A 57,319-nucleotide genomic window follows, 5' to 3' on the forward strand; every position below is an offset into this window, starting at 1 on the left:
TCTGCTGCCGGTCCAGCATCTCGGACCGCTCGCCGAGGCTGTCCAGATGGCGGGAATAGCTTTGGTTGTGCGCGTGTCCCGCCGGGCTGGCCGCGCCGTTCACCTTGCCCGCCGGATCGAAATAGTTGGGGTCGATGCCGTATTCCTCGACCGCCGCGCGGGCAAAAGCAATGGCCTGCCGGTTCAGCCCGATCATCGCCCGGTCATCGCCCGCCCCAGAATAGTCGTCCGAGGCCAGATCATGCGGCAGATCGATCATGAAGCCCGAGTTGCGCCCCGCCGCGCCTTCCGCCACGCGCCCGGCTTCAAGCACCACGATCCGCGCATCGGGCACCAGCTGCCGCAGACGCCGCGCCGCAGACAGCCCGGCAAAACCGGCGCCCACGATGGTGAAATCGGCGGTGACATTGCCTGAAAGCTGCCGCGCGGGAGGTTGCGGGCCCAGCAGGGCATTCCACGCCGCCTGGCCGCGCTGAACCGGCAGGCGGCACGCGGTGAACCGCGTCAATCCACCGCCTCGTCGGCATCATCCGACAGGTCGATCCACAGCGTCTTCAGCTGCGTGTACTGGTCATGCGCATGCAGCCCGTTGTCCCGCCCGCCAAAGCCCGACTGCTTGTAGCCGCCGAACGGGGTCGAGATGTCGCCCTCGCCAAAGCCGTTCACCGTCACGGTTCCGGCCCGGATCGCGCGGGCACCGCGCAGGGCGCGCTTGGCATTGGCGGTGAACAGCGACGCACACAGCCCATATGGCGTGTCGTTGGCCATCGCGATGGCCTCGTCGAACCCCGCAACCTCGATCACCGACAGAACGGGCCCAAAGATTTCCTCGCGCGCCAGCGGCGCGTCGTTGTCCGGTAGCTCGACCACGGTTGCCTCGACGAACCCGTTTTCGGCCTTGCCGCCCAGAAGGACTGTCGGCGCCTTGTCGAGATAGCCGCAGACCTTGTTGAAATGGTCTTTGCTGATCAGCGCGCCCAGACGGGTTGCAGGGTCCAGCGGATCGCCCACAGTCCACTGGCGGGCGTGATGGGCGATGCGCTCCAGCAACTCGGGTTTGACCGCGCGGTGCACGATCAGGCGCGACGTGGCCGAGCAATTCTCGCCCATGTTCCAGAACGCCCCGTTCACCACATGGGCGGCAACCCGGTCGAGGTTCTCGGCATCCTCCAGCACAATGGCCGGGTTCTTGCCGCCCATCTCCAGCACCACCTCCTTGGCGTTGCTTTCGGCCGCATAGGTCAGGAATTTCTTGCCCGTCACGGTCGAACCGGTGAAGGACACCATGTCGATGTCCATGTGCCGCCCGATGGGTTCGCCCACCTCGGCGCCGCCACCCGGAACCACATTCAGAACACCGCGCGGCAGCCCTGCCTCGGCCGCCAGTTCGGCCAGACGCAGGGCGGTCAGTGGGGTTTCCATCGCCGGCTTCACCACCACCGAGCACCCGGCCGCCAGCGCCGGGCCGATCTTCCAGGCCAGCATCAGCAGGGGGAAGTTCCACGGCAGCACCAGCCCCACCACCCCGATCGGTTCGCGCAGGATCATCGCGATGTGGTCGTCGCTTGCAGGCGCGACTTGATCGTAAATCTTGTCGATCGCCTCGGCGTGCCATTTCAAGCAGTGGATCGCCTCGGGCACGTCCACGGTTTCGCAATCAAAGATGGTCTTGCCGCTGTCGATGCTCTCCATCACCGCCAGTTCGCGGGCATTGCGGGTCATCAGCTTGGCCAGGCGGATCAACACATCCTTGCGCGCCGACGGGTGCAGGCGCGACCAGCGGCCGTCGTCGAAGGACTCGCGCGCCTTTTCCACGGCCAGGTCCACATCGGCGGCGGCGCAGGCCGCGACCTCGGTCAGCACCGCGCCGGTGGCCGGGTTCACCGTGGGAAACACCGCGCCCGAGATCGCCGGGCGATAGCCGCCATCGATGAAGGCGCCGGTGGGCAGGTCCAGCCCGGCGGCGATGGATGCGTATTCATCCCGTGTCAGCAAGCCCATGCCTCAGCCCTCCGCCATGATATCTGCGATCTTGCGCTTCAACACGCGGGTCACTTGTTCCAGCGCGCGCTTGTCATCCTTGTTCAGCCCCTTCAGAGGCGGCCGAACCGCGCCTGCAGGGATGCCGTTCATCGAGACCCCATGCTTGATGGTCTGGATGAACTTGCCGCCCTGTTCGAGCACCCGCATCAACGGCATCAGCGCCGACATGATACGGCGGCCTTTGGCGAAGTCGCCCTTCAGCACGCAGGCCTCGTACAGCGCCACATGCTCACGCGGCAGAAAATTCGACCCGCCACAGACCCAGAACGGCGCGCCCCAGGCGAAGAATTCCAGCGCCTGATCGTCCATGCCGCAGCCCAGCTTAATATGCGGATAGTCCCGCGCCAGCATGTGTACGCGGTTGATGTCGCCCGAGCTTTCCTTGATGCCGCAGAAATTGCGGCTGCGCCCCACACGGTCGAGGAACTCCGCCCCCATCATCGTGCCGGTGCGGTGCGGATAGTTGTACAGCATCACCGGCAAATCCGCCGCCTTGTCGATGGCCAGCGCATTAAGGGCGTTTTCCCGGTCGGTCGGCACCGAATAGGGCGGGCTGGCCAGCAGGATGGCATCGGCCCCGATCTGGCGCGCGCCATGGGCCAACGCGATCGAATCCGGCGTCAACATCGCGCCGGTCCCGACCACCAAAGGCAGCCGACCCTTCAATCGGTGGTGGGTAAAACGCGCCAGTTCCAGCCTTTCATCGACCGTCTGGGCATAGTTTTCGCCCGTGGACCCACCCGAGATCAGACCGTGCACGCCATTTTCGACCAGGTATTCGATCACCTCGGCCAGCGCATCCCAATCGACGCTGAAATCATCGGCATAGGGCGTCACCACCGGGGTATAGATCCCCTGGAATCTGAACACGGGTGTCATCGTCGTCCCTTGTGCATGGCGTTTTTCCGGGACGCTACACTAGAATACTATTTGTGTACAATAGATTCCTGCGGAAAAAAAGACGCGCCGAACCGGCGCGCCTTCGGGTCGGTCCGCGACGCAGTGAGCTAGCGCGCCCAATTGTCGGCCGGATCGCTGTCGGCATAGTCGCGCAGCAGCGGTATGTCCGAGATTTCCGCGTGGTTGCGGTTGATCTTCACCCCCACCGCCTTGAGCCGTGAAAACGCCCGGCTCAGGCTTTCCGGCTTCATGCCCAGACGCCCGGCGATCAGCATCTTGTCATAGGGCAGTTCGACTTCGCAGGCGCCTTCGTCGCAGTCACACAGGTTCAGCAGGAACTCGGCCACCCGCTGCGCCCCGGTCTGGGCCTTGAGCTGTTCCAGCTGGGACACCAGCGCATGCAGATGGGTGAAGGTCGAAGCCAGGATCGAGATCCCGATCTCGGGGTCGGTCTTCATCAAGGAAATCAGCACCGGGCTGGGAATGTGCATGATCTCGCAGGCCGAGACAGCCTCGGCCGAAACCGGATAGGGCACGTTGCGCAGCGCCACCGCCTCACCAAAGCTTTCGCCGCGGGTGAAAACGCTGACCACGGCCTCGGCCCCGGTGGGCGACATGCGGAACAGCTTGACCCATCCGGCCAGCACCACATGCACGGCCTGGGCGCTTTCTTCCTGCACAAAGATCGTCTCGCCACGGTCATACTGGCGCCAGATCGCGTGGCTCAGCAGGGTTTCGACATGCTGATCCGGCAGGCTTTTGAGCAGCAGCGACTGCCGCGCAATGGCTTTTTGTGCTTCATGCGCCACGAAGGCATCCCCTTTTGTCCGGCCGAGAACCCGGCCCATCCATCCCTGCGCCAGCCTATGCCAAACCCGCGCGCGGCGCACCACCCTTTTCCCGCCGTCGCTTGACTATTGTCATGTTCCCGGCGTGCGCGCGCCCATAGTCTGCCCGCCAACAGCCAGTTCTCCGGGGAGATCGAGACATGGATTTCGAGCGTTTCTTCAGCCAGAGCCTCAGCGACCTGAAGGCCGAGGGCAACTATCGTGTCTTCATCGACCTGCAGCGCAAATGCGGCGCCTTTCCCAATGCCCGCCAGACCGATGGCGCGGCGACACGGGACGTGCGCATCTGGTGTTCGAACGACTATCTGGGCATGGGTCAGCACCCGTCGGTTCTGGCGGCGATGCATGATGCGCTGGACCGCTGCGGCGCCGGTGCGGGCGGCACCCGCAACATTTCCGGCACCACCCACGACCACGTCCTGCTGGAGCAGGAACTGGCCGACCTGCACGGGAAAGAGGCGGCGCTGCTGTTCACCTCCGGCTACGTCTCGAACTGGGCGGCGCTGGGGACGCTGGCGGCCAGGATCCCCGGCCTGATCGTGTTCTCGGACGCGCTGAACCATGCCTCGATGATCGAGGGCATCCGCCATTCGCGGGCGCAGAAGGTGATCTGGAAGCACAACGATCTGGACGACCTGCGCGCCAAGCTGGCCGCCGCCGACCCCGAGGCGCCCAAGATGATCGCCTTTGAATCGGTCTATTCGATGGACGGCGACATCGCGCCGATCAAGGAAATCTGCGACCTGGCCGATGAATTCGGCGCCATGACCTATCTGGACGAAGTGCATGCCGTCGGCCTTTACGGTCCGCGCGGCGGCGGCATCGCCGAACGCGAAGGGCTGATGGACCGCCTGACCGTGATCGAGGGCACACTGGGCAAGGCCTTCGGCGTGGTGGGCGGCTATATCGCCGCGTCGGCCGCGTTGTGCGATTTCGTGCGCAGCTTTGCCAGCGGGTTCATCTTTACCACCGCCCTGCCCCCGGCGGTCGCCGCCGGGGCCGCGGCCTCGATCCGGCATCTGAAGCAGTCGAATGCGGAACGCGACCTGCAAAAGGCGCGCGTGGCCCAGGTGCGCGCCCGGCTCGACGCCGAGGGCATCCCGCATCTGCCCAACCCCAGCCACATCATCCCGGTGATGGTGGGCGACCCGGTCAAGTGCAAGTTCATCTCGGACACGCTGCTGGAAGAATTCGGCATCTACATCCAGCCGATCAACTATCCCACCGTGCCCAAAGGCACCGAGCGGCTGCGCATCACGCCCTCGCCCGTGCATACCGATGCCGATATCGACCATCTGGTCGGCGCGCTGTCGGCGCTGTGGCAGCGGTGCCAGATCGCCCGGATGCCGATGGCCGCGCAATAGATTTCTGTCCCTGAACTGGCAAGCCGCCGTGCCCCTGTGCGCGGCGGTTCTTTTTGCCTCAGACCAGGTAGAGCGCGAAGATCAGTGCCGCAAAGGTGCTCAGAACCAGCGTGAAGCCCCGCAGCCAGGCCGGGCTGCGTTCAAGGTCGAGATACCGCGCCAGGATGATGCGGGCCTTGAACAGGGCCAGCAGCAGGATGCCGCCCCCGACCAGCCGGGGCCCAACGGGCACGAGGGTCAACAGAGCCGAAGCCAGGCTGAGCGCGATCAGGCCGGCCCAGGCGCGGGTCAGGCGATCCGCATGGGTGTCTCGGACACAGAAAAACCTCGGCATCGCGTCACCCCAACAGGTAGATCACCGGAAACAGCAGGATCCAGACCAGATCGACCATGTGCCAGAACTGACCGCCGGCCTCGATATTGCGGGGATCGTCGCGCCAGGCGACCAGCAGCAGAATGGCGACCCCGGCCAGCACATGCGCGGCATGGAACCCGGTGAGAAGGTAGTAGAACAGGAAAAACGGATGGGTCTCGTAGCTGATGCCCTGCGCGGCCTTGCCGGCATATTCCGCGCCCTTGATGATCAGGAACACCACGCCCAGCAGGGCCGCGCTGATCAAGGCAAGCCGCGCGGCGCCGCGGCGCGCCGCCTGTCGCCAGCGCAGGGCCCGCGCCGCCAGAAAGCCCGAGGTGACCAGAACCCCCGTATTGAGCGCGGCCCCGGTGCGGTAGAGATGCGATTGCGCCTCGGCAAAGCCTGCCGGGTCGGTCAGGCGGACGCCCATGAAGGCGATCAGCCCGGCCCCGAACACCAACAGTTCCGAGACGATCAGAACCCACATCAGCAATTCGCCGGGCAGTTCGTCGATCAGCGAAGCATCACTCATGCGCCGACCAGCTGGCGGTAGATCTGTGGCAGGGCCATGGTCAGGCGGTTGGGGTCGGGGATCACCGCGAACCCGCCCTGCCCGAACATGCGCGGGAACCAGCTTTTGCCGGTCTTGTCGATGGTGACGCCAAAGACCGACTGCCCCGCCCGGCGCGCCTCGCGCACGGCCATGCAGGTGTCTTCGATGCCGTGGCGGCCCTCGTAGTGGTCCAGATCGTTGGGCTTGCCGTCGGTGATCACCAGCAGCAGCCGGCGTTTGCGCGCCTGCGCCGCCAGATCGGCCGAGGCATGACGGATCGCCGCCCCCAGCCGCGTGTAATGGCCCGGCCGCAGCGACGCGATGCGCTGCTCGACGGTGGCGGTCATGGGCTCATTGAACTTCTTGCAGCGCTCCACATAGACCCGCTGGCGTTTCAGCGAGCTGAAGGCGTGGATGGCGAAATCGTCGCCGCAGGCGTTCAGGCCCCAGGCCAGCGCCGCCAGTGCCTCGCGTTCGATGTCGATCACCGCACGCCCCGCGACCGCGCTTTCGGTCGAGCGGCTGATGTCCAGCAGGATCGACACCGCCAGGTCGCGCGCCTCGGGGCGGGATTGCATCCAGATGCGCTCGTTGCCCTCGCCATTGGCGTGGCGGTCCACGGCGCTGCGCACCGCGGCCTCGATATCCAGCTGGTCGCCGTCCAGATGGCCCCGGGTCATCACCCGGCCCAGGCGCAGCGCCTCGAACTGGCGTTTGACGGCGCGGATGCGGCGGGCGGTGGCCGGGTCCTTGCCGAACTCGGCGGCATCCTCGCGAATCTCGGCATCCGAGGTCAGAACGTTGACGTGATCGGGCAGGTATTGCCCCGTGCGCACATCCCATTCCGGGTACAGCACACGCCCCGACAGGCGCTCGCGGTTCACGTCCTCGGGCGCGAGATCAAGATGCAGCTTCAGCCGCGTCGGCGGCGCCTTCGATATCTGCCCCAGCCCGATTTCGTCCTGATCATCGGCGGCCTTTTTGGCGTTGTCCGGGTCGTCATCGTCGATCCGGCGGTTGAGGTTCAGGAACTCTGCCCAGCTGAGGATCGCCTCGAACTTGTGCAGGATCAGGCTGTCCTGCCGCTCGGCCTGATCGGATTTGCGGCGACGGGCGCGGTGGGTCTTTTCGCCCGATTCCTCGGGTGGTCCGTCGGTGTCGCGACTTTCGACCTCGGTGTGTTCGGAAAACGCGACCGCGCGCAGTTCGGGCCACAGGGGCGACGGGCGAAACGGCTGGTACCCGCGCGGGGCGGCCACGTCGTCGCCCAGGGCGTCATAGTCGCGGGCGCGGGCGGACAGGGGCGCAGGGTCGCCCAGCATCCGGCGGATCAGGTCCTCGACGGCGGCCTCGGCCGGGGGCAGGCCGGGCAGATCACGCTGATACAGCACGCCCTTGCACAGTTCGGTGTAAAGCGGGCGCAGGCCCGGCGCGTCCTCGAGCGTTGCGGCGACCATCTCGCGGGCCGCCTGCAGGGCGCGGATGTCGGCGCGCAGAGGATCGTCCTCGTCGATGCGGGTTCCGGCATGGGCCGCCACCGCCGCCAGCCAAACATAAAGCGCAACATTGGCTTCGCGCGCGGGAAACACCGCCAGCCGGTCGGGCAGGCGCAGGACCTCGCCGTCGAAACTGGCCCGTGGGATCAGTTCGGCCTCGGTGGCCAGCTTGCGCCGCCAGCCCAGCCGGTGGCGCGAGAGCTCGGGCGACACCGGGCGCAGTTCGACGCCCGGACTGCCGCCCAACCCCCGGAAAAGAACGGCCAGCCGCCCCGCGACCTGCGACAGGTCGACCGCGGCTCCTTCGTGCACCTCTGGTGCATCAAGGCGGCTGGCAAGGGTGTGCCACAGTTTCCCGATGGTTTCTTCGGGTTCCCATGGCTCAAAGTCGATCCTGACCATCGCCGGCCTCACCCAAAGACGGCGGTGACAAGATCGAGGAGCCCGCGTTTGATATCCTCGTCATCAGTCAGAGGTTCGATCATGGCGGCAAGAATGGCGCGGTCGGTGGACATGCCCTGCGCGATCAGCGTCGCGGCATAGACGACCAGGCGGGTGGATACGCCTTCCTCGAGGTCCTGACCCTTGAGCCCGCGCAGCTTGCCCGCCAGCCGCACCAGCGGCTTGCAGCGTTCGAGCGGCAGGCCGCTTTCCTGCGCGACCACCTCGGCCTCCAACTGAGGCGAAGGAAAGTCGAATTCCAGCGAGATGAACCGCTGCCGGGTCGAGGGCTTGAGGGTTTTCAGGATGTTCTGATAGCCGGGGTTGTAGGACGCCACCAGCATGAAGCCGGGTGCGGCCTCAAGCTCTTCTCCGGTGCGGTCGATCGGCAGGATGCGCCGGTCATCCGTCAGCGGGTGCAGCACCACGGTCACGTCCTTGCGCGCCTCGACCACCTCGTCCAGGTAACAGATCGCACCCTCGCGCACGGCGCGGGTCAGGGGGCCATCGACCCAGATCGTCTCGCCGCCTTTCAGCAGGTAGCGCCCGATCAGGTCGGCGGCGGCCAGGTCGTCGTGGCAGGCCACGGTATAGAGCGGCCGGCCCAGGCTGGCGGCCATATGGGCCACGAAGCGGGTCTTGCCGCAACCTGTCGGCCCTTTCAGCAGGACCGGCAGCTTGTTGGTATAGGCGGCGGCGAACACGTCGCATTCGTCGCCCTGGGGCAGATAGAAGGGGGCGTCTGCCGCCCCCGTTCCCAGTTTCATGGAGCCGTCCATATCCATCACTCCGCCGGAGTTTCCACGACGCCGGGTTCGATGACCTCTTTGCGCGGAACCCAGATCGAGTAGATGAACAGCAGCGCACCGATGACCACGACCAGACCGGCGCCGAAGCGCATCCAGTAGAAGATCGCGACCTGATCCTGCACATCCATGTAGTAGTCACCTACCACGCGCTGCATGTGCGTCTGGACGGTGCCGGCAAAGGTCAGCACGAAGGTCATGAAGACCATGCCGCCGGTCATCAGCCAGAACGAGGCCATGTTCAGCACCTGGTTGTACGGATCGCGGTTCTTCAGGATCGGCATCGCATAGGTGAAGATCGCCAGGTTGAGGCAGACATAGGCGCCGTAGAAGGCCAGGTGCCCGTGTGCCGCCGTGATCTGCGTGCCGTGGGTATAATAGTTCACCCCGTGCAGCGTGTGCAGGAAGCCCCAGACACCGGCACCGAAGAAGGCCAGCGTGGCACAGCCCAGCGACCACAGCAGCGCGGCCTTGTTGGGGTGGTCCCGACGGCCCTTCCAGACCATGACGAAGGCAAAGGCCATCATCGCAAAGAACGGGATCACCTCGAGGCTTGAGAAGATCGACCCGATCCACTGCCAGTAGCCCGGCGTACCGATCCAGTAGTAGTGGTGGCCGGTGCCCAGGATGCCCGAGAACAGCGCGGCGGCGACGATGACATAAAGCCATTTCTCGACCACCTCACGGTCAACACCGGTCAGCTTGAGCATCAGGTAGGCCAGGATCGAGGCCATGATCAGCTCCCACACGCCTTCGACCCACAGGTGGACGACATACCACCAGTACTGTTTGTCGAGGCTCAGGTTGCCCGGGTTGTAGAAGGCGAACAGGAACAGCAGCGCCAGACCCCACAGGCCCAGCAGCAGGATGTTGGTGATGACGGTCTTCTTGCCCTTCAGAACGGTCATCGACACGTTGAACAGAAAGATCAGCGCCGCCACGACGATGCCGGCCTTGACCCATTTGGGTTGCTCAAGGAACTCGCGCCCCTCTTTGCCCAGCAGCCAGTTGCCTTCGAACAGGTTGAAGACATAGGTCACCACAACGCCCAGCGTGCCCAGAATCAGGATCGCAAGCTGGATATAGGCCAGCTTGGTCGAGTGGATCTCGCGCTCGGCCTCTTCGGGGATCAGGAAATAGGCCGCGCCGAAAAAGCCGGTGATCAGCCACACGATCAGCGCGTTGGTGTGCAGCATCCGCACGATGTTGAACGGCAGAAGCTCGCTCAGAAAGTTGGGGGATACATAGATCCAGCCAGCCAGCAGACCGCCGATCACCTGGATCGCGAACAGGCCCATTGCGAATGCGAAATAGGCATAGGCCACTTTTTGGGATTCGTATTTCATTGCTCCGTTCCCTTCTCAGCCCGCGTCATTCGGGGGCCAGTCCTGAGCGTCGATGTTGTCCGTCCAGATCAGGAAGTTCGCCAGATCACGGATCTCTTCGTCGCTGAGGTTGAACCTTGGCATCTGCCGGCGACCGGGAATGCCGGTGGGTTGCGCCTCCATCCAGCCCTTGAGGGATTCAAAGGCCGATTCCGGGTCGTCCAGAACGCCCCAGCGGGTCATCACGTTGGCAAGCTCGGGCGCGAAATAGGCACCCTCACCCATGATCGAGTGACAGTTGATGCAGGCGTGTTTTTCCCAGACGTGCTTGCCCCGGATCACGCTCTCATCCAGCTTCGCCGAGTTCGGCGAATTGACGATGTACAGGTGTGAGTGGGCCGACAGGGCCAGAAAGATTAGGATGAAGAACAGTGACCCGCCATAGAATATGTTGCGGGCCATGCTCTTGGTCATGACTTCTCGCATTGCGCTCTCCTTTGCGCCGCTTTGCTGGTGGGGGGACAATGGCGGGATGGGCGGTTTGCCGCCTTAACGAAAGTCAAGACACTGTTCTGGCATGCGGCCAATCGGCTGCATTCCCTGAAAAAATGCGTGAAATGCCCAGAAATCGCCTTGAACCGCTGCTATCAGGGCGCCAAGTCAGATGGAGTTTCCGGGTCCGTGATGTGGCGTACCGGTGTCTTTGAATGAGTGAGTAAACGGGCAAGAGATGGCGAACTATTCCTATATCGGTTACGCGCCGGGGGTGATCACGGTCAATTTTTCCGGCCCTGACACCGTCACCTTGGATTCTGGCTACGACCCTGCCACCGACCGCCGCATCTTTGATGTGACCGATGCGGACGGCGGAAACATTCTGCCCTGGTGGAACCCCACCCCCGATACCGGAACCGTTTTCAACGGAGATCGCTACAACGACGAAAACGGCGACGACGCTACGCAGACGGGCGTCGTAACCAATCTGGACGGCTCGGTCACATATGATTCCGGTGCCATCTACCTGGAAGAATCCTATGCCCTGGCCAAGCCGGGCGGCGGTACGATCAACATGTACCGCGTCGAGGTCGAAGGAAATCTGGTCGGGTACATCACGTCCGAGCCGTTGGTGCCCGGGACCACCTACTCCATGACGGTGTCCAAGGTAACGCCCGGGAATGCCCCCGACACCACGGACCCAAGCGCACTCGTCGACGTTCCCTGCTTTACCGCCGGTACGCTGATCGAAACGCCCGACGGTGCCAAGGCGATAGAAGATCTGGCCCGTGGCGACCTTGTTCTGACGCTCGATCACGGCCCGTAACCGATCCGCTGGATCGGCTCGCGCACCCTGACGTCGGTCGAGCTACGGGCCAAGCCACGGCTGCGGCCGATCTGCGTGTCAGCCGGAGCGCTGGGGGCGGGCCTGCCGCGGCGCGACTTGCGAGTCTCGCCGCAGCACCGGATGCTGGTCCGCTCGGCGATTGCCGTGCGCATGTTCGACACCCACGAGGTGCTGATCCCCGCCCACAAGCTGGTCGGCGTTCCCGGCGTTCATGTCGATGAAACCGCCAGCAGCGTGACCTACTATCACATTCTGTTCGACCGCCACGAAATCGTAACCGCCGAAGGGGCTCCGTCGGAAAGCCTGTACACCGGGTCCGAGGCTCTCAAAAGCATCGGCCAAGATGCCCGCAGCGAGATCTTCGAGATTTTCCCCGAGCTTGGCGACCCGGATCACATCCCGACCGCCGCTCGCCCCATTCCGACAAGCGGCAAACGCGCACGGCACATGATCCACAGGCATGTCAAGAACGACCGACCGTTGATCGACCACGCCTGAACGGGTCAGGACGGCACGGCGTGCGGACCCACAAGGGCCGGCCACATCGCCACCACATACAGCGCCATCGCGCTGATCCACAGCCCGTCGGCGACCAGCATGGTGGTCAGGAACTGCGCGTCCAACCCGGACCCAACCCAGCGCAAAATCGCGGCCAGAGCCATCGCGCCATAGGCGGCGACCACCGGCGCGGGGGCGACCAGCGCCCGACCGCTGTGCCCCAGCGCCGCGCGGCTCATGACCGCCAGGGTCATCCCGCCCACACAGCCGATGCCCAAAACGTGCAGCGCTCCGATTTCGCTGCCGAAGCCGAACAGGGCCATTCCCCACAGAACCAAGCCAAGGCCCAGCATCCCCAAGGCCAGATGCAGCGCAAACAGGATCGGCTGCCGGTGCGCCCAAGCCCCCCGCCAACCTGACAGGCGCAAGCCCTGTATCGCTCCGAGGACCAGCGCCAAGATCGCGACTCCGTATCCGGCCCCGAAGATCATCATCGCCGCCGGCAGCAGCAGGGCCAGCAGCATGTTGCTTTTTTCCACCCAATCACGACTGGCGGGCCAGTCGGCTTCGGGCACGCCTTCGCGCTTCATTGCATTGCGCGTAAAGGCCGGCGTGATCCGACCACCCAGAATGGCGATCATGGAACACAAGGCCAGCAGACCTGCACGCAGACCAACATCCAAGGTTCCGGCCGTTACACCGATCCAGTCCAGATGGGTCAGCAGGTTGGATACCCAGATGAACGTCAACAACAGCAGAAAGACCATGTTTTGCGGCTTGGACCGCCGGATCAGCTGGGTGGCGATCTTTGCCGCCAGAACCGGCACGAAAGCCAGATCGGCCACCGCGACGATCACCGGATCGATCACACCGGAAAACCACAGCGCCACGCGCCCGGCCAACCACAGCGTCGCCGCGGCGGTAATGAACAAGCGCCGCGCCTCGGGGGCGCCGGTCCAGTTGGGAACCGCGGTCAGAAAGAACCCGCCCAGTGCGGCACTGGCATAGCCGAATATCATCTCGTGCGCGTGCCACATCGGCGGGCTCATGGCATAGGGCGCCTCGGGCCACAGCTCGACCCCGGCCAGCGTTGCCAGCCACCCTCCCCAGGCCAGACCGGCAAACACGCCGTAAAGACCCGCAAACAGAAAAAAGACCCGGAACCCTTCCCCCATGACGCGCGTGATTGCCGATGGCATGCCTGCTCTCCTTGGCCAAGCTGTTCTTTGACCAAGGCCTAGCAACAGTCCGACCACGCCCCCTTAACCAAAATCAAGCACAGGACAAAAAGATGACCCTGAAAAGCAAGTATTTAAAGGCGATCAATCTCTCCCAATTCCGCCGTCCCGGCCCGTTCCGTTGACTTTCGTCAAGGAGACGGAGGCCGTCCCGGCGCAGTGTCCGGCCTGCCTCACCAGCAAACGGAGAGTGATCATGTCACTTGGAATCAGCTATCACACCACCGGCCGCGCCTTCGGGGTCGGTCTGGCCATGTTGTTGGGCAGCGTCGCTGCTCCGGCATTCGCCGAAGAGCCAACCCTGAGCGAAGAAGCGTTCGAACGGTCCAAACAACTTTACTTCGAGCAATGCGCCGGTTGCCACGGCGTGCTTCGCAAGGGCGCCACCGGCAAGAACCTGGAACCGCACTGGAAGAAAACCGCGGCCGACGGCACCGTGACTGAAGGCGGCACCCTGAAACTGGGCCAGGAGCGCCTTGAAAAGATCATCGCGTGGGGCACCGAAGGCGGCATGAACAACTTCTCGGACATCATGACCGAGGAAGAAATCCGCGACATGGCGACCTACATCATGATGGAACCGCCCAAGCCGCCGGAAATGTCGCTGGAACAGATGAAGGCGACTCGCAAGGTCTATGTCGAGCCGAAGGACTATCCGACCGAGCCGCTGCACGGCCGCAACTGGGAAAACTTCTTTGTCGTCATCGAACGTGACGTGGGCAAGGTGGCCATCATCGACGGCGATACCAAAGAGGTTCTGACCCACATCCCGACCGGCTATGCCGTGCACGTGATCAAGGCGTCCGAGCACCATTCGATCAGCGAGCCCGAACATCCCGGCCGGTTCTGGTACACCATGGGCCGCGACGGCAAGATGACCAAGATCGACCTGTGGCAGACGCCCGACAAGATGCTGGTGTCCGAAGTCAAGATCGCCTATGACGCGCGTGACGTGGCCGTTTCCGGCGACGGCAAATACGTGATCGGCGGAGGCTACTGGCCGCCGCATTTCGCCATCGTCGATGCCGAGACCATGGAACCGCTCAAGGTCGTTTCGACCCGCGGCGTGAACGTGGACGGGGACTATGTGGAAGAAAGCCGCGTGGCCGCCATCTACACCACCCCGCACGAGCCGACCTGGCTGGTCGCGGTGAAGGAACTGGGCCAGATCTGGCAGGTGGACTATTCCGACCTGGACAACCTGCGCATCGACAAGATCGATACCGCCAAGTTCCTGCATGACGGCTTCTTCGATCCGACCGGGCGCTATTTCCAGATCGCCGCGAACGCATCGAACAAGATGGTCGTGGTGGACACCAAGGAGCGCAAGCTCGAGGCTCTGATCGACACCGCAGCCCTGCCGCACCCCGGACCGGGCGCAAACTGGAACGATCCGAACTGCGGACCTGTCGCCGGCACGACCCACCTGGGCGTGGGCACCGTGACCGTCTGGGGCAACGACCCCGAAGGCCACCCGGATCAGGCCTGGAAGGTCTGCTATGAAACCGAGACCGACGGCCCCGGCCTGTTCATCCGCACGCACCCGAACTCGAAATACGTGTGGGCGGACCAGACCAAGCACCCCGAGCCTGAAATCCAGCAGTCGGTGCAGGTCATCGACAAGGAAACCGGCGAGATCGTGAAAACGATCCAGATCACCGAAGAAGAAGGCAATGCCGCCGTTCACTTCGAGTTCAACGCCGACGGCACCGAGGTCTGGGTTTCCAAGTGGAACCTGGCGGATTCCAAGGAACCCAACGGTCAGATCGTGATCTTCGACGCGGAAACGCTGGAAGAGATCGGTCGCATCGACGGGCTGTATGCCCCGACCGGCAAGTTCAACGTCTACAACCGCTCGAACCACGTCACCTGACGGGTGGACAGCACACACAGGAAAGGGCGGGCCCCTCGCCCGCCCTTTCCCCGTTTGACCGCGGCGCCCTGCCCGGCATCCCAACCGCCATTCCGACCGGCCTGACACCCAAGGCCAGAGCAATCAGCCAAAACGGAGCCTGGACATGACCCAGTCCGAACCGGAAAAGAAAAAACCGATCTGGCGCCGGTATTTCCTGTGGGGAATGCCCGTGGCCGGCATCGCCGCGGCCTTTGTCGCCGGCATCATCTTCTGGGGCGGGTTCAACACCGCCATGGAAGCCACGAACACCGAGAAATTCTGCATCTCGTGCCACGAGATGCGCGACTATATCTACACCGAGTACAAGGGCACGATCCATGACGTGAACCGGTCGGGCGTCGGCGCGGTCTGTTCCGACTGCCACGTGCCCAAGGACTGGACCCACAAGATCATCCGAAAGATCCAGGCGTCCAAGGAGCTGTACGGCAAGCTGGTCGGCACCATCAGCACGCCCGAGAAATTCGAGGCCAAGCGCATCCATCTGGCCATGAACGAATGGGAGCGGATGAAGAAGACCGACTCGCGCGAGTGCCGCAACTGCCACGATTTCGAATCGATGATGCCCGAGTTCCAGAAACCGCGGGCACGGCAGCAGCACCTGAACGCGATGGAGGTCGGCCAGACCTGCATCGACTGCCACAAGGGCATCGCGCACTCGAACATCCGTGACCGCGCGCCCGAGGAGTATCTGGAAAAACTCGAGGCCCCGAACCCGAAATTCGCCCGTCCGATCCCGCCGGAATACCTGGCCAGCCTTGAACGGATCGAAGCCAAGGAGGCCGCCGAGGCCGAGGCCGAGAAAGCCGCCCGCAAGGCCCAGCAGGAGGCCGTGCGGGCGCAGATCGCCGCCGCGGTCGACGCCGCACTGGCCGAGGAACGCGCCAAGGCCGATGGCACCGCAACCGATGCCGCGGCCTCGGGGGGCAGCGACGTGGGCGGCAACATCGACTGGAACGCCGTGGCCAGCACCGATCTGAAACTGTTCTACCCCGGTCAGGCCTCGTTCGAATGGGTGCAGAACGGCAAGACCCACGGTGGCGCCCGCCCGCTGACCAAGGGTGGCGACAAATGCTCGACCTGCCACGCCAAGGAGCTGGACGCGATCGGCAACAAGATCGTCGCCGGCGGCGAGCTCGAGCCGACCCCGATCCCCGGCAAGCGCGGGGTGATCGACGCCACGGTCCAGGCCGCGCATGACGGCGAAAACCTGTATATCCGGCTGCAATGGGCGGATGCCGGCCACAATCCCGTGCCCTTCGTCGACGGCGGCAAGATGGACCCGGACAACCCGATCAAGGTCGCCATGATGATCACCGGCACCGGGATCGAGCTGGGCGAACAGGTGGGGTGCTGGGCCTCGTGCCACGCCGACAACACCTATATGCCCTTTGCGCCTGATGCCGAAACCATCGCCGCCAACCCGGACGTGGCCGCACGCCTGACGGCCAAGGACACCGTCACCAAGTACATTAGCGAAAGCCGCATCAAGGTCGAAGTCAAAGGCCGGCGCGGCAAGCCGCTGGGCGGCTGGGACAAGCTGCAGGCCGAGGATCAGATCGCGCAGTACCTGCAGGACGGCACATTCCTTGACCTGATGCGCGTCTATGCCGACGGCAGCGCCACCAACGGCTATCTGCTGGAACAACGCGTGGTCAATGATGGCGAGATCTCGGCCTCGGCCAGCCTGTCGGGCGGCATGTGGACGGTGGTGTTCTCGCGTCCGCTGAACTCGGGCGCGCCGGGCGACGTGCCGCTGGAGCCGGGCAAGACCTACACGGTGGGCTTTGCCATCCACGATGACCATGCGGCGGCGCGGTTCCACCACGTCACGCTGAACACCAGCCTCGCGCTGGATGACGACAGCGCCGACATCAACGTGGTCAAACAATAACGAAAAGGGGCCGGCGATCCGGCCCCTTTTCCACAGCCGAGGAGACATGCGACGATGACGACCAAGCCCCTTCTGACCGCAGTCCTGGCCCTTGTTGCGGCCCTGCCGGCCCTGGCCGATGAAGCCGACCAGATCTGCGCCGAGGCCGAGGAGCGCTATGTCGAACTCTTCGGCGAACCCTCCGACGCGGTGCAGGATGCCGAGGTGGTGCTGATGTACAAGTACCGCTTCTGCCCGGCCCGGATCACGGTCAAGCCCGGCACCACGGTGCGCTGGGTCAACGTGGACAAGCGCACCAGCCATTCGGTGCTGTTGAAGGATGGCAGCCGGCCCGAATCCGACCGCATCTTCCCCGAGGAATCGGTCGAGATGACGTTCCTTGAACCCGGCCCGCAGGACTATCTGTGCGGCCCGCATTGGGAAACGCAGAACATGATCGGCATGGTCACCGTCGAGCCCTGAACGCAGGCAGACATACAGGCAGACAACAAGAGCGCGGGCGCAAATCCCGCGCTCTTAACTTTAGTCAAGGAGGCCCCGTGGCGAATGCGCCAGTCTGCGGCCATGACACGCCCGGCCACCCCAGCAACGTCCCGATCCGCCGCTCTGCCCGCGCTCGGAACCGACCGGAACGCCCGGGTCCCGATGACATTCAGACCAAGCGAGATTGCACCATGAGCGGTAAGGTTTTTCTGATCGGCGCCGGACCCGGAGACCCCGAATTGATGACCCTGCGCGCTCTGCGGATGCTGCGCGAGGCGGATGTGGTGGTCTGTGACCGCCTGGTCTCGGAGGAAATCCTGGCCATGCACGCCCCCGGTGCGCGGCTGATCCCCGTGGGCAAGGCGCCCAAATGCCATACCGTGCCGCAGGACCGGATCAACCAGATCCTGTTGGAACAGGCCCGCGCGGGCCACAGGGTTGCCCGCCTGAAGGGAGGCGATCCGATGATCTTTGGCCGCGGCTCGGAAGAGGCGGCGTTTCTGATGGGCCATGGCATTGCCGTGGAATACGCGCCCGGCATCACCGCGGCGCAGGGGGCAAGCTGTTCGACCGGCGTGCCGCTGACCCATCGCGGGTTGGCCACATCGGTGCAATATGTCACCGGCCATCGTCAGGCCGACAAGGTGCTGGACCTCGACTGGAAGCGCCTGGCGGACCCTGACACCACCTTGGTCATCTACATGGGCGTCGCCAATATCGGCCAGATCGCCATGGGCCTGATGACCGAGAACCTGCCGGGATCGACCCCCGTCCTGGCCGTCGGCAAGGCGACCACCCCGGACGAGCGCCGCCTTGTCTCGCGTCTGGACCGTGTCGCCGCCGACGTGCGCGCGGCCGGTCTGGCCGCCCCCACCCTGTTCATCATCGGCAAGGTCGTATCGCTCTATGCCGAACGGCCGGTTGCCGAGTTGCTGGAGCACGCTCATGGCTAGGACTCTGCCCACTGAACCGGCCCGTCGGGACTGGCCCGGGCGCGCGGTGCTGACCGCCGCCGTGCTGTTGGCCACCTCGGCCTTTGCCGCCGACACGCTGGACCCCAACGCGTTGAAACGTCTGGTGCATCAGGATTGCGGGTCCTGCCACGGCCTGACCCTGAAAGGCGGGCTGGGCCCCGATCTGCGCGCGGGAAACCTGCAGCACTATGACCCCGAAATCCTGACCGGCGTAATCCTGGACGGCATCCCCGACACGGCCATGCCGCCCTGGCGGCCCCTCATCACCGAGGAAGAGGCCGAATGGATCGCCCGTTATCTGCTGAAACCGGAGGCGCAATGAAACAGTTTGTCCTTGGCCTGGCGGCCGCGCTGCTGATGACCGCAGCCCATGCCGAACCCACCGCCACCGGAGACCTGGGGCTGGTGATCGAACGGGCCACCGGCTCGGTCCTGCTGGTCGATCAATCCGACCGCGCCGCGCTGGCCCGGATCGAGGGGCTGGGCGATCTGTCCCATGCCTCGCTGGTCTATTCGCCCGACGAACGCTTTGCCTTTGTCTTCGGGCGCGACGGCGGGCTGACCAAGGTCGATGTCGTTACCCGTCAGATCGCCAAGCGCGTCGTGCAGGCCGGCAACGCCATCGGCGGGGCGATCTCGGACGACGGCACGTTGGTCGCGGTGTCGAACTATGAACCCGGCGGGGTGCGCGTCTTTGACGCCGACACGCTGGATCTGGTGGCCGACATCCCCACCGGCAGCAAGACCATCGGCCTGGTCGATGCGCCGGGACGCCGTTTCGTGTTCACCATGTGGGATACGGGCGAGACCTGGATCGCTGATTTCGCGCGCGGCACCGACCCGCAGATCACCAAGATCACCGACATGGGCAAAAACCCCTATGACGCGCTGATCACCGCCAATGGCCGCACCTACATCACCGGCCTGTTCGGGCAGGACGGGCTGACCGCTCTGGATTTGTGGGACGAAACGCCCGAACCGATCCGGGTGCTGCCCGGCTATGGGCGCGGTCAACAGGAGATGCCCGTCTACAAGATGCCCCATCTGGAAGGCTGGGCGCATACGGGCGCCGAATTCGTATTGCCGGCCGTCGGCCATCACCAGGTGCTCTGGGTCGATGCCGACACACTCACGGAAACCGGGCGCACCCAGACGTATGGCCAGCCCGTCTTTGCCATGGCGCGGCCCGACGGCCGGCAGGTCTGGGTGAATTTCGCCCACCCGCTGAACGACACGATCCAGGTGATCGACACGGTCAGCAAACAGGTCATCCACGAGTTCAAACCCGGGCCGGCGGTGCTGCACATGGAGTTCACCCCGCGCGGGCACGAGGTCTGGATCAGCGTGCGCGATGCCAACACGGTCATGGTCTATGACACCCACAGCTTTGAAAAGCTGCGGGAAATCCCGGCCGACAGCCCCTCGGGCATCTTCTTCACCGCGCGTGCGCACAGAACGGGGCTGTAAGCGATGTGCCATATCACCGACCCGATCGACCGCAGGTTGCTGGATGACTGGCAGCGCGATTTTCCCGTTGCCGACCGGCCGTTCCAGGTGCTGGCCGCGGCGCTGGGGCTGGATGAGGCCGAGGTGATCGACCGCCTGGACCGCATGCGCGCCGCCGGGCGTATCACCCGCGTCGGCGCGACGGTCGCGCCCGGCGTGGCCTCGGCCAGCACGCTGGCCGCCGTCGCCGCGCCCGAGGAAAAGGTGGAACAGATCGCCGCCCTGATCGATGCCGAACCGGGCGTGAACCACAATTACCAGCGCGAGGATGACTGGAACCTGTGGTTCGTTGCCACCGGCCCCGACCGGGCGCATGTGGACGCCACCCTGGCCCGGATCAGTGACCGCACCGGGCTGCGCGTGCTGGATCTGCGGCTGGTCCGCCCGTTCAACGTCGATCTGGGTTTTCGCATGTCCGATTGTTCGCGCCGCGTGCCACGGCCGCGTACGGTCGACCGGAGCGTTCTGCGGCAAGGCGACCGCGACATCCTGCAGGCGCTCAGCGCGGGGCTGCCGCTAATGGCCGACCCCTACGCGGCGCTGGCCCAATCCCTGAACCGCACTCCTGAGGACGTGATGGATCGCATCCGGGTGTTGCACAAGGCCGGCGTCATCTCGCGCCTGGGGGTCATCGTGCGGCATCGGGCGCTGGGGTGGTCGGCCAACGCCATGGTCGTGTGGGACCTGCCCGCCGAGCGGATCGACCACGCGGGCCCCGCTCTGGCCGCGCATCCCGGCGTGACCCTGTGCTATGAACGCCAGCCGGTCGAGGGCGTGTGGCCCTACCGGCTCTATTCCATGATCCACGCCCGGTCGCGCTCCGAGGCGCGGGGTATCCTGGCCGGCGCCGCCGCCCTGCCCGAACTGGAGGGCGCCGCGCACAAGGTTCTGTTCTCGACCCGCTGCTTCAAACAGACCGGCGCATTGATCAAACCGAAAGAGGCCGCCGCATGACCCCGCTGGACGACACCGACCGCCGCCTGCTGAACCGCCTGCAGGAGGACCTGCCGCTGACCCCCCGCCCCTATGCCGACGTGGCGGCCGAACTGGGGATCACCGAGCACGACCTGCTGGACCGGCTGGCGCGGATGAAGGCCGACCGGGTCATCACCCGGTTCGGCCCGTTCTTCGACGCCGCCGCCATGGGCGGGGATTTCTGCCTGTGCGCCATGGCGGTGCCCGAGGCCGAGTTTGAAACCGTCCTGACCAAAGTCAATGCGCACCCTGAGGTGGCGCATAATTATGAACGCACGCACCGGCTGAACATGTGGTTCGTTCTGGCGACCGAAACGCCCGAGGCGATCACCGCAACGGCCGACGCGATCGAACGCGAGACGGGACTCACGGTTCACCGGTTCCCGAAATTGCAGGAATTTTTCATCGGCTTCCGGGTGGCAGCATGATCGACGCAACCGACAGACGGATCATCGAGGCGCTGCAGGGCGGGCTGCCCCTGGTGCCCGCGCCCTATGCGCAGGTCGCCGACGATCTGGGGATCGAGGAAGCCGTCCTGCTGGACCGGCTGGCCGCGCTGAAGACGCGCGGGGTGATCCGGCGGATCGCCGCAGCCCCCAACCACTACAGGCTGGGCATGACATCGAACGGCATGACGGTGTGGGATGTGCAGGACGACCTGATCGGCGAACTCGGCGCCCATATTGGCGCATTGCCCTTCGTCACCCATTGTTATGAAAGGCCCCGCGCCCTGCCTGACTGGCCTTACAACCTGTTCGCCATGGTCCATGGCAACTCGCCCGATGAGGTCGAACGGAAACGCGGCCAGATCGCCGCAATCCTTGGATCGGCCTGCCGGGGCAGCGACATCCTCTATTCAACGCGCATCCTGAAGAAAACCGGGCTGCGCCTGAAAGCGAAAGGCTGAGACCGATGTTCCGCCTGACCGAATACATGCAGCAGCTGGTCAACCCGACTCCGGTGCGCAAACGCCGCCCCGGACCGGTGAAGCCGGTGGTGATCTGGAACCTGACCCGGCGCTGCAACCTGAAATGCCGCCATTGCTACACCGTGTCCGCAGATGTGGCCTTCCCGGGCGAGCTCAGCCACGAGCAAGCCATGACCACCCTTGAGGATCTGGGCCAGTTTCGCGTCCCGGCCCTGATCCTCTCGGGCGGGGAGCCATTGGACCGGTTCGATTTCTTCGACATCGCCCGACGGGCGCGCCAGCTGGTGCCGATGCTGGCGCTGTCAACCAACGGCACGCGGATCCACGACGAAACCGCCGACAGGATCGCCGACGTGGGCTTCAACTATGTCGGCATCTCGCTCGACGGGATCGGGGCCACGAATGACTGGTTCCGCGGCGTCGAGGGCGCCTTTGATGACGCCCTGCGCGGCGTGCGCGAATGCAAGAAGCGCGGCATCAAGGTGGGCCTGCGGTTCTGCCTGACCGAAGGCACCCGGCACCACCTGCCCGACCTGCTGAAACTGTGCGACGACGAGGGGGTGGACAAGTTCTATCTCTCGCATCTGGTCTATGCCGGGCGCGGCGACAAGAACCGGGGCGAGGACGCGGAACATCAGCGCACCCGGCAGGGGCTCGACCTGTTGCTGGACCGCGCATGGGAGGCCGCCTCGGGCGGGCGCCCGCTGGACATCGTGACCGGCAACAACGACGCCGATGCCGGGTATTTTCTGAACTGGGCCGCCGCCCGGTTCGACGCCGACGCCGTCGCGCATGTGCGCGAACACCTGGCCCATTGGGGCGGCAATTCCAGCGGGCTGGGCGTGGCCAATATCGACAATCTGGGTCGCGTCCATCCCGATACCTACTGGTCGGACTACACGGTGGGCAACGTCAAACTCACTCCGTTTTCCGAGTTGTGGACCGGAGATGACCCGATGCTGGCCCTGCTGCGCACGCGGCCGCGCCCGTTGAAGGGACGCTGTGGCGCTTGCCGGTTGCAGGATGTCTGCAGCGGAAATACCCGAATCCGGGCCCTGCAACTGACCGGCGACCCGTGGGCCGAAGACCCGGCCTGCTACCTGACCAATGACGAAATCGGCGTGGACGGTGCGGGCGAGCGCCTGCAGGTCACGCCTTTCCGGGGGAAAAGCCATGATCCGGCGCATCAGTTCTTTTAAGGCACTCAAATTCGGTACTTTGTGCTCGGTGTTGCTGGCTGGAACGGCCTGGGCGGATGCTCAATCAGACTACGCCGAGCATTGCGCCAGCTGCCATGGCGAGACCCGGCTGGGCGGCGTCGGCCCGGCGCTGATCCCCGAAACGCTCAAACGCATGCGCGGCCCGCGCGTGGCCGCCGTCATCGCCGAGGGGCGCCCGGCCACCCAGATGCCCGCCTTCGCACACGAGCTGGACACGCTGCAGATCGAGGAACTGGCGGGCTGGCTGAAATCTCCGCTGGAGATCGACCCCGAATGGGACGCCGAACAGATCATGGCCAGCCGCACGCTGGATGCCGATTACGCACCGGTCGATGCGCCGGTTTGGGACAGCGACCCGATGAACATCACGCTGGTGGTGGAAACCGGCGATCACCATGTCAGCGTTCTGGACGGCGACACGTTCGAGGTTCTGGACCGGTTCGAGACCCCCTTTGCCGTGCATGGCGGCCCCAAGTTCAGCCTCGATGGGCGCTATGTGTTCATCATGTCGCGCGATGGCTGGGTGCAGAAATACGATATTTGGGCGCTGAAACAGGTGGGCCGCATCCGCGCCGGCCTGAACAGCCGCAACATCGCCATGTCGGGCGACGGCAAGTGGCTGGCCGTGGCGAACTATCTGCCCAACAGCCTGACCCTGCTGTCGACCGAGGATCTGTCGGTGGCCAAGGTGGTCGAGGTCAAGGGCAAACAGGGCAAGCCCAGCCGGGTCTCGGCCGTGTACCAGGCCCCGCCGCGCGAAAGCTTCGTGCTGGCGCTTAAGGACGTGCCCGAGATCTGGGAAGTGTTCTATGGCGACAACCCGCCGCAATTCGGGCTGGGCCATGATTTCCGGATCGAGGGGCAGTTCAAGAACCCCGACCCCTTCCCCGTGCGCAAGATCACCACGCCCGACTATCTGGACGATTTCTTTTTCGACCAGAGCTATGAATACGTCATGGGCGCGTCGCGCGATGGCAAGGGCGGTCAGGTGATCGACCTTGTGATCGGGCAGAAAGTGGCGGATCTGGACCTGCCCGGCATGCCGCATCTGGGCTCGGGCATCACCTGGCAGCGGGGTGGCACCACGGTGATGGCCACGCCGCACCTGACCGAAGGCACCATCTCGGTCATCGACATGGGCAGCTGGGAAACGATCAAGCGGATCGAGACCGAAGGGCCCGGGTTCTTCATGCGCAGCCACGAGAACTCGCCCTATGTCTGGGCCGACGTGTTCTTCGGCCCCAACAAGGATGCAATGCATGTGATCGACAAGCAGAGCCTCGAGATCGTCAAAACCCTGCGGCCCGCGCCGGGCAAGACCGTGGCGCATGTGGAATTCACCCGCGACGGCGCCCATGCGCTGGTCTCGATCTGGGAGGATGACGGCGCGGTGATCGTGTATGACGCGCAGACGCTCGAGGAAATCAAACGCCTGCCGATGCGCAAACCTTCGGGAAAATACAATGTCTGGAACAAGATCACCTTCTCGGAAGGCACCAGCCACTGACGGGCGCTGGCCGGTCTGGAAACTGGCCGTTCTTTTGTATCCGGCGACGGCGCTGACCGTCGCCATCAACCTGTTTCTGGCCGGGTTGATCGCCCATGCGCTGGGGTTTGAATCCGTAACACCGGTGGCCGCGCTGATCTGGTGTGTGCCTCTTGGGGTTCCGGCCAGCTGGCTGGCGGGGCGCTGGGTGCGGCGGCTGATGGACGAGGCCGACGCATGAGCAAGGCCGGAATTTCGCGCCGCCTAACCGAAGTCAAGTAGCCGGCATTTGCGATCCCTTACGACTCGGGCAACATCAAATTCGAGTCGGAGTCTCCATGCCCGCCGCCCGCCAAAACCACAGCCTCCCGGTCCGCGCGACTCGCGTGGCGGCCGGGCTGGCGGGCATCTTTCTTTTGATGTTGCAGGTGCTTGGGCCAGCGCTGGCGAGTCCCGGCCAGGGCACCTGGATGGAGATCTGCTCGGAGGCAGGAGCGGTCTGGGTTCAGGTGGACCTGGAACAAGACACCGGCGACCCGACCGCGCCCTGCCCGAAATGTGCCGATTGCGCCCTGTGCGCGATTGCGGCGGCGGCGCCGGTCCCGGACCTGCCGCAGCTGCAGCAGCCCCGGTTCGTGCAGATCTCACGGTGTAAATTCTCCGATCTGATCGAACCGTGCGAATCCCGACGGCTGTGGCCCGAAACCCGCGGCCCCCCGGCCGCGCCCGAAATCAGAACCGAACGCGCGCCGCGCGCGTCCATGGCGTCAACCCGAATTGAAGGAGGTGCGCCGTGGTCGTGACCCGCGCAGCCCATTTCCTTGTGGCCCTTGTCCTGTCCTGCCTGCTGGCGCTTGGCGCGCGGGCCGACAGCCTGGCCAGTTTCCTGCCCGAGATCGATCCCGCCGAATTGGCGCCCGGTGCCGATGCCATCGGTCCGGTGCGTGATGATGTGCCGGTGGCCCCTGTGCTGAAAGGCGGCGAAACCATCGCCTGGGCTTTTCTCACATCCGATTTCGTCGGCACGACCGGCTATTCCGGCAAGCCCATTCACGTCGTCGCCGCCATCGACGGTGATGCGGTGTTGACCGGCGTCAAGCTGGTCAAACATTCCGAACCCATCGTTCTGATCGGCATTCCCAATTCGCGCATGGTCGAGCTGACCGAAGGTTATGCCGGGCTGGACCTCAAGCGCGAGGTCGAGACCGGCGGCGAGGGGCATGATCTGGACATCATCTCGGGCGCGACGGTGACGGTGATGGTCATCGACGACAGCGTCGTGCGCGCCGGGATCAAGGTGGCCCGCGCCATGGGTCTGGGCGGGCTGTCCGAGGTGCAGGCCGACGGACCCAAGCGCGAAGTCGACATGGCCAAGACCGACACCTATGACTGGGCCACGCTCTCGGGCAATGGCTCGATCCGGCGGCTGACGCTGGACGTGGGTCAGGTCAACGCAGCCTTCGAGGCCACCGGCGACCAGCGCGCGATCAAACGCCCCGAGAAGGGCAACCCCGAAGACACCTTCATCGACATGCATGTGGCGCTGGTCTCGGTGCCTTCGATCGGCAAGTCGCTGCTGGGCGAGGCCGAGTACCGGAACCTGGTCAATTGGCTGAACGAGGGCGAACACGCCATCCTGGTGCTGGGCCGTGGCAAGTACAGCTTCAAGGGCTCGGGCTATGTGCGCGGCGGGATCTTCGACCGGATCCAGCTGATCCAGGGCGACAATTCGGTGCGGTTCTTCGACCGTCAGCATCGCCGCCTGGGCACGGTGGCCGCAGAGGACGCGCCCAGCTTTACCGAGCTGGACATCTTCAAGATCCCCGCCGATGCCGAGTTCGACCCGACCGAACCGTTCCGCCTGCAACTGCTGGTGCAGCGTGCCGTGGGTGCCGTCGAGAAAACCTTTTTGACCTTCGATCTGGGCTACAAACTGCCCGACCGTTACCTGCTGCCGGTTGCAGCCCCAAAGATTGTCGAGGATGCGACCGGCGAAGCCGCCGCCAAGGCTGCCCTGTGGCAGCGCATCTGGAAGGACCGCACCGTCGAAATCGCCATTCTTGGCGTCATGCTGCTGGTCCTGACCGCGACGTTCTTCTTCCAGTTCCACGCGACGATGAATGCGCGGGTCTTCTACTGGTTCCGCATCGGCTACCTGACAATGACCCTGTTCTTCATCGGCTGGTACGCCAACGCGCAGTTGAGCGTGGTGAACCTGATGGCACTGGCGGGAAGCCTGCGCACAGGATTCTCGTGGGATGCGTTCCTGCTGGACCCGCTGGTGTTCATCCAATGGTTCGCCGTTGCCGCCGCACTGTTGTTCTGGGGTCGCGGGGCCTATTGCGGATGGCTGTGCCCGTTCGGCGCGTTGCAGGAATTGACCAACAAGATCGCGCGCGCCCTGAAGGTGCCGCAATGGACGCTGCCCTGGGGTCTGAACGAACGCCTGTGGCCCGCGAAATACATGATCTTTCTGGGTCTTTTCGGACTCAGCTTCATCTCGATCCCGTTGGCCGAGAAATATGCCGAGGTCGAGCCGTTCAAGACCGCGATCATCCTGAAATTCATGCGCGACTGGCCTTTCGTGGTCTTTGCCGTGGGTCTGCTGGTGATCGGCCTGTTCATCGAACGGTTCTATTGCCGCTATCTGTGCCCGCTGGGTGCGGCGCTGGCGATCCCCGCCCGCATCCGCATGTTCGACTGGCTGCGCCGCTACAAGGATTGCGGCAACCCCTGTCAGACCTGCGCCAACGAATGCCCCGTTCAGGCCATCCACCCCACCGGTGAGATCAACCCGAACGAGTGCGTCACCTGCCTGCATTGTCAGGTGCTCTACCAGTCCGAGAGCAAATGTCCCGTCGTCATCCGCCAGCTGAAACGGCGGGCCAAGACCGGGTCGGTCAAACTCAAGACCCCCCTCGGACAACCACCGGCGAACCATCCGAACGCCAAACCGCAAACCGTTTCCTGAAAGGAGGAACGATCATGTCGGATCAAGACACCAAACTGAACATCACCCGCCGCGGGTTGCTGGGGGCCTCGGCCACCGGGGCCGTGCTGGCCGGAACCGGGCTGGGCGTCGGCGGCACGCTGATGACCGCCAAGCAGGCCAGCGCCGCCGCCAAGGTCGAACTGGCCCCCGGCGAGCTGGACGAATATTACGGCTTCTGGTCCTCGGGCCAGACCGGCGAGCTGCGCATCATGGGCTTCCCGTCCATGCGCGAGCTGATGCGGGTGCCGGTGTTCAACCGCTGCTCGGCCACCGGTTGGGGCCAGACCAACGAGTCGCTGAAGGTCCTGACCGAGGGCCTGCTGCCGGAAACCAAGGAATTCCTGGCCAAGCGCGGCATGAAAACCTATGACAACGGCGACCTGCACCACCCGCACATGTCGTTCACCGACGGCACCTATGACGGCCGCTATCTGTTCATGAACGACAAGGCCAACACCCGCGTGGCCCGCGTGCGCTGCGACGTGATGAAATGCGACAAGATCATCGAGATCCCCAACGCCAAGGCGATCCACGGTCTGCGCCCGCAGAAATTCCCGCGCACCGGCTATGTCTTTGCCAATGGCGAGGACGAAACCCCGCTGATCAACGACGGCAGCGTGCTGGACGATCCGTCGCAATACGTCAACATCTTCACCGCCATCGACGGTGACACGATGGAGATCGCCTGGCAGGTGATGGTGTCGGGCAACCTCGACAACACCGATTGCGACTATCAGGGCAAATACGCCTTCTCGACCTCGTACAACTCGGAAATGGGCATGAACCTGGCCGAGATGACCGAGAGCGAGATGGACCACGTGGTCGTCTTCAACCTCAAGGAAATCGAGGCCGGCATCGCCGCGGGCGACTATCAGGAGATCAAGGGCGTCAAGGTTCTGGACGGGCGCAAGGGGTCGAACAAGAAATACACCCGCTACATCCCGATCCCGAACTCGCCGCACGGCATCAACACCGCGCCCGACGGCAAGCACGTCTGCATCAACGGCAAGCTGTCGCCGACCGTGTCGATCATGGACGTGACCAAGCTGGACGCGCTGTTCGAAAGCGATGCCGATCCGCGCTCGTGCATCGTGGGCGAGCCGCAGCTGGGCCTTGGCCCGCTTCACACCGCCTATGACGGTCAGGGCAACGCCTTCACCACGCTGTTCCTGGACAGCCAGATCGTCAAATGGAACATCGACAAGGCCATCCGCGCCTACAACGGCGAAGACGTGGACCCGATCATCTCGAAGGTCGACGTGCACTATCAGCCGGGCCACAACTCGACCTCGATGGGTGAGACCAAAGAGGCCGACGGCAAGTGGCTGATCTCGATGAACAAGTTCTCGAAGGACCGGTTTCTGAACACCGGCCCGCTCAAGCCCGAGAACGAGCAGGTGATCGACATCTCGACCGACGAGATGAAGGTGGTGCATGACGGCCCGACCTTCGCCGAGCCGCATGACTCGATCATCGTACGGCGCGACATCGTGAACCCGGTCAACGTCTGGGACCGCAACGACCCGATGTGGGAAGACGCGCGCAAACAGGCCGAGGCCGATGGCGTCGATCTGGAGGAAGGCGCCGAAGAGCCCATCCGCGACGGCAACAAGGTGCGGGTCTACATGGTCTCGCAGGCCCCGACCTTCAGCCTCGAGAAGTTTACCGTCAAACAGGGCGACGAGGTCACGATCTACGTCACCAACCTGGATGACGTGGACGATGTGACCCACGGCTTCTGCCTGGGCAACTACGGTATCGCCTTCGAGGTCGCGCCGCAGGCCACCGCCTCGATCACCTTCACCGCCGACCGTCCGGGCGTGCACTGGTTCTACTGCCAGTGGTTCTGCCACGCGCTGCACATGGAAATGCGCGGCCGGATGCTGGTCGAACCGCAGGGAGCCTGACCCATGCGCTGGCCCCTGCTCATCCCGCTTCTGCTCGGCTCGCCGCTTTGGGCGGCGGACTGGGACGTGCCCAACCGGGCGGGGGCCATCACCGAGACACTGGCGCAGGCGGCGGATGGAGACACCCTCCGCCTGAGCCCCGGCGTCTATGCCGAACGCCTGGTTCTGGACCGGCCCGTCACCATCGACGGGCAGGGCGAGGCCACCATCGACGGCCAGGGCACCGGCAGCGTCATCACCGTGACCGGGCCCGGCGTCACCCTGCGCGGCCTGACCGTGATCGGGTCGGGATCGGACCATGGTGAGATCGACAGCGGCATCCAGCTGACCAAGACGGCCCGCGCCGCCGTGGTAGAAAACAACGTGCTGCTGGGAAATCTGTACGGCGTGGACATCCACGGTGCCGATGACAGCATCGTGCGCCACAACCGGATCGAGGGCCGGCAGGACCGCCGGATGAACGACCGCGGCAACGGGGTCTATGTCTGGAACGCGCCCGGCGCGGTGGTCGAAGGCAATGACATCCGCTTTGGCCGCGACGGAATCTTCGTGAACTCGTCGAAGAAGAACACCTTCACCGGCAACACTTTCCGCGACCTGCGCTTTGCCGTGCACTACATGTATGCCGACGATTCCATCGTCAGCGACAATGTCTCGATCGGCAACGATCTGGGCTATGCGGTGATGTTCACCTCGAACGTGCAGGTGATCAACAACGTCTCGGTCGGCGACCGCGAACATGGGGTCATGCTGAACTATGCCAATGACAGCGTGATCTCGGGCAACGTTGTGAAAGGCGCCAAGGAAAAGTGCACCTTTCTGTACAATTCCAACAAGAACGAATTCACCGACAACTGGTTCGAGGGTTGCGGCATCGGGATCCATTTCACCGCCGGCAGCGAACGCAACCGGATCGTCGGCAACGCCTTTGTCGGCAACCGGACACAGGTGAAATACGTCTCGACCAAATGGGTCGAGTGGTCGGAAGACGGCCGCGGCAACTACTGGTCCGATTTTGCCGCCTATGACGTGAACGGCGACGGCATCGCCGACGCCCCCTATCGCCCCAACGATAGCATGGACCATGTGCTGTGGACCCAACCCGCAGCCAAGCTGCTGCTCGGCTCGCCCGCCGTGCAGCTGGTGCGCTGGTCGCAATCGGCCTTCCCGGCGCTGCTGCCGGGCGGCGTGATCGACAGCCACCCCTTGATGCAAGCCCCTCAACCCCCAGCCATGAAAAAGGTGCCTCATGACGGATAAGGCCCTGACCATCGAAACGGTCTGCAAGGATCGCGGCAAGACCCGCGTTCTGAGCGATATCTCCCTGACGCTCGAGCCCGGACAGCGCGTGGCGCTGCTGGGCCACAACGGCGCCGGAAAATCCACCCTGATCAAGTCGATCCTGGGCCTGACGCCCATCCAGGCCGGCACGATCCGCATCGGCACCGCCGCCCCCGGCAGCGCGCAGGCGCGTCGCGATACGGCCTATCTGCCCGAGGCGGTCTCGTTCCACCCGGCCCTGACCGGGCGCGAGCAGCTGGCCCTGTTCGCCAAGCTGTCAGGCACAAACGCCGACGTGCCCGCCCTGCTGGACCGTGTCGGGCTGGGCGACGCGATGGACCGCCGGATCGGCGCCTATTCCAAGGGGATGCGGCAGCGGCTGGGCCTTGCGCAGGTGCTGCTGGGCCAGCCGAAACTGGCGCTGCTGGACGAACCCACCTCGGGGTTGGACCCGATCTCGCGCCAGGACCTGTACGCCATCATCGACGAGTTGGCCGCGCAGGGCACCGCGGTGCTGATCGCCAGCCATGCCCTGACCGAGGTCGAGGCCCGCACCGACCGCATCGCCATCATGCGCAAGGGCCGGATGGTGGCCGATGACACGCTGGCCAACCTGTCGGCGCTGGCCGGGCTGCCGATCCGGCTGCGGGTCCGCGCCCGCGCCGATGCCGATGCGCTGGCCGCCGAACTGGGCGGCAACCGGGTCAACGGCGCCTCGGTCGAATTGCTGTGTTCGCCCGCCGACAAGATGCAGGCGCTGCGCCGCATCGCCGGGCTGGGCGATGCCGTGGCCGACGTGGAAATGACCCCACCCAAGCTGGAAGACCTCTATCGTCACTATGCTCGGGAGGCGCTGCAATGACCCGTTTCCTTGCCATCACCCGCACCGAGATGCTGATCCTGCGCCGCAACCGCTGGCTGCTGGTGGCGACGCTGATCATGGTTCTGTTCGCGCTGGCCCTGACCTTTGCCGGCAGCGCGCCCACCGGCACGCTGGGGGTCGACATGCTTACGGTGTCGGTCGCCTCGATGACCACGCTGTCGGTATATCTGGCGCCGCTCTTGGCGCTGATGATTTCCTTTGACGCAATCGCAGGCGATGTGGACCGGGGCAGCCTGTCGCTGCTGCTGTCCTATCCGGCAGGGCGCGGAGAAATTCTGCTGGGCAAATTCACCGCCCATCTGGCGGCGTTGGCCTTCGCCATGACGGTCGGTTTCGGCACCGCCGGGGCGGTCGCCGCGTGGTTCGGCGGCGCAGGCGCGGACAGCCTGTTCGCGCTTGGCCGCCTGATCGTCACCTCGATCCTGCTGGGCGCCGTGTTTCTGGCGCTGGGATACCTGCTGTCCGCCCTGGCGAGGGGCGCAACGGCGGCGGCAGGTCTGTCAGCCGGGCTCTGGCTGGTCTTCGTCGTCCTCTATGATCTCGGGCTGTTGGGAGCCGTCGTCATGGACAAGGGCGGCGTCTTCACCCAATCCGTCTTTCCCTGGGTGATGGTGGCCAACCCGGCCGACGCTTTCCGTCTGTGGAACGTCGCCGCGACCGAGGGCGTGGCCATGGCGTCCGGCATGACCGGCGCGGCGCAGGCCCTGCCCGTCTGGGCGGCGCCCGCCTCGCTGCTGGTCTGGCCGGTTCTGGGCTTTGCCCTGGCCCGGTTGGCGTTCCGGAGGGTCGAGCCATGACACGCCTTGCCCTGATTGCCTTGATCGCGCTGGCGGCCTGCAAGGAGGAACAGGCCGCCGCCCCGCCGGATCCGGTCGATCTGACCGAAACCGCGCTCAGCTATTTCTGCCAGATGAACGTGGCCGAACACGGCGGGCCCAAGGGGCAGATCCATCTGGAAGGCTATCCCGCGCCGCTGTTCTTCGCGCAGGTGCGCGACATGGTGGCCTATCTCAAAAGCCCCGAGCGGGATGCCGAGATCACCGCGGTCTATGTCAGCGACATGGGCGCGGCCCCCAGCTGGCACGAGCCCGGCATATCGAACTGGGTCGAGGCCGACCAGGCCACCTTCGTGGTGGGCGCCGGCGTGGCCGGCGGCATGGGCGCGCCCGAGATCGTGCCCTTTGCCACGCCGGACGCCGCGGCGCGGTTCATCGAAACCTATGGCGGCACCGCCCTGCCCCTGACCGAAATTCCCGACGACGCGGCGCTTGGCCCCGTCGATCTGACCCAATCCCTGGAGACACCCGCATGACCCGCCTGTCCCGACGCCGTTTCCTGACCATCTCGGCCGCCTTCGCCGCCTTGCCGACCGTGGCGCGCGCCGCACCGGTGGCCCGCTGGCGCGGCACCGCGCTGGGGGCACCTGCCAGCCTGCAGCTGGTCGGGCTGAGCGACGCGCAGGCCGCGCCGATCATCTCCGCGCTCGAAGCCGAACTGGACCGGCTGGAGAATATCTTCAGCCTGTACCGCCCGGATTCGCAGCTGAACCGCCTGAACCGGGACGGCACCCTGCCCGCCCCGGCCCCGGAACTGCTGCAGGTGCTGGCCCAAAGCGCCGCCCTGCACGACGCGACCGGCGGTGCGTTCGACCCGACCGTTCAACCGCTGTGGATGGCCCTGGCGACCGGCGCGCCGGATGCCGGAGTCGCGCAGGCCCGGGCGCTGGTCGGCTGGCAGGGCGTTTCGGTCTCGGCCGAGTCCATCCGCCTGCCTCATCCGGGCCGTTCAGCGCTGACGCTGAACGGGATCGCTCAGGGCGCCGTGACCGACCGCATCGCGGCGCTGCTGCGGGCGCAGGGGCTGACCGATGTGCTGGTCGACATGGGCGAGATCGCCGCCATCGGCACCCGCGTCGACGGGTCGGACTGGCGCGTCGGCTTGGCCGGCCCCGAGGGCGTGACCCGGCGCATCGAACTGCGCGACCGGGCGGTGGCGACCTCGGCCCCTGATGCGACGCAACTGGCCGGGCGTCATGGCCACATTCTGGGCCCGAAGGGTCAGCCGGTCCGGCACCGGGCGGTTTCGGTCTCGGCCCCTGACGCGGCGCTGGCCGACGGGCTTTCGACCGCGCTGTGCCTGCTGCCCGCCGACCGGATCCCGCCGGTGCTGCAACGCTTCCCCGAGGCCCGGCTCGAGATGCTGATCTGACCGGAATGGCCGTCGCGGAACTCTGCCGTTGAAATTTGTCGCGCGATAAGAAAAGGTAAAACAGCGACAAATTCAGAGCGGCGCGGGCCCGGCTCCGCGCCAGAGGCAAGGCATGGCACCCAGAAAAATCCGGAACATGGAGGAGTTTGCGGCCGTCAGCGGGATCTCGCGCCCGACGGTGTCGAAATATTTCAACGATCCTGACAGCGTGCGCCGGTCGACCCGCGAACGGATCGAACAGGCGCTGGAGCGGTTCGACTATCGCCCCAACATCTTTGCCATGAACCAGAACCGCAAGCTGACCAAGAATGTCGGCATCGTGGTGCCCTACCTGGCCGACCCGTTCTTTGCCGAGATCGCCCGCAACATCGAGGCAAAATGCATCGAGGCCGGGTTCCGCCCGACGCTCTACAGCGCCTATGGCGACCCCGCGCAGGAGGCCGAGATCCTCGACAGCCTGCGCGCGCTGAAACCGGCGGGCGTACTGCTGGCGCCGCTGGGGCGCGACTCCGACCGGTCGTTCATCGAGAAATTCTGCAAGGACATCCCCACCATCCTGTTCGACAGCAACCTGGAAGGCATGGGCGCGGCCTTTGTCGGGTCGGACAACGCGAGCTTCATCGAACAGACCGTCGATTACCTGTGCCGCAGCGGCGAACCGCCCGCGTTCTTCGAGATGCGGCACCCCGCCAACCCCAACGCCAACAAACGCCGCATCGCTTATCTCAAAAAAATGGAGAGCCTTGGCAAAGAGCCCCGGGTGATCAAGGTCGACGGGCGCGGCTGGGGATTCGAGGAAATCGGCCGCCAGGGCGCGTTCAGGCTGTTGGAGGAGCCTCGGCTGCCCTCGCGCACCATTCTGTGCAGCAACGACCGGTTGGCCATCGGGTTCCTGTCAGCCTGCTATGAAAAGGGCCTGCGGGTCGGGTTGGGCGAGGATTGCGACCTGCGCGTCGCCTCGCATGACGACCATCCGTTTTCCAAGTTCACCTGCCCGTCGCTGACCACTGCGGCGCATGATTACAACGCCGTATCGAATCGGACCGTGGAGACGTTGATCGAACTGGTCGAGAGCGGAGGGCAACTGAAGGCCCGCACCGAAACCCTGTTTCCGGCCCGCTTGATACTGCGCAGTTCGGCTTGAGGTCCCACTGTTTTTTACGCGCGTAAAATTTTAGTTGACGCGCGATAAATAATTCACGATGCTGTCCCCAGGTATTCCAACACCAGGGAGGATAAGGATGTACCTGAAATCTTTGCTATGGGCGGCAAGCACCACGGCCCTGATGGCCGGCGCCGCGTCGGCCGAGACGATCACGATCGCCACCGTAAACAACGGCGACATGATCCGGATACAGAAATACACCGACAAGTTCACCGAAGCGACCGGCCACGAGGTGGAATGGGTCACGCTGGAAGAAAACGTTCTGCGCCAGCGTGTGACCACCGACATCTCGACCAAAGGCGGCCAGTTCGACATCATGACCATCGGCATGTACGAAACGCCGATCTGGGGCGCGAACGGCTGGCTTGTGCCGCTGGACGATCTGTCGGCGGAATATGACGTGGACGATATCCTGCCCGCCATGCGCGGCGGCCTCAGCCACGACGGCACGCTGTACGCGGCCCCGTTCTATGGCGAAAGTTCGATGGTCATGTACCGCACCGACCTGATGGAGAAGGCAGGTCTGGAGATGCCCGAGGCGCCGACCTGGCAGTTCATCCGCGAAGCGGCGGCCAAGATGACCGACCGCGAGAACGACATCAACGGCATCTGCCTGCGCGGCAAGGCCGGCTGGGGTGAGGGCGGCGCCTTCATCACCGTGACCGCGAACTCGTTCGGCGCGCGCTGGTTCGACGAAGACTGGAAACCCCAGTTCGATCAGCCCGAGTGGAAAGAGGCGCTGACCTTCTTCGTCGACATGATGAACGAATCCGGCCCCGCCGGGTATGCCACCAACGGCTTCAACGAAAACCTGTCGCTGTTCCAGCAGGGCAAATGCGGCATGTGGATCGACGCCACCGTTGCGGCGTCTTTCGTGACCAACCCCAACGACTCGACCGTAGCCGACAAGGTCGGCTTTGCGCTGGCTCCGAACTCGGAAGGCGTTGACAAGCGCGCCAACTGGCTGTGGGCCTGGGCCCTGGCCATCCCCGCCGGCACCCAGAAAGAGGACGCCGCCAAGCAGTTCATCGAATGGGCCACCTCGAAAGACTATATCGAGCTGGTCGCCGAGAACGAGGGTTGGGCAAACGTTCCTCCGGGCGCGCGGCAGTCGCTGTATGACAACCCGAACTACAAGGATATCCCCTTTGCGCAGATGACGCTGAAGTCGATCCTTGCGGCCGATCCGGAAAACTGCTGCGTCAAGCCGACGCCGTATACCGGGATCCAGTTCGTCGCCATCCCCGAATTCGCGGGCATCGCCACCCAGGTGAGCCAGGAATTCTCGGCGGTCTATGCCGGACAGCAGTCGGTTGACGAAGCTCTGGCCAAGGCCCAGGCCTTCACGGCCGAAGAAATGGAAGCCGCAGGGTACTGAGGCCTCCTCCCGGCGGGTGGGCAGGTTTCTGTCCCCCGCTCTCCCCCTTCCACAACCCGTGTTAGTCTCGCAGGCAACAAGCCGCCTGAACAGAGAGGTCTTGCGTCATGGCAACTCAACACTCCCGATCCGTCGCACGCCTGATGATGGCCCCCGCCGTGGTCCTGCTGCTGGGCTGGATGCTGGTGCCGCTGACGATGACGCTGTATTTTTCCTTCAAGAAATACCTGCCGCTGCGCGGCGGTGACCTGGGTTGGGTCGGGTTCGACAACTACGTCCGGTTCGTGACCTCGAGTTCCTTCTGGCCCGCCGTTCAGGCGACGCTGGTGATCGTGGGCGGCGTGCTGGCCATCACCGTGGTGCTGGGCATCCTGCTGGCGCTGCTGCTGGATCAGCCGATGTGGGGCCAGGGCGTGGTGCGCATTCTGGTCATCGCCCCGTTCTTCGTGATGCCCACCGTTTCGGCGCTGGTCTGGAAGAACATGTTCATGGACCCGGTCAACGGCCTGTTCGCCCATCTGTGGCGGTTCTTCGGGGCCGAGCCGATCTCGTGGCTGTCCGAGGCGTCGATGCCGTCGATCGTGATGATCGTGTCATGGCAATGGCTGCCCTTTGCCACCCTGATCCTGCTGACCGCGATCCAGTCGCTGGACAGCGAACAGTTGGAGGCCGCCGAAATGGATGGCGCGCCGCCGCTGAAACGCTTCTTTTTCATCATCCTGCCGCATCTGAGCCGCGCGATCACGATCGTGATCCTGATCCAGACGATCTTTCTGCTGTCGATCTTCGCCGAAATCTTCGTGACCACCGGCGGCGCCTTCGGCACCCGCACCCTGACCTATCTGATCTACCAGCGCGTGCTGGAAAGCCAGAATGTCGGTCTGGGCTCGGCCGGCGGGGTCTATGCCATCATCCTTGCCAACATCGTCGCCATCTTCCTGATGCGCATCGTCGGCAAAAACCTGGACGCGTGAGGAGGACGAAAACATGGCCCGCACCGTCACCACACCACGCAAGCTGATCAACACCGCCTTTGCCTGGGCTGTCGGCCTGCTGATCTTCTTCCCGATCCTCTGGACGATCCTGACCAGCTTCAAGACCGAGGCCCAGGCCATCGCCAGCCCGCCGATCTTTCTGAACTTCGACTGGACGCTGGAGAACTACGCCGTGGTCCAGGAACGGTCGAACTACACGCGGTTTCTTTGGAACTCGATCATCATCGCGGGCGGGTCCACCCTGCTGGGCGTGATCGTCGCGGTGCCCGCCGCCTGGGCCATGGCCTTCGTGCCCTCGGCGCGCACCAAGGACATCCTGTTGTGGATGCTGTCCACCAAGATGCTGCCGGCGGTGGGGGTTCTGTACCCGATCTACCTGCTGTTCATCCAACTCGGCCTGTTGGACAGCCGCGCCGGGCTGGTGGTGGTGCTGATGCTGATCAACCTGCCGATCATCGTCTGGATGCTGTACACCTATTTCCGCGAAATCCCCGGCGACATCCTGGAAGCCGCGCGCATGGACGGTGCCACGCTGAAAGAGGAAATCCTCTACATCCTGACGCCGATGGCGGTGCCGGGCATCGCCTCGACCGTGCTGCTGAATTTCATCCTGGCCTGGAACGAGGCGTTCTGGACCCTGAACCTGACCGCCGTCGACGCGGCCCCGCTGACCGCGTTCATCGCCAGCTATTCCAGCCCCGAGGGCCTGTTCTTCGCCAAGCTCAGCGCGGCATCGACCATGGCCATCGCCCCGATCCTGATCCTTGGGTGGTTCAGTCAGAAACAACTGGTCCGCGGCCTGACCTTCGGCGCCGTGAAGTAAGGAAAGACACATGGGACGCATCGTACTTGAGAAAGTCAGCAAGAGCTTTGGCGACGTGGAAGTCATTCCGCCGCTGGATCTGGAAATCAACGACGGCGAATTCGTGGTGTTCGTGGGCCCTTCGGGCTGCGGGAAATCCACCCTGCTGCGCCTGATCGCCGGGCTTGAGGACGTCAGCGGCGGCCGCATCCTGATCGACGATCAGGACGCCACCGCGGTGCCGCCGGCCAAGCGGGGCCTGGCCATGGTGTTCCAGTCCTACGCGCTGTATCCGCACATGACCGTGCGCAAGAACATCGCGTTTCCGCTGCGGATGGCCGGGCTGGACAAGGCCGAGCAGGACCGCCGCGTGGAACAGGCGGCCGAGGTTCTGAACCTGACCGACTATCTGGACCGCCGCCCCGGCCAGCTTTCGGGTGGCCAGCGCCAGCGGGTCGCCATCGGCCGCGCCATCGTGCGCGAACCGGCGGCATTCCTGTTCGACGAGCCGCTGTCGAACCTGGACGCCGCGCTGCGCGTGGGCATGCGGCTGGAGATCTCCGAGCTGCACAACCGGCTGGGAACCACGATGATCTACGTCACCCATGACCAGGTCGAGGCCATGACCATGGCCGACAAGATCGTGGTCCTGCAGGCGGGCGTGATCGAACAGGTGGGCTCGCCGCTCGAACTGTACCGCGCGCCGCGCAACAAGTTCGTGGCCGGCTTCATCGGCTCGCCCAAGATGAATTTCATCGAAGGCCCCGAGGCCGAAAAGCATGGCGCCCACACGATCGGCGTCCGCCCCGAGCACATTGCCGCCTCGCCCAGCGAGGGCCTGTGGAAAGGCACGGTCGGGGTGTCCGAACATCTGGGCTCGGACACGTTCTTTCACGTCCATGTGGACGGCTTCGCCGAGCCGATGACCGTGCGCGCCGGCGGCGAGGTCGGCCTGCGCCACGGCGACACGATCCATCTGACGCCCGAGGAGGACAAGATCCACCGGTTCGACGCGGCGGGGCTGCGGATCGCATGAACCGGCTGGTTGGAAAACGGGCCCTGATCACCGGGGCGGCGCGGGGCATCGGGCTGGCCTTTGCCCAAACTTATGCCGCCGAGGGCGCGCAGGTGGCGCTGGCCGACATCGACGTGCAGCAGGCGCGCAAAGCCGCGCGCGAGATCGGGCCGCAGGCGATTGCGGTCGAAATGGATGTCTCGCAGCAGGACAGCATCGAGGCGGGCGTGGCCGACGCCGTGGCGCGGATGGGCGGAATCGACATCCTGATCAACAACGCCGCGATCTTCACCGCCGCGCCCATCGTGGAAACCACCCGCGCGGATTACCAGCGCGTGTTCGACATCAATGTCGCCGGCACCCTGTTCACGATGCAGGTGGTCGCGCGATACATGATCGACCAGGGCACCGGCGGCAAGATCATCAACATGGCCAGCCAGGCCGGCCGCCGGGGCGAGCCGCTCGTGGCGGTCTATTGCGCCAGCAAGGCGGCGGTGATCAGCCTGACCCAATCGGCGGGGCTGAACCTGATCAAACACGGGATCAACGTGAATGCCATCGCCCCCGGCGTGGTGGATGGCGAGCACTGGGACGGCGTCGATGCCTTCTTTGCCAAATACGAGGGCAAGGCGCCGGGTCAGAAGAAGAAGGAAGTGGGCGAAGCGGTGCCTTTCGGCCGGATGGGCCGGGCCGAGGACCTGACCGGAATGGCGGTCTTTCTGGCCACGTCCGAGGCCGATTACATCGTGGCCCAGACATACAACGTGGATGGTGGAAATTGGATGAGCTGATGGTGGAGCGCCCCGCGGATACCCGACCGGTCCGGTTGTGTCAGGCCAGTCTGGGCGCGTTGCCCAAGGGCGTGCTGCGCCCGGAATACGACCGCGCCGCGCTGACGCCGGGGATCGTGCATATCGGGGTGGGCAATTTTCATCGCGCGCATCAGGCCTGGTACCTGCACCGGCTGATGCAGCGGGGCGCGGCGCAGGATTGGGGCATCATCGGCGCCGGCGTGCGCGCCTATGACGCCGAGATGCGGCGCAAGCTGTTGGCGCAGGACTGTCTGACCACGCTGGTCGAGCTGACCGAGGGCCAGCGCCGTGCCGAGGTGACGGGCGCGATGATCGACTACCTGCCCCCGCAAGAGGACAACGGCCCGCTGATCGCGCAACTGGCCGATCCGGCGATCCGCATCGTCTCGCTGACCGTGACCGAGGGCGGCTATTTCGTGCACCCTGTGACCAACGGGCTGGACACCGACCACCCCGACATACGCCACGATGCCACCAATCCCGACCGTCCGCGCACCGCCTTCGGCGCAATCGTCGCGGGCCTGCGACGGCGGCGCGACGCGGGCGTTGGTCCGCTGACCGGGCTGAGCTGCGACAACCTGATCGGCAACGGGCAGGTCCTGCGTCAGGCGGTGGTGGGACTGGCACGCCTGTCGGACCCGGATCTGGCCGACTGGATCGACACCCACTGTACCTTCCCCAATTCGATGGTCGATTGCATCGTGCCCGCCACCGGCCCGACCGAGCTGGAGCTGATACGGTCGCTGGGGATCGACGACGCCGCGCCGGTCACCCATGAAAGTTTTCGCCAGTGGGTGATCGAGGATGCCTTCTGCGCCGGGCGGCCGGATTGGGACAAGGTCGGGGCCACCTTTACCGGCCGCGTGCATGACTACGAGGTCATGAAGCTGCGGATTCTGAATGCGGGCCATCAAATTCTGGCGAATGTGGGTGAGATCCTGAACCTGGGCACGATCGCAGGCTGCATGGCGCATCCGCTGGTGTCCGGGTTCTTCCGCAAGGTCGAAACCCAGGAAATCGCCCCCTTCGTGCGCCCGGTGCCCGAACGGTCGGTGGCCGAGTACATCGCCCTGATCGAGACCCGGTTCCGCAATCCGGCCATCATCGACACCACGCGCCGCGTCGCCTTTGACGGCTCGTCCCGGCATGTGGGGTTCGTGCTGCCCTCGATCCGCGACGCCCTTGCAGCCGGCGGCTCGGTCGAAGGGCTGGCGCTGGTCGAGGCGTTCTGGGCCCGGATGTGCGCCGGCACGCGCGAAGACGGCACACCGATCGACCCCAACGACCCGTACTGGGACGATCTGGTGGCCACCGCGACACAAGCGCGCGAAACCCCTGCCGTATGGCTGGAACAGCGCCAGTATTACGGCGATCTGGCCGATTTCCCCGCCTTCCGCGAGGCCTTTGCGCGGTGGCTGACCATGATCTGGTCCAACGGCACGACCGAGACGTTGAAAACCTATCTGGGACACTGATCCCGGCCCGCTCGCCCGCCTGCGGCCGGCACACCCCGCGGGGGAGAACACCGTCTTGGATATACAAGTGGACCATCAAGCGCATCCCAAGTATCATTGTGGCATTCATTAAAATCCGTTCGTCACAAAACTGCTTGGGGGCCTGAACATGAAGAACACGCATATTTCCGCAATCGTCGCGGCATCTCTGGCGGTGTCGATGCCGGTCACGGCGGCCGCGGATGCCGGTGACTTCATCGCCGGCGGCATCGTCGGCGCCCTGATCACCAAGGGGATCACCGACAACCAGAAGGCCAAGAAACAGGCGCAACCACGGCGCAGCTATTCGTCCAGCGGCGGTTCGGTGTCCAGCCTGAACAACCAGTACAGCCGGGCCGAGCGCATTCAGATCCAGACCGCCTTTCGCGATTTGGGATACGACATCGGAGCCGTCGACGGCGTGCTGGGCAAGCGCAGCCGGGCGGTGATCCGTCAGTTCCAGGCGTCGCGCGGCGAGGCCCAGACCGGCCAGTTGACCCGCCCGCAATATGTCGCGTTGCTGAGCCAGACCGGGGGCATGAACCCCGCCTTTGCCCACCGCAATCTGAACCCGACCGAAGTCATGATGTTGCAGGAGGGGTTGCTGATGCTGGGCTATTACCATGGAGCCGTCGACGGGGCCAACGGGCCTGGGACAATCGGCGCGCGCAATGCCTTTTTGGCACGTTCCGGGACCAGCCCGGCCATGGTGACGCCGGTGCAGGCGCTGGTGATGACCCGATCCGCCGCTGGCCTGCCCATACCTCTCTATCTGCAGAACGAAGCCAATGCCCAGACGGCTCCGACACAGCCCTTCGGCACGCAACAGGCCGGGTTCGGGGCGGCCGGCCCGCAACCCTCAACGCCTTTTGGCGCTCCGGCAGTTCCTCTGCCGGCACCGGGTTTTGCGCCGCAGGGTCAGCAGCCCGCAGCAAACCAGGGGCAGTACACGGCCGCACCGCCCCAACAGCAGCCCGCCACGACCACGTTGTTCGGAGCCCCGGCCGCGCAACCCGGGCAGGTCCCACCACAGCCTGGTCAGGCGCAGCAGCAGAACCTGTTCGCACCGGCAGCCCCGCAACAACAGCAGCCGGCTCCGCAACCCGCGGCCCCGCAGGGCAACACCCTGTTCGCAACCGGCACCCCGACGGCCCCCGCGTCACAGCAGGTGACGCAACAGGCCGCGCCCAGCAGTCTGGACATCTATTCGGGAACCCCGCAACCGCAGACCGAAGTCGCAAACCAGGCCACGGTGCTGGACTGAAACGGCCGGGCCGCCGTGCGGCGACACGGCCCCTGCCCTCTCATTCGTTCGCCGTCGGGGTGTCCGGCTCGGCCTGAGCCGAAGCCTGAAGCGGCGTGAACTCTCCGGTTATCGGGAAAGGCTGCGTTTCCGACAGCGTTCCGTCGGCCGCAACCTGCAGCACCATCGCCTGGCCCAGGATGGGGGCGCTGCTGGCGGTGACATTGTTGAAATCGATTTCACCAAAAACCGTCAGGAAACGCTGCGCCCCGGGAACGTCCGACAGACCCTGCACCCGCCCGGTCAACTGCGGCGCGGACATGCGCATGATGAAGCTCGAGGACCCTACCGCCGCCGACCCGGTGATCGTCCGGGTCCCACCTGCGGTGACCCCGGTTCCCGGGCTCTGCGCGACGCCCGTGGCCACCGCTCGGAAACCGTCCTGCTGCAGCGTCACCGTGACATCCAGATGCGGAACGTGGGAATACGCGTTGTATCCCTGCTGCTGCGGGGGCCGCTCGGTCCGTACCGTCAACTGGCTGGCGATATCCAGATAGTTCGGCTGGCTGAGCGAGGGATGCGCATATGTCTGGACCCGCACGACGGCGGTATCCGACAGCCCGAACAGCTGGGCATCGGTTGCGATCACCTGCACCCGGTGCGACCCGTCAGAGGCCGCCACCACCTGATAGGCCACGATCGAATAGAGCTGTCGGCCGAATTGCTGGAACAAGGTACGGGCATCGGCGGGGCCGAGTTGCAAGGACCGAACGAACGGAAATTGCGGTGCCTGCGGCTGGCCGGATTCGTCGATGACGTCAAAGCGCCAGGGAAAAGCCTGAACATCGACGTTCGTTCCCTGAAGCATCCCGTGGGCGCAGCCTTGGGCGTTTTCCGAACCGATCATCCTGCCAAGCTGCTGGCCGATGCTGCGTATGTTCCCGAACGGCAATGAGCTGGCCTGGAAATCATATTCGCTTGTCGTCACGCGATAGCTCACCTCGAAGCGCTGCGGGATCTTTTTTCCGGTAATGATTTGTTGCAGCTGCGGCTGAACCTGAAAGGCACGGGTATAATAGTCCCGGCGCTCGAACTCGTTGGCAAAAGCGTTATGGCAGTCATGCCCGATCTGTGTCGATACCAGATAGGACACGAGCCCGACATAGAATTGCTGATCGTTCATCACCGCCGGGTTGGACCGGATGTACAGGAACAAAGCCCGCGCATAGGCGTCCTGCATCGACAGGGTCCGGGCCGCCTCGACCAGATCGACGCTGCTGGCGCGCCCTTCTCCGGACGACAGAACCTGCGCAAAAACGGGTTGCGCCCCAAGTTGACCCATCAGCAAGATCGCGCCAACCAGGCGCCCAAATGCGTGAAAAAAGCGTGAAATCGTCATGAACTGAATCCTCGTTAAAACTTGTCACACGTAGTTCATCCCCGCCTCAATGTCAGCCGGGCCAGGGGGTCGGCCACTCGGTCTTGGCGTTTTCGATCAACGCCAGAAGCGTCGGGCAATGAATGCGGTAATCCGGCCCTCCGGCCTCCGAGACCTGGGTTCTGGGCTTCAGCATCCGGGTCCAAAGACCTGCGGCCAGATGCCGGCTGGCCTGAGAATCCGTCGGGTAGTGCACGCCGATGCGCTCGCGATTGACCGCGATGCGGTGGGCGATCTGCAACAAGGGCGACTTGATCGGCGCCGTCCCGGCCAGGTCGGCCGCCACCGGTTTTTGCAACAGCCCGCCACCCGATGGCGCGCCATCGCGCGACACGCCGAACCGCTGATACAGTCCCGGAATCTCCAGCAGCAGCAGCGCGATCAGATGCGCCAGGAAGGAATGGCCGGACGGAAACGCCGGATGCGCCGGCGGGCCGAACGGAACCGTCAGCCCCGGCCGCAGAACCGAGGGCCGCACCCGTTTGTAATAGGCCTTGTACGACATGTAGGCCACGTTGCCCAAGGCCAGCCCCGCGTCGATCAGCTTCAATGTGTAGGGGTGATCGAAGGAATTGGCGCCGATGAAATGGATGATGTAGTTGGGCAGGCCATCGGCCTGAACATCGGATTCCACCAGATAGCTGCTGCGGTCGTCCTCCATGTAGATCTTGAGGGTTTCCAGCTCGCCCTGAATGAACTGGAACGCGGCCGCGGCATCCGCTTCGTTCTGCGCCACGGTCTTGTTGACATCCACGACATAGCGCCACTCGACATCGCCCGGCTCCAGATACGGCCCCACCGGGTCGAACCCGGGCCGTGGCAGCCATTCCTGCCATTGGCCGGCGAATTCCAGCGCCGCCAGGGTTGCCGGTTCGCTGCGATCGGCGGCGCGCAACCACTCGGTCAGGTGTTCATCTAAGGGAAGCGCCCAGAACCGCAGGGCCGGATCCCAATCCTGCGTGGTCCATTCCAGAACCTTGGGATAGTCAGTTCCAGCCGGGTCTGCCTGATAGGGGTTGATCACATATTCGAGCGGAAACGGCGACACGCCCGCGTTGTCGGGGGTGAAATTCAGCGCCCAGGGCAGCAATGCCAGCTCGATCGGCGTCGCATAGTAGCTGCGGATCAAACCGATCCCGCCATCCGCGCCGACGGGAATGACCGGGTCGGTTCCAAGCCCCAACCCGGAGCCCAGCCCCAGACCATTGCCCAGCTCCAGCCCGTTGCCGAGACCCAAGCCAAGACCCAATCCAAGGCCGTTCCCCAACCCAAGGCCATTGCCGAGGCCCAAACCCAGCCCCAGACCGTTGCCGAGACCCAGACCGTTGCCAAGGCCCAGTCCCAGCCCCAATCCGCGCGATGCGCCGAGGCCCAGCCCCTGACTTCCAGCGCCAAGCCCGGACGATCGCGCCGGGGCGTTTGTTCCGAAATCCGTCATGTCAATGTCCTCGTAATAAATGGACCTTGGTCAAAAAGACGGCGCCGCCGCCCTTTCATCGAAATATGCTCGAGATCATTATAAGTTCCGGCGTTTCGCCAGTGCCGCATGTGCCTGCGTGCGGTTCGCTGCGGCCCCAGGGCGCGCAGCGGCGGCGAAACGCGTCAGTTCGGCAGACCTGCAGTGCTCAGACCAAGCACCAGCCGTTCCCGCGTGTCCGGGGTCTTCAAGGGATACCATGCCATAAAACGCGAAATTGAAAAACCTGGATCTTTCTCGAGCAGCTTTTCGGCGGTCACGCGGGCCTGTTCGATCTGCCCGTCCAGCGCGTAGGAAGCCGCCAGAATGCGCAGCGCCGCCATGAATCGCGGCCTGGTGCGGCGCGCGCGTTGCAGGGCACGGATCGCTTCGGGATAGTTGCCGTCCACGAACTCGGCCAGCCCCGCCGCCGTCCAGAAAAAGAAATTCAGCGGCCCGAACGGGGTCAGCCGCCAGACGTTCAGCATGTGCTCGCGTGCAATGGCGCCGTTGCCCAGATAGGCATGCGCCGTCGCGCCGATCCCCCAGGCCAGCGGCAGATTGGGATTGAGCGACAGCGCCTGATCCATGATGTCTATCGCCTCGTGCGGGCGGCGTTCCAGCAGGCTGAGGATATGACCGCGGATCGACAGGTTCAGCGCGTCCTCGGGGTCCAGCTCGACACCCTTGCGGGCATGGAACACGGCGGCGGCGCTGTCGCGCTCGACATTCTGGCTCTTGCCCTCGGCGATCAGGAAATTCAGGCACCAGGCCAGATAGGAATGCGCCTGCGCATAGCCCGGGTCCAGTTCGACCGCCCGCCGGAACAGGGACATGGCCGTCTCATTGCTCCGGCCCTGGAACCGGTAGAGTTCTGGCAGGCCCCGCAACACGCAGTCATAGGCATCCAGGCTTTCGGTCGGGCGGGTGACCAGGTTTGCCGCCTCGGCCCGCTGAACGCTGGGTTCGACGGTGGCGACGATGCTGGACACGATGCGGTCCTGAAAGGTGAAGATGTCCGAGGCGTCGCCATCGAAATTGTCGGCCCAGACGGCCCGGTTGCGCACCACGTCCACCAGCTCGGTATGGATGCGCAGCAGGTTTCCGCTGCGCCGGATCGATCCGGTCAGCAGGTATTTGACCCCCAGCGCCGCGGCCACCTCGCGCGAGGGCACGGATTCCTTCGACATCTGCAGGGTCGAGGTGCGCGCAACCACGAAGATCGCGCGGCTGCGCGACACTCCGGTGATGATGTCCTCGGTCATGCCTTCGCCGAAATACCTGTCTTCGTCACGGCCCTGCAGGTCACGGAACGGCAGGACGGCCAGCGACGGACGCGCCTCCCATTGCGCATGCGGCCGCAGGATCGCGCGCGCCTCGGAACTCCGCTGGGCGATGAACACCCGCACCGGGCGTTCGATGTTCTTCAGGATCGGCGCTCCGATCTCGTGGAACCGTACCGAGATCCGGTTGCGCACGATGTCGCGCACCTGCTGGGTCAGCACCACGTCGCCGCCCGTGGCCAGATCCTGAATGCGGGACGCGATGACGACACCGTCGGATTGCAGAGACCGCCCATCATCGACGACTTCGTCCAGGTTGATGCCGATTCGGACATGCATGGGGGTTTCATCGACCGGCCGGTTCCGAACCTCGTGCTGTTTGTCCAGGGCCCACCGAACCGCATTGGTGGCACTGTTGAACTCGACCAGGATGGCATCGCCGGAATGCGAGACCAGTCGCCCGCCATAGTCCGATATCCGATCCAGCAGGACGTCTTCGCGCAACCTGCCCCAGTCTTGGGCCGCCTTGATGCTGTCGGCCTCCATGTGGCGGGTGTAGCCTTCGACATCCGCGAAGGCAAAAGCCGCCAGACGCAGGTTGGACACATCAAGGGACTTCGCGCTGATTTTGGACATTGCGAAACCACCGCCCCCACTGGTTACGATTTCAGTCTAGTGGCCCAACGCCATGTTGGCAAACTTTCCAGACCTATGGCATCTTAACTCTACGCTAAATTGAGCGACGGCTATGGCCGGACAACTACCAGACCCAGATTATTGTCATTGGCCACCAGATCGGTCAGCGCCTGCCGTGTTTCGGGCAGTCCGGCACCCGAGTCCTCGGCTTTGGGCGGCAACTGCGCCAGCGGGTCGGTGTTGGCTCGATCGTTCGGGCAGGTGACCTCGAACAGGATGAGACCCAGCGTCCCAGGCGCGGCCACCGTTCCGTTCACAAGGGTCTGGACCTGAGGCAGCGACAGCAGGTCGATGGAGCCACCCGGGGCCAGATTGCCCAAGAGCAAGTCGATGGCTGCAGCGTTCCAGGTGATCGGGTCCGGCGGGCTCAATGGATCCGACCCGACCCAGACCCGCAGCCCGACACTCTGGGCCTGCGCGGTGCCCCGGTTGCCGACCCGCAGATTGGCGGGGTCCGACAGCCACCGGGCATCGGCCCGCCAGTCCAGCGAGACCGGCACATAGGCGCCCGGCCCATACTGCACCGGGCCGGCCAGGGTGTCCTCGGTCCACGGGCGGCGGTCCGACACATAGATATCCTCGGGCGTCGGATCACCGGGCCCATTGTGCATCCGTTGCGGATCGGGCGGGAACATGCCCTGCGCCTCGAAGGCCCAACGCACAACCTTGTGCGTCGTGCCACCCTGCCACGGGTCGGGGGCGGCTGAAGGCCCCAGCGGCAGCGGCGGCAGGGTCAACCATCCGGCCTCTTCCAGGCCCAGTTCAAGCATCTCGGCCCGCGACGGTGGTTGTGCAAACCCGGCCGTTGCCCGGAACAGCAGGAACAGCGCCATGCGCGCCGCCCGTCGACGCCGAGGGATGTCGGCCCGGCCATCGGCCTGAACCGTGTCGCCCCCCAGCGCGCGGTACAGGCGGAACAGGGTCGTCGACAGGATCTGCTCGGTCAGATAGCCCTTGGTGTGACACGGACCCGCCGCCGGGTCTTCGATCACGGACCGGTTCAGAGACCCGTACCAGGCCCAGCCCATTTCCGCGATGCGGTCATGGCGGCGGGTCGCAAAGACGAAGGGATAGGTGATGCCGCGGAAACTGGCGGCGACTCCGTTTCCGGGTGGTTCGGCCAGGGCAGAGCCCGGGTCGGACATGATGGCGGCGATGGCATCGCCGGCGCTGTGGGCAAAGTCGAATTCCAGCTGACCCAACCGGGCCGCCAGCAGGTAATGCCCGAATTCATGCCCGATCCACCGGCCGCTGGTCGCGATGCCCAAGGGTTGCGCCCAGTCCGGAGGGTCGGGCCTGTCCCATTTCGTCAGCTCGGCCAGCGCAAGGTTCATGTGGATCACCGGCTTGCCCTGCGTTTTGCAATCCAGCTTTACCTGCGCGTTCACCGTGCGGCCGCTCTTGCCCGGCCCGGGCGAGATGCCGTAACGGTAGAAGACCAGCATCTCGGGCTGGGCCCGGACGTTGAACAAATGCGGCGGCAGCCCGAACCGCTTCATCAGGCGGAACAGGCGGAAACAGTTGAAATAGGCGCTGACCGCGCTGAACGTGTCCCGGCGCGGCTGCAGATCGTGACCGTTCGGCAGGTGGACCGTCTTGGTGGTCAGGGGCGGCTGACCGGCATCCTCGGGCGCGTATCCGGGACAGACGCACACGCGAAAACCATCGCTTTCAAGGTCAACATGCGCTGATGGGGCCAGTTCGAACAAGCTGCGGAACCTGTCCAGAACACCGTCATCCCGGGTTGGTCTGCGCCCTGACCAATCATACGCCTCACCGGCGGGCGCGGCCCAGCCCGGAGGGGTCCGGGCGAACACGAACGCTTTGCCCTGCGGGGCGGCATGGGTCACCAGCGGCGTCCGCTCGACGGAGACCAGAACCGGGTCGGACTGTTTGATCACGCCGGCGGGCGTCGGCTCTCCGATGCTGTCGAAGCGAAAAACGCCGCACACCGCATAGCCCAACGGGCTTGGGACGCGGGTCGGATTGGCGTTGTGGGCCGTCGCCTGAATTGAGAACTCCCAGGGGGAGGTCTGCCAGTTCATAAGGTTCTGCGGGTGGAACTGGATATCGTTGATTGTCACCGACCCTTGCGTAACCCCGGCTTTGTTGGCGATCTCAGACGTGATGTCATCGCCCGAATACAACCGCTCCAGGGCCGCGGACACCGCGAGAAGCATGCCGGGGCCGGAAGAAGGACCGGCCCGCGCGGCGAGGTCGGTCAAAAAGGCATCTTCGCCTGCCGGAAACTCGACCGTCGCCGACCGGATCCGCACGGAATAGGTGTTTCCGTGGGCCTCGACGGTCATGGGGACACGGATCCCGGCCCGCGGAGAAATCTGGTTGTCACTGCCATAGACTTCGGCCGCAACCAGGATGACCGATGCCGGCACATCGTGATCCGCAGCCCGCGACAGGTTCCACGACGCCAGGCGCGGCACGGCCGAAGAACCAATGGGTATGCCGAATTTCGGCCACAACGGCAACCACTTGAAAGCATTCACGATTTTTCTGGACAGACTGTCCACGGCGTATTTCAAATACACCGGTTCGTGCCCCCGAGCCGTCAGGAAATCGTGGAGCTTCGTCAGGTAGTCCAACCCCACCTGCCCCAGATCTGCTTCGGTGGGACGAGAACTCAAGGTTTGCGTCGCCACATAAGGGACACCGGGGTGCGATACCAAGCGCGAGGGTTGATGGGCGTCCGAGTATTCCGTTTCGAACCGCAACCATGTGTCGGGCCAGTCAGGTTGGCTGTAGGGAACGTTCGGCCACGGGGAGGCTGTAAAGGTCATCGGTCCGGTCCTTGCGGAAATGAAAAAGCCAATATGCTAAATGCCAATTAACCGCATGGTACATCAAAAGTACCAATCATTACAGATTTGCGGATGGAAGGCGCCAACCGCCTGACCAGGCTGACAATTGCCGCGCGGACCGTGCACCGCGCTGTCCAGGTGCGCGGGTTCGGCGGGGCGCGGCAAAACGTCTTGACCGGTCCGGTTCGCGCGATTCTTGCCCCTCGGGCAACATTCATTCATATTCCGATACATTCATTTATTGGAGTGGAACATGGATATCACACGGCGCATGATGTTGCAGACGATGGCGGCCATGCCGCTTGCAGGCGGGCTGCCGGTCCTGACCCGGGCCGACATTTCGATGGGGACGGCCATGCTGACCACGGTCAGCGACGGTCATCTGGTCCTGCCCGCCAGTTTCATCTTCGACCCCATGCCCAAGGACGAGCTTGGTCAGATTCTGGCGGACTACGGCATATCCAGCGAAAAACTGGAACCCGAATGCAACCTGACCCTGTATCGCGACGGTGACCACACGGTTCTGTTCGATGCCGGCGCAGGGCCCGACTTTGCGCCGACTGCAGGCAGCGTACTCGACAGTCTGGACGCCGCGGGCGTTTCTGCCGCCGACATCACACATGTCGTGTTCACCCATGCCCATCCCGATCACATCTGGGGCGTTCTGGACGATTTCGACGAGCTCGTCTTTCCGGACGCAACCTACATGATGGGCCGGGCCGAGTGGGACTTTTGGTGGAATCCCGAGACCGTCAACACCATCGGCGAGGCCCGTGCCGCGCATGCCGTCGGCGCAAAAAGACGAATGACCGCGATCGAAGACCGCGTGCGGCTTTTCGACGACGATCAGGAAATCCTGCCCGGGATCGCTGCGGTTTCGACCCCGGGTCATACCCCGGGTCACATGGCGTTCGAGATCCGGCAGGGCAACTCGGCCGTGCTGGTCGTCGGCGATGCCATCGGCAATCACCACGTCGCCTTCCGCCGGCCCGCGTGGCACAGCGGCTCGGACCAGGACGCAGAGACGGCGGCCACCACGCGGCAGGTTTTGTTCGACCGTCTGACGCACGAGGACCTGACCCTGATCGGCTTCCATCTTCCCGGCGGGGGCATCGGCCGCGCCGAAAAGGCCGGTGACGGCTTTCGGTTCGTGGGGGCTGCATGATGCGCGCGCTTGTTCTTGCGGCGATGATGGCCGCTCCGGCATGGGCCAGCGAAGACATCGCGGACAAATATCCCGGATCGCCCCTGTATTCGAAACCGGTGGAGTTCATCCCGAATGTCTGGTCGGCGATCGGGGCGACGGCCCCGCCGACGTATGAAAACTCGGGCCACAACAACAACCTCAGCTTCATCGTCACCGGCGATGGAGTCGTGGTGATCAATGGCGGCGCGGCCTATGTCCTGGCCAAGGCGTTGCACCAGGAAATAAAGGCCATCACCGACCAGCCCGTGAAGCTGGTGATTGACGAGAACGGCCAGGGTCACGCGATGCTGGGCAATTCCTACTGGGCCGAGCAAGGCGTTCCGATTCTGGCGCATGTGGATGCCGCACATGAAATCGAAGAACGCGGCCATCAGCTGCTGGAGGAGATGAAGCGCTACAACCGTGACAAGGCCGAGGGCACGTTCGTCGCGCCGCCCACCGAAACCTTCGAGGACACGCGCGTCATCGAGATGGGCGATACCCGGATCGAGGTGCTGCATCTGGGCCCGGCGCACGGCCCCGGCGACACGCAGGTCTGGCTGCCCGAGCAGAGTCTGGTCATCGCCGGCGACATGGCCTTTCACGAACGGATGCTGCCGATCTTTGAGGATACCATCGTGGCGGACTGGATCGAAACCTGGGAAACCGGGTTCGAGCCTCTGGGGGCCACCTATGTCATTCCCGGCCACGGGCATCCCACCAACATGGACCAGGTACGGCGCTATACCCGCGATTATCTGGTTTATCTTCGGGAAAAGATCGGCGCACATCTTGAAGCTGGCGGCGATCTGGCCGATGCCTACTACATCGACCAAAGCCCCTTTGCGCATCTCGACACGTTCGAGGAACTGGCCACGAAAAATGCCGGGCGCGTCTATGAACAGATGGAGTTCGAGTGACCGACCACGCCGCCCAACCTTTTCTGGCCCAGGGCGACAAACTCCGGGTGCCCGACGGCACCTGCCTGTTCCGGCCCGGTGACGAGAGCCGGGCCTTTCTGTTCGTTCTGTCCGGCGCGGTCCGGGTGGAACAGACCAATGCCGCCGGACGCACCGTCGTTCTGTACCGGGTCGAGGCCGGAGACAGCTGCGTTCTGACCACCACCGGTCTTTTGTCCGGGCGGCCCTATTCGGGCTATGGCTATGCCGAGGGCGACGTTGCCGCGGTTTCGATTCCGGCCGCGCGGTTCCGGGCGTTGCTGAGTTTAGAGCCGAAATTCCAGGAGATCGTGTTCCGCAATTTCGCGGAACGGGTGGGCGAACTGACCGACGTGATCGACGATCTGCTGATCCACCGCACCGATCAGCGCATCGCCCGCTGGCTGGCCGCCCGGGCCGGGCCGACGATCCATGTCACCCAGCAGGAACTGGCCCAGGAACTGGGCACCGTGCGCGAGGTCGTTTCGCGCACGTTGAAGTCCTTTGAAAACCGCGGCTGGATCCGGTCCGGCCGCGGGACGATCACGGTGCTGCAGGCCGCAAGCCTCGCCGCGCATGGGCGCAATACCGAAACGTGATTCAGTCACATATCCCGGAGCGGTTTTCTGGTTTCCTTTTTTTCGGATCAAAGAAAGAAGGAGACCTGACATGACCCGCAATCTTGGACAATTCGACCGTATTGCCCGCCTGGCTCTGGGGGCGGTGCTGATCATTCTGGCGGCCATGGGCACCATCGGTGTCTGGGGCTATCTCGGCGTGATCTTCGTTGGCACCGCCTTCCTGAACTTTTGCCCGATCTACCGGGTCCTCGGGATCAAGACCTGCAGCGACTGCTGAGACCACACCGTCACCCGACCGCATTTGAGCCAAGTCAAGGCAAATTGAACGCAACCGGCTCAGAGTGTCGCGGAAACAACTTGCCGGTGGCCCTTGGTGGAACAGCTGATCGACCAGTTCGGAGAACCGCGGCTCCTGGTGTTTTCGGGGGCCGTGGTCGGCTTGCTTTTCGGCGCGGCTGCCGGCCACTCGCGCTTTTGTCTGCGCGCCGCGACGGTTGAGGTCGCCGAACGCCGGTTCGGCCCGAAACTGGCGATCTGGCTGGTTGCCTTCAGCGCCGCGCTGGCGCTGGTGCAACTGGCGATCGTGACCGGGCACCTGGATGTAAGTTCAGCACGTCAGATCGCCGGAACGGGCAGCCTGTCGGGGGCGGTCTTCGGCGGGTTGATGTTTGGGGTCGGCATGATACTGGCACGTGGGTGCGCCAGCCGGCTTCTGGTGCTGTCGGCCTCGGGCAACCTGCGGACCATCGTGACCGGTCTGGTGCTGACCCTGACGGCACAGGCCGCCTATCGGGGTGTTCTGGCGCCCGCGCGGGAAATGCTGGCCGGGCTCTGGACGGTTCCGGGCGGGCCGGATCGTCTGCTGGCCGAAGCCTCGTTGCCTCTCGGGCTGGCGGCCGCATCTGCGTTGATTGTCGCGCTGATCTTTGGCCGGATCAGGGGCGCACGCCCGACTGAACTGTTTGCCGCCGCGTTGGTCGGGGCGGCGGTTTTTCTGGGCTGGATCGTCACCCATGCCATCGCCGCCGCGTCCTTCGAGGTGGTGCAGGTGCAATCCGTGACGTTCACCGGGCCTTCGGCCGACACGCTGATGGCATTGGTCAACGAACGGAGCCTGCCGATGAGTTTCGGGCTGGGGCTGGTTCCCGGCGTGTTCGTCGGAGCCTTGGGCGTCGCGCTGCTGAAGGGCGAAGCCAGGATCCAGCGTTTCGGCGCGGATACCCCGATGGAACGCTATCTGGTCGGCGGCGTCCTGATGGGCTTTGGCAGCATGCTGGCCGGAGGCTGCGCCGTGGGCGCAGGATTGTCCGGCGGGGCCATCCTGGCCCTTACGGCCTGGGTGGCGGTGTTCTGCATGTGGATCGGCGCGGTCGCCACCCACAGCCTGCTTGATCTGCGCTGGCGGCGCGCGGCCGCGACCTGATCCTTGTTTGGAACCCGACGCAGTGATCGCCTCGCCGCAATGACGGCGCTGCCAGACCGGAGAACGCCCGCAAGATCCGTCAGTTTCCGACGGCCTCGGTGACGATGTCGCCCAGCAGAGTTTGAACCTTCTGCATCGGGCCGTCGGGGTACGTGCGGTATCCGATCAGCACCTCTCCGTCGCGTTCGGTGACGAAAATGCCGTAGGGACAGTGCTGAATGTTCATCGGATCGGCCTCCATCACCTCGCGCGACAGGACCGCCGAGCAGAACAGGAAGATATCAGCGTTGTCGAACACCTTGGCCGAACTTCCGACATCTTCGCCGGTCCGGTTGAGCATTTCGCCGACATGGCTGACAAAGTCGATCACCAGCCCCTTGTCCACGATCGCGCTTTCGACGGCAAAGGTCGCATCGTCAAAGCTTCCGTCAAAGGGAAAGACGACCGGATCCGCCCAGGCCGAACCGGCCGTTACCGTCAACGCCAGGAATGTGTTCTTCATCCTCGTGGTCCTTTCCATTCAAGAGCCACAGCCCGACGGTCTGCGCCGGCGGACCGCTGGGCGCCCTCCGTTCCCGGACAGCGCCCAGTCACCTCACCCAAACATGTCCGAGGTGATGCCAGTGTACCACCCTTCCGACTCCTCGTAGGTCGCCTTGCGCACATCGGCGCTTTCTCCGGTCTGCGAGATGAACCCGTCGACCTTGGCAATCTTTTCCGGCGTCGCCTCGTAGGTGGCCCCGACCTTGACCCCGTCATTGGTGTCAATCAGCGACCAGCAGGTGTTCGAGAACTTGGCCGGGAACACCTTGGACCCGGTCAGCGCCCCGCGCACGGCATTGGCGCAGACCTTGGCCTGGCTGTTGGCCGAGAACCCTGATTTCGGCATGTCCCCCTGTTGCGAGGCATCGCCCAGAACATGGATGTCCGGATCGGCCTTCGAAGACATGTCGGCGGCATTCACCGGCGCCCAATTGCCATCGGTCACGCCCGCCAGTTCGGCGATCCGGCCGGCCTTCATCGCGGGGATGACGTTGCAGACATCCACCTTGGTTTCCTCGCCGTCGATGGTCAGCGTCATCGCGGCCGGGTCCACGCTGACATTGCCGCCGCCGAAGTCCTCTCCGATCCAGTCGATCATGCCCTCGTAATGGTTGGCCCACCCTTCCTGGAACAACGCCATCTTCGAGAACTTCGGCTTGGGATCGGCCACGATGATCTTGGCCGTCGGGTTGTTGGCCTTCAGGAAGTGGGCGACCATGGACACCCGCTCGTACGGTCCCGGCGGGCAGCGATACGGGTTGGGCGGGGCGACCATGGCAAATGTGCCGCCTTCGGGCATTGCCATCAGCTGCGCTTTCAGCAGCTCGGTCTGCGACCCGGCCTTGTAGGCATGCGGCATGGCGTTCTGCGCCGAGATGTCCCATCCCGGCACCGCGCCATCCACGAAATCGATGCCGGGGCTGAGGATCAGCTTGTCATAGGGAAGGCTTCCGCCCCCGGCCAGCGCCACCGTCCTGGCATCACGGTCCACCCCGATGGCCCAGTCATGCACCACGTTGACGCCGCCGGCCGCCAGCCCGCCATAGCTGTGGCCGAGGTCTTCCATGTCCTTGAACCCGCCCAGATACAGGTTCGAGAAAAAGCAGGTATAGTAGCGGCGCGTCGGTTCGACCAAGGTGACGTCGATGGCACCCTTGCTGTCCTTGGCGATGTAGCGCGCGGCGGTGGCCCCGCCGGCCCCGCCGCCGATCACGACGACCCGCGGCTTGCCGTGGCCGTCCGCAAGAACCGCCGGGGCGGCCAACGACGCCGTGACAAGCGCCGTCTTTCCCAGAAATGCGCGTCTGTCCATCTTCATTTGCAGTCTCCTCCCTGCAGTGCCTCAGTTTTCGAGGCGGTTGAAATACGCCGCGAGCGCGGCGATTTCCTCGTCATTGAGACGCCCGGCCATCATCTGCATGACCGGATGCTGACGCTGTTTGTTCTTGTATGCGTGCATCGCAATGACAAAGTCTTCTTCAGGCCACAGCACGATCGACGGAATACCGTCATCGCCCCCATCCTTTTGATGGCAGGTCGTGCATTCGCTGCTCAGGTATTCGCCGTATTCCGGGTCACCCTGGATCGCCAGGATCGCCGGGTCCAGGTCATGATCGGTGGCCGTGGCCGTGGGGTCGGCTTCGGGGATGTTCGCCGGATCGTCCGAAAACAGCCGGAGATAGGCGATCACGTCTTGACGGTCCTTGGCATCCTTGATCCCCCGAAAACTCATGCGCGTTCCCGAAGCATAGGACCGTGGATTTTCCAAAAACGCATCCAGCGTATCGGCGTGCCATTCCAGCCCGCTCGCCCCGGCGCGCCGGAAGCTTTTGGAATACTTGAACCCCTCGATACCAGCCGCCGGCCGGCCGAACAACTCGTTCAGATGCGGGCCAATCCGGTTCTTTGCCCCGTCGCCCACCTGATGACATCCCTTGCACTGGTCGAACACCACCTTGCCGGCCTCGGCATCACCCAGAACATCGGCAGCCACGGCGGTTGAGACCACCGTGGCACACGCCAAAAGGACTACTCTCAGCACCCGTTGCATCATCTACTCGCCGAATGTCGCAAGATAGGCATTGAGCGCCGCGCGGTCCTGTTCCTTCTTCAGCCCGGCAAAACTCATCTTGGTACCCGTCATGTAGGCTTTCGGCTTAGCAAGGAACGCGTCCAGCGCGGCCTGGTCCCAGATCCGG

53 protein-coding genes and 1 pseudogene (2 of these 54 only partly in view) are annotated in these 57,319 nt (G+C 64.5%); 35 read left to right on the top strand and 19 right to left on the bottom strand.

Annotation, left to right across the window (positions count from 1 at the left end):
• From F3H26_RS06935 to F3H26_RS06950, 4 genes are all read right to left on the bottom strand, one after another.
• Nucleotides 1-508: the 5' end (the start) of an NAD(P)/FAD-dependent oxidoreductase gene (locus tag F3H26_RS06935; RefSeq protein WP_149775327.1), read on the bottom strand. The gene continues 833 nt to the left of window position 1, outside the view; only the first 508 of its 1,341 coding nucleotides appear in the window; it begins with the start codon at nt 506-508; its stop codon lies off the left edge, out of view.
• Nucleotides 505-2,001 carry an aldehyde dehydrogenase gene (locus F3H26_RS06940; protein ID WP_149775328.1) on the bottom strand — a complete coding sequence of 499 codons (1,497 nt, stop codon included), beginning with the start codon at nt 1,999-2,001 and terminating at the stop codon, nt 505-507. Before F3H26_RS06940 ends, F3H26_RS06935 begins: the two co-directional genes overlap by 4 nt.
• A gap of 3 nt (nt 2,002-2,004) precedes the next feature.
• Nucleotides 2,005-2,922 (bottom strand): dihydrodipicolinate synthase family protein, encoded by a 918-nt coding sequence (locus tag F3H26_RS06945; protein WP_149775329.1) that lies wholly within the window; start codon nt 2,920-2,922, stop codon nt 2,005-2,007.
• 128 nt (nt 2,923-3,050) lie between these two features.
• Nucleotides 3,051-3,752, bottom strand: a complete 702-nt coding sequence (locus F3H26_RS06950; RefSeq protein WP_149775330.1) for a Crp/Fnr family transcriptional regulator — start codon at nt 3,750-3,752, stop codon at nt 3,051-3,053.
• Nucleotides 3,753-3,931: 179 nt separating this feature from the next.
• On the opposite strand from F3H26_RS06950, the gene hemA reads away from it, so the two are divergent.
• A complete protein-coding gene (gene hemA / locus F3H26_RS06955; RefSeq protein WP_149775331.1) occupies nt 3,932-5,155 on the top strand; it encodes a 5-aminolevulinate synthase in 1,224 nt (407 codons plus the stop codon).
• A gap of 58 nt (nt 5,156-5,213) precedes the next feature.
• Here hemA and F3H26_RS06960 read toward each other — a convergent pair whose 3' ends face one another.
• The 6 genes from F3H26_RS06960 to F3H26_RS06985 are packed head-to-tail and all read right to left on the bottom strand — an operon-like array spanning nt 5,214 to nt 10,617.
• Nucleotides 5,214-5,489 (bottom strand): cytochrome C oxidase subunit IV family protein, encoded by a 276-nt coding sequence (locus F3H26_RS06960; protein WP_149775332.1) that lies wholly within the window; start codon nt 5,487-5,489, stop codon nt 5,214-5,216.
• Between the two features lie 4 nt (nt 5,490-5,493).
• Nucleotides 5,494-6,042 (bottom strand): cytochrome c oxidase subunit 3, encoded by a 549-nt coding sequence (locus tag F3H26_RS06965; RefSeq protein ID WP_149775333.1) that lies wholly within the window; start codon nt 6,040-6,042, stop codon nt 5,494-5,496.
• Complete coding sequence (locus F3H26_RS06970; protein WP_149775334.1) at nt 6,039-7,961, bottom strand: nitric oxide reductase activation protein NorD; 1,923 nt, start codon at nt 7,959-7,961, stop codon at nt 6,039-6,041. Before F3H26_RS06970 ends, F3H26_RS06965 begins: the two co-directional genes overlap by 4 nt.
• Nucleotides 7,962-7,969: 8 nt before the next feature.
• Nucleotides 7,970-8,779, bottom strand: coding sequence for a CbbQ/NirQ/NorQ/GpvN family protein (locus F3H26_RS06975; RefSeq protein WP_223162460.1), 810 nt, complete (start codon nt 8,777-8,779; stop codon nt 7,970-7,972).
• 5 nt (nt 8,780-8,784) lie between these two features.
• Complete coding sequence (locus F3H26_RS06980; protein ID WP_149775336.1) at nt 8,785-10,152, bottom strand: cbb3-type cytochrome c oxidase subunit I; 1,368 nt, start codon at nt 10,150-10,152, stop codon at nt 8,785-8,787.
• A 15-nt stretch (nt 10,153-10,167) separates the two neighbouring features.
• On the bottom strand, nt 10,168-10,617 hold the full coding sequence (locus F3H26_RS06985) for a c-type cytochrome (protein ID WP_149775337.1): 450 nt from the start codon (nt 10,615-10,617) through the stop codon (nt 10,168-10,170).
• Nucleotides 10,618-10,861: 244 nt separating this feature from the next.
• On the opposite strand from F3H26_RS06985, the pseudogene F3H26_RS19985 reads away from it, so the two are divergent.
• Nucleotides 10,862-11,971, top strand: a pseudogene (locus F3H26_RS19985) (Hint domain-containing protein).
• Nucleotides 11,972-11,976: 5 nt separating this feature from the next.
• Here F3H26_RS19985 and F3H26_RS06995 read toward each other — a convergent pair.
• A complete protein-coding gene (locus F3H26_RS06995) occupies nt 11,977-13,170 on the bottom strand; it encodes an NnrS family protein (RefSeq protein ID WP_149775338.1) in 1,194 nt (397 codons plus the stop codon).
• Nucleotides 13,171-13,405: 235 nt separating this feature from the next.
• Between F3H26_RS06995 and F3H26_RS07000 the strand changes: the two genes are divergently transcribed.
• From F3H26_RS07000 to F3H26_RS07135, 28 genes are all read left to right on the top strand, one after another.
• On the top strand, nt 13,406-15,082 hold the full coding sequence (locus F3H26_RS07000) for a cytochrome D1 domain-containing protein (protein ID WP_149775339.1): 1,677 nt from the start codon (nt 13,406-13,408) through the stop codon (nt 15,080-15,082).
• Nucleotides 15,083-15,227: 145 nt separating this feature from the next.
• On the top strand, nt 15,228-17,015 hold the full coding sequence (locus F3H26_RS07005; protein ID WP_149775340.1) for a NapC/NirT family cytochrome c: 1,788 nt from the start codon (nt 15,228-15,230) through the stop codon (nt 17,013-17,015).
• 54 nt (nt 17,016-17,069) lie between these two features.
• The gene (locus F3H26_RS07010; protein WP_149775341.1) at nt 17,070-17,477 is read left to right on the top strand and encodes a cupredoxin domain-containing protein; all 408 of its coding nucleotides are present in this window, start codon (nt 17,070-17,072) and stop codon (nt 17,475-17,477) included.
• A gap of 212 nt (nt 17,478-17,689) precedes the next feature.
• Complete coding sequence (gene cobA, locus F3H26_RS07015; RefSeq protein ID WP_149775342.1) at nt 17,690-18,451, top strand: uroporphyrinogen-III C-methyltransferase; 762 nt, start codon at nt 17,690-17,692, stop codon at nt 18,449-18,451.
• Entirely contained in the window at nt 18,444-18,794 is a 351-nt protein-coding gene (locus F3H26_RS07020) for a c-type cytochrome (protein WP_223162454.1), read from the top strand. The genes cobA and F3H26_RS07020 overlap by 8 nt, the downstream gene beginning before the upstream one ends.
• A complete protein-coding gene (locus F3H26_RS07025; protein WP_149775343.1) occupies nt 18,791-19,939 on the top strand; it encodes a cytochrome D1 domain-containing protein in 1,149 nt (382 codons plus the stop codon). The genes F3H26_RS07020 and F3H26_RS07025 overlap by 4 nt, the downstream gene beginning before the upstream one ends.
• A 3-nt stretch (nt 19,940-19,942) precedes the next feature.
• Entirely contained in the window at nt 19,943-20,932 is a 990-nt protein-coding gene (gene ahbB / locus F3H26_RS07030) for a siroheme decarboxylase subunit beta (protein WP_149775344.1), read from the top strand.
• Nucleotides 20,929-21,381 (top strand): Lrp/AsnC family transcriptional regulator, encoded by a 453-nt coding sequence (locus F3H26_RS07035; RefSeq protein WP_149775345.1) that lies wholly within the window; start codon nt 20,929-20,931, stop codon nt 21,379-21,381. Before ahbB (F3H26_RS07030) ends, F3H26_RS07035 begins: the two co-directional genes overlap by 4 nt.
• Complete coding sequence (gene ahbB / locus F3H26_RS07040) at nt 21,378-21,860, top strand: siroheme decarboxylase subunit beta (protein ID WP_149775346.1); 483 nt, start codon at nt 21,378-21,380, stop codon at nt 21,858-21,860. Before F3H26_RS07035 ends, ahbB (F3H26_RS07040) begins: the two co-directional genes overlap by 4 nt.
• 5 nt (nt 21,861-21,865) lie before the next feature.
• Complete coding sequence (nirJ, locus tag F3H26_RS07045; RefSeq protein WP_149775347.1) at nt 21,866-23,080, top strand: heme d1 biosynthesis radical SAM protein NirJ; 1,215 nt, start codon at nt 21,866-21,868, stop codon at nt 23,078-23,080.
• Nucleotides 23,055-24,608, top strand: coding sequence for a nitrite reductase (locus tag F3H26_RS07050; RefSeq protein WP_149775348.1), 1,554 nt, complete (start codon nt 23,055-23,057; stop codon nt 24,606-24,608). Before nirJ ends, F3H26_RS07050 begins: the two co-directional genes overlap by 26 nt.
• A 34-nt stretch (nt 24,609-24,642) precedes the next feature.
• Nucleotides 24,643-24,828 (top strand): hypothetical protein, encoded by a 186-nt coding sequence (locus F3H26_RS07055; RefSeq protein ID WP_316635085.1) that lies wholly within the window; start codon nt 24,643-24,645, stop codon nt 24,826-24,828.
• Between the two features lie 97 nt (nt 24,829-24,925).
• Nucleotides 24,926-25,390: a DUF2946 family protein gene (locus F3H26_RS07060; protein ID WP_223162455.1), complete on the top strand. Its 465-nt coding sequence runs from the start codon at nt 24,926-24,928 to the stop codon at nt 25,388-25,390.
• Nucleotides 25,381-27,558: a NosR/NirI family protein gene (locus tag F3H26_RS07065; protein ID WP_149775350.1), complete on the top strand. Its 2,178-nt coding sequence runs from the start codon at nt 25,381-25,383 to the stop codon at nt 27,556-27,558. The genes F3H26_RS07060 and F3H26_RS07065 overlap by 10 nt, the downstream gene beginning before the upstream one ends.
• 14 nt (nt 27,559-27,572) lie before the next feature.
• A complete protein-coding gene (nosZ, locus tag F3H26_RS07070; RefSeq protein ID WP_149775351.1) occupies nt 27,573-29,486 on the top strand; it encodes a TAT-dependent nitrous-oxide reductase in 1,914 nt (637 codons plus the stop codon).
• A gap of 3 nt (nt 29,487-29,489) precedes the next feature.
• On the top strand, nt 29,490-30,746 hold the full coding sequence (locus tag F3H26_RS07075; protein WP_149775352.1) for a nitrous oxide reductase family maturation protein NosD: 1,257 nt from the start codon (nt 29,490-29,492) through the stop codon (nt 30,744-30,746).
• Nucleotides 30,736-31,629, top strand: a complete 894-nt coding sequence (locus F3H26_RS07080; RefSeq protein WP_149775353.1) for an ABC transporter ATP-binding protein — start codon at nt 30,736-30,738, stop codon at nt 31,627-31,629. The genes F3H26_RS07075 and F3H26_RS07080 overlap by 11 nt, the downstream gene beginning before the upstream one ends.
• Nucleotides 31,626-32,447, top strand: a complete 822-nt coding sequence (locus F3H26_RS07085) for an ABC transporter permease (protein WP_149775354.1) — start codon at nt 31,626-31,628, stop codon at nt 32,445-32,447. The genes F3H26_RS07080 and F3H26_RS07085 overlap by 4 nt, the downstream gene beginning before the upstream one ends.
• Nucleotides 32,444-32,962, top strand: a complete 519-nt coding sequence (locus F3H26_RS07090) for a nitrous oxide reductase accessory protein NosL (protein ID WP_149775355.1) — start codon at nt 32,444-32,446, stop codon at nt 32,960-32,962. Before F3H26_RS07085 ends, F3H26_RS07090 begins: the two co-directional genes overlap by 4 nt.
• Nucleotides 32,959-33,858: an FAD:protein FMN transferase gene (locus F3H26_RS07095; protein WP_149775356.1), complete on the top strand. Its 900-nt coding sequence runs from the start codon at nt 32,959-32,961 to the stop codon at nt 33,856-33,858. Before F3H26_RS07090 ends, F3H26_RS07095 begins: the two co-directional genes overlap by 4 nt.
• Before the next feature lie 112 nt (nt 33,859-33,970).
• Entirely contained in the window at nt 33,971-35,002 is a 1,032-nt protein-coding gene (locus F3H26_RS07100; protein ID WP_149775357.1) for a LacI family DNA-binding transcriptional regulator, read from the top strand.
• 97 nt (nt 35,003-35,099) lie between these two features.
• Nucleotides 35,100-36,401 carry an ABC transporter substrate-binding protein gene (locus F3H26_RS07105; RefSeq protein WP_149775358.1) on the top strand — a complete coding sequence of 434 codons (1,302 nt, stop codon included), beginning with the start codon at nt 35,100-35,102 and terminating at the stop codon, nt 36,399-36,401.
• Nucleotides 36,402-36,508: 107 nt separating this feature from the next.
• On the top strand, nt 36,509-37,375 hold the full coding sequence (locus tag F3H26_RS07110) for a carbohydrate ABC transporter permease (RefSeq protein ID WP_149775359.1): 867 nt from the start codon (nt 36,509-36,511) through the stop codon (nt 37,373-37,375).
• Between the two features lie 13 nt (nt 37,376-37,388).
• Nucleotides 37,389-38,219 carry a carbohydrate ABC transporter permease gene (locus F3H26_RS07115; RefSeq protein WP_149775360.1) on the top strand — a complete coding sequence of 277 codons (831 nt, stop codon included), beginning with the start codon at nt 37,389-37,391 and terminating at the stop codon, nt 38,217-38,219.
• A 10-nt stretch (nt 38,220-38,229) separates the two neighbouring features.
• Entirely contained in the window at nt 38,230-39,234 is a 1,005-nt protein-coding gene (locus tag F3H26_RS07120; protein ID WP_149775361.1) for an ABC transporter ATP-binding protein, read from the top strand.
• Complete coding sequence (locus tag F3H26_RS07125) at nt 39,231-40,004, top strand: L-iditol 2-dehydrogenase (protein WP_149775362.1); 774 nt, start codon at nt 39,231-39,233, stop codon at nt 40,002-40,004. Before F3H26_RS07120 ends, F3H26_RS07125 begins: the two co-directional genes overlap by 4 nt.
• Entirely contained in the window at nt 40,004-41,500 is a 1,497-nt protein-coding gene (locus tag F3H26_RS07130; protein WP_188127716.1) for a mannitol dehydrogenase family protein, read from the top strand. The genes F3H26_RS07125 and F3H26_RS07130 overlap by 1 nt, the downstream gene beginning before the upstream one ends.
• A gap of 148 nt (nt 41,501-41,648) precedes the next feature.
• On the top strand, nt 41,649-42,782 hold the full coding sequence (locus tag F3H26_RS07135; protein ID WP_149775364.1) for a peptidoglycan-binding domain-containing protein: 1,134 nt from the start codon (nt 41,649-41,651) through the stop codon (nt 42,780-42,782).
• 40 nt (nt 42,783-42,822) lie between these two features.
• On the opposite strand, the gene F3H26_RS07140 is transcribed toward F3H26_RS07135, so the two are convergent.
• The 4 genes from F3H26_RS07140 to F3H26_RS07155 all read right to left on the bottom strand — a co-directional run bounded on the left by F3H26_RS07140 (nt 42,823) and on the right by F3H26_RS07155 (nt 50,276).
• The gene (locus F3H26_RS07140) at nt 42,823-44,103 is read right to left on the bottom strand and encodes a hypothetical protein (protein ID WP_188127717.1); all 1,281 of its coding nucleotides are present in this window, start codon (nt 44,101-44,103) and stop codon (nt 42,823-42,825) included.
• A 109-nt stretch (nt 44,104-44,212) separates the two neighbouring features.
• Nucleotides 44,213-45,637, bottom strand: a complete 1,425-nt coding sequence (locus F3H26_RS07145) for a phosphatase PAP2 family protein (protein ID WP_149775366.1) — start codon at nt 45,635-45,637, stop codon at nt 44,213-44,215.
• 164 nt (nt 45,638-45,801) lie between these two features.
• On the bottom strand, nt 45,802-47,574 hold the full coding sequence (locus F3H26_RS07150) for an adenylate/guanylate cyclase domain-containing protein (RefSeq protein WP_223162456.1): 1,773 nt from the start codon (nt 47,572-47,574) through the stop codon (nt 45,802-45,804).
• A 110-nt stretch (nt 47,575-47,684) separates the two neighbouring features.
• Entirely contained in the window at nt 47,685-50,276 is a 2,592-nt protein-coding gene (locus tag F3H26_RS07155) for a hypothetical protein (protein WP_188127718.1), read from the bottom strand.
• Nucleotides 50,277-50,703: 427 nt separating this feature from the next.
• Here F3H26_RS07155 and F3H26_RS07160 point away from each other — a divergent pair, with 427 nt between their 5' ends.
• The 5 genes from F3H26_RS07160 to F3H26_RS07180 all read left to right on the top strand — a co-directional run bounded on the left by F3H26_RS07160 (nt 50,704) and on the right by F3H26_RS07180 (nt 54,578).
• Complete coding sequence (locus tag F3H26_RS07160) at nt 50,704-51,615, top strand: MBL fold metallo-hydrolase (RefSeq protein WP_223162457.1); 912 nt, start codon at nt 50,704-50,706, stop codon at nt 51,613-51,615.
• Complete coding sequence (locus F3H26_RS07165) at nt 51,612-52,556, top strand: MBL fold metallo-hydrolase (protein WP_149775368.1); 945 nt, start codon at nt 51,612-51,614, stop codon at nt 52,554-52,556. Before F3H26_RS07160 ends, F3H26_RS07165 begins: the two co-directional genes overlap by 4 nt.
• Nucleotides 52,553-53,173, top strand: coding sequence for a Crp/Fnr family transcriptional regulator (locus F3H26_RS07170; RefSeq protein ID WP_149775369.1), 621 nt, complete (start codon nt 52,553-52,555; stop codon nt 53,171-53,173). The genes F3H26_RS07165 and F3H26_RS07170 overlap by 4 nt, the downstream gene beginning before the upstream one ends.
• Nucleotides 53,174-53,243: 70 nt before the next feature.
• Nucleotides 53,244-53,432, top strand: coding sequence for a YgaP family membrane protein (locus F3H26_RS07175; protein WP_149775370.1), 189 nt, complete (start codon nt 53,244-53,246; stop codon nt 53,430-53,432).
• 96 nt (nt 53,433-53,528) lie between these two features.
• On the top strand, nt 53,529-54,578 hold the full coding sequence (locus F3H26_RS07180; RefSeq protein ID WP_316635096.1) for a YeeE/YedE family protein: 1,050 nt from the start codon (nt 53,529-53,531) through the stop codon (nt 54,576-54,578).
• Between the two features lie 79 nt (nt 54,579-54,657).
• Here the strand turns inward: F3H26_RS07180 and F3H26_RS07185 are convergent, their stop codons facing one another.
• The 4 genes from F3H26_RS07185 to F3H26_RS07200 form a co-directional block, all read right to left on the bottom strand.
• Nucleotides 54,658-55,080 (bottom strand): DUF302 domain-containing protein, encoded by a 423-nt coding sequence (locus F3H26_RS07185; protein ID WP_149775372.1) that lies wholly within the window; start codon nt 55,078-55,080, stop codon nt 54,658-54,660.
• Between the two features lie 93 nt (nt 55,081-55,173).
• Nucleotides 55,174-56,439, bottom strand: a complete 1,266-nt coding sequence (locus F3H26_RS07190; protein WP_149775373.1) for an NAD(P)/FAD-dependent oxidoreductase — start codon at nt 56,437-56,439, stop codon at nt 55,174-55,176.
• A gap of 24 nt (nt 56,440-56,463) precedes the next feature.
• Nucleotides 56,464-57,174, bottom strand: a complete 711-nt coding sequence (locus F3H26_RS07195) for a c-type cytochrome (RefSeq protein WP_188127719.1) — start codon at nt 57,172-57,174, stop codon at nt 56,464-56,466.
• On the bottom strand, nt 57,175-57,319 hold the final stretch of the coding sequence (locus F3H26_RS07200; RefSeq protein WP_149775375.1) for a c-type cytochrome. The gene runs 1,124 nt beyond the window's last position; only the last 145 of its 1,269 coding nucleotides appear in the window; the start codon falls outside the window, past its right edge — the gene reads right to left on this strand; it ends in the stop codon at nt 57,175-57,177.

The organism is Ruegeria intermedia (genome assembly GCF_900129345.1).
GTDB classification, from domain to species: domain Bacteria; phylum Pseudomonadota; class Alphaproteobacteria; order Rhodobacterales; family Rhodobacteraceae; genus Ruegeria; species Ruegeria intermedia.

What these genes read in the sequence shown, in the direction of transcription:
- F3H26_RS06940 (WP_149775328.1), bottom strand. Translation starts at nt 2,001, where the DNA reads ATGGGCTTGCTGACACGGGATGAATACGCATCCATCGCCGCCGGGCTG.
- F3H26_RS06945 (WP_149775329.1), bottom strand. Translation starts at nt 2,922, where the DNA reads ATGACACCCGTGTTCAGATTCCAGGGGATCTATACCCCGGTGGTGACG.
- hemA (WP_149775331.1), top strand. Translation starts at nt 3,932, where the DNA reads ATGGATTTCGAGCGTTTCTTCAGCCAGAGCCTCAGCGACCTGAAGGCC.
- F3H26_RS06960 (WP_149775332.1), bottom strand. Translation starts at nt 5,489, where the DNA reads ATGCCGAGGTTTTTCTGTGTCCGAGACACCCATGCGGATCGCCTGACC.
- F3H26_RS06965 (WP_149775333.1), bottom strand. Translation starts at nt 6,042, where the DNA reads ATGAGTGATGCTTCGCTGATCGACGAACTGCCCGGCGAATTGCTGATG.
- F3H26_RS06970 (WP_149775334.1), bottom strand. Translation starts at nt 7,961, where the DNA reads ATGGTCAGGATCGACTTTGAGCCATGGGAACCCGAAGAAACCATCGGG.
- F3H26_RS06975 (WP_223162460.1), bottom strand. Translation starts at nt 8,779, where the DNA reads ATGGACGGCTCCATGAAACTGGGAACGGGGGCGGCAGACGCCCCCTTC.
- F3H26_RS06980 (WP_149775336.1), bottom strand. Translation starts at nt 10,152, where the DNA reads ATGAAATACGAATCCCAAAAAGTGGCCTATGCCTATTTCGCATTCGCA.
- F3H26_RS06985 (WP_149775337.1), bottom strand. Translation starts at nt 10,617, where the DNA reads ATGCGAGAAGTCATGACCAAGAGCATGGCCCGCAACATATTCTATGGC.
- F3H26_RS06995 (WP_149775338.1), bottom strand. Translation starts at nt 13,170, where the DNA reads ATGCCATCGGCAATCACGCGCGTCATGGGGGAAGGGTTCCGGGTCTTT.
- F3H26_RS07000 (WP_149775339.1), top strand. Translation starts at nt 13,406, where the DNA reads ATGTCACTTGGAATCAGCTATCACACCACCGGCCGCGCCTTCGGGGTC.
- F3H26_RS07005 (WP_149775340.1), top strand. Translation starts at nt 15,228, where the DNA reads ATGACCCAGTCCGAACCGGAAAAGAAAAAACCGATCTGGCGCCGGTAT.
- F3H26_RS07010 (WP_149775341.1), top strand. Translation starts at nt 17,070, where the DNA reads ATGACGACCAAGCCCCTTCTGACCGCAGTCCTGGCCCTTGTTGCGGCC.
- cobA (WP_149775342.1), top strand. Translation starts at nt 17,690, where the DNA reads ATGAGCGGTAAGGTTTTTCTGATCGGCGCCGGACCCGGAGACCCCGAA.
- F3H26_RS07020 (WP_223162454.1), top strand. Translation starts at nt 18,444, where the DNA reads ATGGCTAGGACTCTGCCCACTGAACCGGCCCGTCGGGACTGGCCCGGG.
- F3H26_RS07025 (WP_149775343.1), top strand. Translation starts at nt 18,791, where the DNA reads ATGAAACAGTTTGTCCTTGGCCTGGCGGCCGCGCTGCTGATGACCGCA.
- ahbB (WP_149775344.1), top strand. Translation starts at nt 19,943, where the DNA reads ATGTGCCATATCACCGACCCGATCGACCGCAGGTTGCTGGATGACTGG.
- F3H26_RS07035 (WP_149775345.1), top strand. Translation starts at nt 20,929, where the DNA reads ATGACCCCGCTGGACGACACCGACCGCCGCCTGCTGAACCGCCTGCAG.
- ahbB (WP_149775346.1), top strand. Translation starts at nt 21,378, where the DNA reads ATGATCGACGCAACCGACAGACGGATCATCGAGGCGCTGCAGGGCGGG.
- nirJ (WP_149775347.1), top strand. Translation starts at nt 21,866, where the DNA reads ATGTTCCGCCTGACCGAATACATGCAGCAGCTGGTCAACCCGACTCCG.
- F3H26_RS07050 (WP_149775348.1), top strand. Translation starts at nt 23,055, where the DNA reads ATGATCCGGCGCATCAGTTCTTTTAAGGCACTCAAATTCGGTACTTTG.
- F3H26_RS07060 (WP_223162455.1), top strand. Translation starts at nt 24,926, where the DNA reads ATGCCCGCCGCCCGCCAAAACCACAGCCTCCCGGTCCGCGCGACTCGC.
- nosZ (WP_149775351.1), top strand. Translation starts at nt 27,573, where the DNA reads ATGTCGGATCAAGACACCAAACTGAACATCACCCGCCGCGGGTTGCTG.
- F3H26_RS07075 (WP_149775352.1), top strand. Translation starts at nt 29,490, where the DNA reads ATGCGCTGGCCCCTGCTCATCCCGCTTCTGCTCGGCTCGCCGCTTTGG.
- F3H26_RS07080 (WP_149775353.1), top strand. Translation starts at nt 30,736, where the DNA reads ATGACGGATAAGGCCCTGACCATCGAAACGGTCTGCAAGGATCGCGGC.
- F3H26_RS07085 (WP_149775354.1), top strand. Translation starts at nt 31,626, where the DNA reads ATGACCCGTTTCCTTGCCATCACCCGCACCGAGATGCTGATCCTGCGC.
- F3H26_RS07090 (WP_149775355.1), top strand. Translation starts at nt 32,444, where the DNA reads ATGACACGCCTTGCCCTGATTGCCTTGATCGCGCTGGCGGCCTGCAAG.
- F3H26_RS07095 (WP_149775356.1), top strand. Translation starts at nt 32,959, where the DNA reads ATGACCCGCCTGTCCCGACGCCGTTTCCTGACCATCTCGGCCGCCTTC.
- F3H26_RS07100 (WP_149775357.1), top strand. Translation starts at nt 33,971, where the DNA reads ATGGCACCCAGAAAAATCCGGAACATGGAGGAGTTTGCGGCCGTCAGC.
- F3H26_RS07105 (WP_149775358.1), top strand. Translation starts at nt 35,100, where the DNA reads ATGTACCTGAAATCTTTGCTATGGGCGGCAAGCACCACGGCCCTGATG.
- F3H26_RS07110 (WP_149775359.1), top strand. Translation starts at nt 36,509, where the DNA reads ATGGCAACTCAACACTCCCGATCCGTCGCACGCCTGATGATGGCCCCC.
- F3H26_RS07115 (WP_149775360.1), top strand. Translation starts at nt 37,389, where the DNA reads ATGGCCCGCACCGTCACCACACCACGCAAGCTGATCAACACCGCCTTT.
- F3H26_RS07120 (WP_149775361.1), top strand. Translation starts at nt 38,230, where the DNA reads ATGGGACGCATCGTACTTGAGAAAGTCAGCAAGAGCTTTGGCGACGTG.
- F3H26_RS07125 (WP_149775362.1), top strand. Translation starts at nt 39,231, where the DNA reads ATGAACCGGCTGGTTGGAAAACGGGCCCTGATCACCGGGGCGGCGCGG.
- F3H26_RS07130 (WP_188127716.1), top strand. Translation starts at nt 40,004, where the DNA reads ATGGTGGAGCGCCCCGCGGATACCCGACCGGTCCGGTTGTGTCAGGCC.
- F3H26_RS07135 (WP_149775364.1), top strand. Translation starts at nt 41,649, where the DNA reads ATGAAGAACACGCATATTTCCGCAATCGTCGCGGCATCTCTGGCGGTG.
- F3H26_RS07140 (WP_188127717.1), bottom strand. Translation starts at nt 44,103, where the DNA reads ATGGGTCAACTTGGGGCGCAACCCGTTTTTGCGCAGGTTCTGTCGTCC.
- F3H26_RS07145 (WP_149775366.1), bottom strand. Translation starts at nt 45,637, where the DNA reads ATGACGGATTTCGGAACAAACGCCCCGGCGCGATCGTCCGGGCTTGGC.
- F3H26_RS07150 (WP_223162456.1), bottom strand. Translation starts at nt 47,574, where the DNA reads ATGTCCAAAATCAGCGCGAAGTCCCTTGATGTGTCCAACCTGCGTCTG.
- F3H26_RS07160 (WP_223162457.1), top strand. Translation starts at nt 50,704, where the DNA reads ATGGATATCACACGGCGCATGATGTTGCAGACGATGGCGGCCATGCCG.
- F3H26_RS07165 (WP_149775368.1), top strand. Translation starts at nt 51,612, where the DNA reads ATGATGCGCGCGCTTGTTCTTGCGGCGATGATGGCCGCTCCGGCATGG.
- F3H26_RS07175 (WP_149775370.1), top strand. Translation starts at nt 53,244, where the DNA reads ATGACCCGCAATCTTGGACAATTCGACCGTATTGCCCGCCTGGCTCTG.
- F3H26_RS07185 (WP_149775372.1), bottom strand. Translation starts at nt 55,080, where the DNA reads ATGAAGAACACATTCCTGGCGTTGACGGTAACGGCCGGTTCGGCCTGG.
- F3H26_RS07190 (WP_149775373.1), bottom strand. Translation starts at nt 56,439, where the DNA reads ATGAAGATGGACAGACGCGCATTTCTGGGAAAGACGGCGCTTGTCACG.
- F3H26_RS07195 (WP_188127719.1), bottom strand. Translation starts at nt 57,174, where the DNA reads ATGATGCAACGGGTGCTGAGAGTAGTCCTTTTGGCGTGTGCCACGGTG.